49 protein-coding genes and 5 tRNA genes (1 of these 54 running past the window's edge) are annotated in these 56,603 nt (G+C 74.4%); 13 read left to right on the forward strand and 41 right to left on the reverse strand.

Features of this window, described 5'->3' with window-relative positions; translation table 11 throughout:
* Positions 1-267: 267 nt before the first annotated feature.
* The 15 genes from RM590_RS23615 to pgsA all read right to left on the reverse strand — a co-directional run bounded on the left by RM590_RS23615 (position 268) and on the right by pgsA (position 15,435).
* Positions 268-2,715, reverse strand: a complete 2,448-nt coding sequence (locus tag RM590_RS23615; protein WP_311706698.1) for a RelA/SpoT family protein — start codon at positions 2,713-2,715, stop codon at positions 268-270.
* A gap of 204 nt (positions 2,716-2,919) precedes the next feature.
* On the reverse strand, positions 2,920-3,492 hold the full coding sequence (locus RM590_RS23620; protein WP_394813957.1) for an adenine phosphoribosyltransferase: 573 nt from the start codon (positions 3,490-3,492) through the stop codon (positions 2,920-2,922).
* Positions 3,489-4,661, reverse strand: coding sequence for a protein translocase subunit SecF (gene secF / locus RM590_RS23625; RefSeq protein ID WP_311706699.1), 1,173 nt, complete (start codon positions 4,659-4,661; stop codon positions 3,489-3,491). The genes RM590_RS23620 and secF overlap by 4 nt, the downstream gene beginning before the upstream one ends.
* A gap of 1 nt (position 4,662) precedes the next feature.
* A complete protein-coding gene (gene secD, locus RM590_RS23630; RefSeq protein WP_311706700.1) occupies positions 4,663-6,459 on the reverse strand; it encodes a protein translocase subunit SecD in 1,797 nt (598 codons plus the stop codon).
* Positions 6,460-6,656: 197 nt separating this feature from the next.
* Positions 6,657-7,103, reverse strand: a complete 447-nt coding sequence (yajC, locus tag RM590_RS23635; protein WP_311706701.1) for a preprotein translocase subunit YajC — start codon at positions 7,101-7,103, stop codon at positions 6,657-6,659.
* Between the two features lie 172 nt (positions 7,104-7,275).
* A complete protein-coding gene (ruvB, locus tag RM590_RS23640) occupies positions 7,276-8,340 on the reverse strand; it encodes a Holliday junction branch migration DNA helicase RuvB (protein WP_311706702.1) in 1,065 nt (354 codons plus the stop codon).
* Positions 8,341-8,351: 11 nt separating this feature from the next.
* Positions 8,352-8,978 carry a Holliday junction branch migration protein RuvA gene (gene ruvA, locus RM590_RS23645; protein WP_311706703.1) on the reverse strand — a complete coding sequence of 209 codons (627 nt, stop codon included), beginning with the start codon at positions 8,976-8,978 and terminating at the stop codon, positions 8,352-8,354.
* Positions 8,975-9,511, reverse strand: coding sequence for a crossover junction endodeoxyribonuclease RuvC (gene ruvC / locus RM590_RS23650; RefSeq protein WP_311706704.1), 537 nt, complete (start codon positions 9,509-9,511; stop codon positions 8,975-8,977). Before ruvC ends, ruvA begins: the two co-directional genes overlap by 4 nt.
* A 93-nt stretch (positions 9,512-9,604) precedes the next feature.
* Positions 9,605-10,357: a YebC/PmpR family DNA-binding transcriptional regulator gene (locus RM590_RS23655; RefSeq protein ID WP_311706706.1), complete on the reverse strand. Its 753-nt coding sequence runs from the start codon at positions 10,355-10,357 to the stop codon at positions 9,605-9,607.
* A 61-nt stretch (positions 10,358-10,418) separates the two neighbouring features.
* The gene (gene pdxT, locus RM590_RS23660; protein ID WP_311706707.1) at positions 10,419-11,009 is read right to left on the reverse strand and encodes a pyridoxal 5'-phosphate synthase glutaminase subunit PdxT; all 591 of its coding nucleotides are present in this window, start codon (positions 11,007-11,009) and stop codon (positions 10,419-10,421) included.
* A 16-nt stretch (positions 11,010-11,025) separates the two neighbouring features.
* Positions 11,026-11,982, reverse strand: coding sequence for a pyridoxal 5'-phosphate synthase lyase subunit PdxS (pdxS, locus tag RM590_RS23665; protein ID WP_394813961.1), 957 nt, complete (start codon positions 11,980-11,982; stop codon positions 11,026-11,028).
* 105 nt (positions 11,983-12,087) lie between these two features.
* Positions 12,088-12,648, reverse strand: coding sequence for a LemA family protein (locus RM590_RS23670; RefSeq protein ID WP_311706709.1), 561 nt, complete (start codon positions 12,646-12,648; stop codon positions 12,088-12,090).
* A 30-nt stretch (positions 12,649-12,678) separates the two neighbouring features.
* Positions 12,679-13,839, reverse strand: coding sequence for a glycosyltransferase family 4 protein (locus tag RM590_RS23675; RefSeq protein ID WP_311706710.1), 1,161 nt, complete (start codon positions 13,837-13,839; stop codon positions 12,679-12,681).
* A 7-nt stretch (positions 13,840-13,846) separates the two neighbouring features.
* Positions 13,847-14,755, reverse strand: a complete 909-nt coding sequence (locus tag RM590_RS23680; RefSeq protein WP_311706711.1) for a phosphatidylinositol mannoside acyltransferase — start codon at positions 14,753-14,755, stop codon at positions 13,847-13,849.
* On the reverse strand, positions 14,752-15,435 hold the full coding sequence (gene pgsA, locus RM590_RS23685; RefSeq protein ID WP_311706712.1) for a phosphatidylinositol phosphate synthase: 684 nt from the start codon (positions 15,433-15,435) through the stop codon (positions 14,752-14,754). The genes RM590_RS23680 and pgsA overlap by 4 nt, the downstream gene beginning before the upstream one ends.
* 264 nt (positions 15,436-15,699) lie before the next feature.
* Here pgsA and RM590_RS23690 point away from each other — a divergent pair, with 264 nt between their 5' ends.
* Positions 15,700-17,376 carry a hypothetical protein gene (locus RM590_RS23690; RefSeq protein WP_311706713.1) on the forward strand — a complete coding sequence of 559 codons (1,677 nt, stop codon included), beginning with the start codon at positions 15,700-15,702 and terminating at the stop codon, positions 17,374-17,376.
* A 9-nt stretch (positions 17,377-17,385) separates the two neighbouring features.
* Here RM590_RS23690 and RM590_RS23695 read toward each other — a convergent pair whose 3' ends face one another.
* From RM590_RS23695 to RM590_RS23710, 4 genes are all read right to left on the reverse strand, one after another.
* Positions 17,386-17,943, reverse strand: a complete 558-nt coding sequence (locus RM590_RS23695; RefSeq protein ID WP_311706714.1) for an HIT family protein — start codon at positions 17,941-17,943, stop codon at positions 17,386-17,388.
* A 58-nt stretch (positions 17,944-18,001) separates the two neighbouring features.
* The gene (gene thrS / locus RM590_RS23700; RefSeq protein WP_311706715.1) at positions 18,002-19,981 is read right to left on the reverse strand and encodes a threonine--tRNA ligase; all 1,980 of its coding nucleotides are present in this window, start codon (positions 19,979-19,981) and stop codon (positions 18,002-18,004) included.
* 327 nt (positions 19,982-20,308) lie between these two features.
* Positions 20,309-20,380, reverse strand: a tRNA-Val gene (locus tag RM590_RS23705).
* A 43-nt stretch (positions 20,381-20,423) separates the two neighbouring features.
* Positions 20,424-20,891, reverse strand: coding sequence for an SRPBCC family protein (locus RM590_RS23710; RefSeq protein WP_311706716.1), 468 nt, complete (start codon positions 20,889-20,891; stop codon positions 20,424-20,426).
* Positions 20,892-21,051: 160 nt separating this feature from the next.
* Here RM590_RS23710 and RM590_RS23715 point away from each other — a divergent pair, with 160 nt between their 5' ends.
* On the forward strand, positions 21,052-21,465 hold the full coding sequence (locus RM590_RS23715; RefSeq protein WP_003959770.1) for an SsgA family sporulation/cell division regulator: 414 nt from the start codon (positions 21,052-21,054) through the stop codon (positions 21,463-21,465).
* 164 nt (positions 21,466-21,629) lie between these two features.
* Positions 21,630-22,184, forward strand: coding sequence for a CGNR zinc finger domain-containing protein (locus RM590_RS23720; RefSeq protein ID WP_311706718.1), 555 nt, complete (start codon positions 21,630-21,632; stop codon positions 22,182-22,184).
* Positions 22,185-22,216: 32 nt separating this feature from the next.
* Here the strand turns inward: RM590_RS23720 and RM590_RS23725 are convergent, their stop codons facing one another.
* On the reverse strand, positions 22,217-22,426 hold the full coding sequence (locus tag RM590_RS23725; RefSeq protein WP_394813962.1) for a hypothetical protein: 210 nt from the start codon (positions 22,424-22,426) through the stop codon (positions 22,217-22,219).
* Between the two features lie 116 nt (positions 22,427-22,542).
* Positions 22,543-22,926, reverse strand: coding sequence for a hypothetical protein (locus RM590_RS23730; RefSeq protein ID WP_311706719.1), 384 nt, complete (start codon positions 22,924-22,926; stop codon positions 22,543-22,545).
* 105 nt (positions 22,927-23,031) lie between these two features.
* On the opposite strand from RM590_RS23730, the gene RM590_RS23735 reads away from it, so the two are divergent.
* Positions 23,032-23,550, forward strand: coding sequence for a DsbA family protein (locus tag RM590_RS23735; RefSeq protein ID WP_311706720.1), 519 nt, complete (start codon positions 23,032-23,034; stop codon positions 23,548-23,550).
* Here the strand turns inward: RM590_RS23735 and RM590_RS23740 are convergent.
* Genes RM590_RS23740 through RM590_RS23750 form a run of 3 tightly spaced genes read right to left on the reverse strand, consistent with a single transcriptional unit; the run spans position 23,532 to position 26,308 of the window.
* Entirely contained in the window at positions 23,532-24,377 is an 846-nt protein-coding gene (locus RM590_RS23740) for a GNAT family N-acetyltransferase (RefSeq protein ID WP_311706721.1), read from the reverse strand. The genes RM590_RS23735 and RM590_RS23740 overlap by 19 nt on opposite strands.
* A gap of 55 nt (positions 24,378-24,432) precedes the next feature.
* Positions 24,433-25,257 (reverse strand): aminotransferase class IV, encoded by an 825-nt coding sequence (locus tag RM590_RS23745; protein ID WP_311706722.1) that lies wholly within the window; start codon positions 25,255-25,257, stop codon positions 24,433-24,435.
* Positions 25,232-26,308 (reverse strand): chorismate-binding protein, encoded by a 1,077-nt coding sequence (locus RM590_RS23750; RefSeq protein ID WP_311706723.1) that lies wholly within the window; start codon positions 26,306-26,308, stop codon positions 25,232-25,234. The genes RM590_RS23745 and RM590_RS23750 overlap by 26 nt, the downstream gene beginning before the upstream one ends.
* 112 nt (positions 26,309-26,420) lie before the next feature.
* On the opposite strand from RM590_RS23750, the gene RM590_RS23755 reads away from it, so the two are divergent.
* The 4 genes from RM590_RS23755 to RM590_RS23770 all read left to right on the forward strand — a co-directional run bounded on the left by RM590_RS23755 (position 26,421) and on the right by RM590_RS23770 (position 26,775).
* Positions 26,421-26,493 (forward strand) — tRNA-Gly (locus RM590_RS23755).
* A 22-nt stretch (positions 26,494-26,515) separates the two neighbouring features.
* Positions 26,516-26,586 (forward strand) — tRNA-Cys (locus tag RM590_RS23760).
* Position 26,587: 1 nt separating this feature from the next.
* Positions 26,588-26,659 (forward strand) — tRNA-Val (locus RM590_RS23765).
* A gap of 41 nt (positions 26,660-26,700) precedes the next feature.
* Positions 26,701-26,775: transfer RNA gene (locus RM590_RS23770), tRNA-Val, on the forward strand.
* Positions 26,776-26,949: 174 nt separating this feature from the next.
* On the opposite strand, the gene RM590_RS23775 is transcribed toward RM590_RS23770, so the two are convergent.
* Complete coding sequence (locus tag RM590_RS23775; protein ID WP_311706724.1) at positions 26,950-27,114, reverse strand: hypothetical protein; 165 nt, start codon at positions 27,112-27,114, stop codon at positions 26,950-26,952.
* Between the two features lie 323 nt (positions 27,115-27,437).
* On the opposite strand from RM590_RS23775, the gene RM590_RS23780 reads away from it, so the two are divergent.
* Positions 27,438-28,496 (forward strand): serine/threonine-protein kinase, encoded by a 1,059-nt coding sequence (locus RM590_RS23780; protein ID WP_311706725.1) that lies wholly within the window; start codon positions 27,438-27,440, stop codon positions 28,494-28,496.
* A gap of 11 nt (positions 28,497-28,507) precedes the next feature.
* On the opposite strand, the gene RM590_RS23785 is transcribed toward RM590_RS23780, so the two are convergent.
* The 8 genes from RM590_RS23785 to RM590_RS23820 all read right to left on the reverse strand — a co-directional run bounded on the left by RM590_RS23785 (position 28,508) and on the right by RM590_RS23820 (position 38,338).
* Positions 28,508-29,314 (reverse strand): TrmH family RNA methyltransferase, encoded by an 807-nt coding sequence (locus RM590_RS23785; RefSeq protein ID WP_311706726.1) that lies wholly within the window; start codon positions 29,312-29,314, stop codon positions 28,508-28,510.
* Positions 29,311-30,516, reverse strand: coding sequence for a uroporphyrinogen-III C-methyltransferase (gene cobA, locus RM590_RS23790; RefSeq protein ID WP_311706727.1), 1,206 nt, complete (start codon positions 30,514-30,516; stop codon positions 29,311-29,313). The genes RM590_RS23785 and cobA overlap by 4 nt, the downstream gene beginning before the upstream one ends.
* Before the next feature lie 73 nt (positions 30,517-30,589).
* Positions 30,590-33,475, reverse strand: a complete 2,886-nt coding sequence (gene cobT, locus RM590_RS23795) for a nicotinate-nucleotide--dimethylbenzimidazole phosphoribosyltransferase (RefSeq protein ID WP_311706728.1) — start codon at positions 33,473-33,475, stop codon at positions 30,590-30,592.
* Positions 33,476-33,634: 159 nt separating this feature from the next.
* On the reverse strand, positions 33,635-34,879 hold the full coding sequence (gene cbiE / locus RM590_RS23800; RefSeq protein ID WP_311706729.1) for a precorrin-6y C5,15-methyltransferase (decarboxylating) subunit CbiE: 1,245 nt from the start codon (positions 34,877-34,879) through the stop codon (positions 33,635-33,637).
* A 47-nt stretch (positions 34,880-34,926) separates the two neighbouring features.
* Positions 34,927-35,538 (reverse strand): GNAT family N-acetyltransferase, encoded by a 612-nt coding sequence (locus RM590_RS23805; RefSeq protein ID WP_311706730.1) that lies wholly within the window; start codon positions 35,536-35,538, stop codon positions 34,927-34,929.
* A 104-nt stretch (positions 35,539-35,642) separates the two neighbouring features.
* The gene (locus tag RM590_RS23810) at positions 35,643-36,530 is read right to left on the reverse strand and encodes a MetQ/NlpA family ABC transporter substrate-binding protein (RefSeq protein ID WP_311706731.1); all 888 of its coding nucleotides are present in this window, start codon (positions 36,528-36,530) and stop codon (positions 35,643-35,645) included.
* A gap of 84 nt (positions 36,531-36,614) precedes the next feature.
* A complete protein-coding gene (locus tag RM590_RS23815; RefSeq protein ID WP_311706732.1) occupies positions 36,615-37,286 on the reverse strand; it encodes a methionine ABC transporter permease in 672 nt (223 codons plus the stop codon).
* Positions 37,286-38,338 (reverse strand): methionine ABC transporter ATP-binding protein, encoded by a 1,053-nt coding sequence (locus RM590_RS23820; protein WP_311706733.1) that lies wholly within the window; start codon positions 38,336-38,338, stop codon positions 37,286-37,288. The genes RM590_RS23815 and RM590_RS23820 overlap by 1 nt, the downstream gene beginning before the upstream one ends.
* Positions 38,339-38,760: 422 nt before the next feature.
* Here RM590_RS23820 and RM590_RS23825 point away from each other — a divergent pair, with 422 nt between their 5' ends.
* Together RM590_RS23825 and RM590_RS23830 are read left to right on the forward strand one after the other, a co-directional pair.
* Positions 38,761-39,135: a hypothetical protein gene (locus RM590_RS23825; protein ID WP_311706734.1), complete on the forward strand. Its 375-nt coding sequence runs from the start codon at positions 38,761-38,763 to the stop codon at positions 39,133-39,135.
* Positions 39,107-39,565: a hypothetical protein gene (locus tag RM590_RS23830; protein WP_394813958.1), complete on the forward strand. Its 459-nt coding sequence runs from the start codon at positions 39,107-39,109 to the stop codon at positions 39,563-39,565. Before RM590_RS23825 ends, RM590_RS23830 begins: the two co-directional genes overlap by 29 nt.
* A gap of 24 nt (positions 39,566-39,589) precedes the next feature.
* Here RM590_RS23830 and RM590_RS23835 read toward each other — a convergent pair whose 3' ends face one another.
* A complete protein-coding gene (locus tag RM590_RS23835; protein ID WP_311706736.1) occupies positions 39,590-40,090 on the reverse strand; it encodes a GNAT family N-acetyltransferase in 501 nt (166 codons plus the stop codon).
* 203 nt (positions 40,091-40,293) lie between these two features.
* Positions 40,294-41,457, reverse strand: coding sequence for a glycerophosphodiester phosphodiesterase (locus RM590_RS23840; RefSeq protein WP_311706737.1), 1,164 nt, complete (start codon positions 41,455-41,457; stop codon positions 40,294-40,296).
* A gap of 250 nt (positions 41,458-41,707) precedes the next feature.
* Here RM590_RS23840 and RM590_RS23845 point away from each other — a divergent pair, with 250 nt between their 5' ends.
* The gene (locus RM590_RS23845) at positions 41,708-42,388 is read left to right on the forward strand and encodes a lysophospholipid acyltransferase family protein (RefSeq protein WP_311706738.1); all 681 of its coding nucleotides are present in this window, start codon (positions 41,708-41,710) and stop codon (positions 42,386-42,388) included.
* Positions 42,389-42,392: 4 nt separating this feature from the next.
* On the opposite strand, the gene RM590_RS23850 is transcribed toward RM590_RS23845, so the two are convergent.
* From RM590_RS23850 to RM590_RS23875, 6 genes are all read right to left on the reverse strand, one after another.
* Entirely contained in the window at positions 42,393-43,367 is a 975-nt protein-coding gene (locus RM590_RS23850) for an aldo/keto reductase (protein ID WP_311706739.1), read from the reverse strand.
* A gap of 358 nt (positions 43,368-43,725) precedes the next feature.
* Complete coding sequence (locus RM590_RS23855) at positions 43,726-45,522, reverse strand: hypothetical protein (RefSeq protein ID WP_311706740.1); 1,797 nt, start codon at positions 45,520-45,522, stop codon at positions 43,726-43,728.
* Entirely contained in the window at positions 45,519-49,007 is a 3,489-nt protein-coding gene (locus tag RM590_RS23860) for a DUF5682 family protein (protein WP_311706741.1), read from the reverse strand. Before RM590_RS23860 ends, RM590_RS23855 begins: the two co-directional genes overlap by 4 nt.
* Before the next feature lie 5 nt (positions 49,008-49,012).
* Positions 49,013-50,179: an ATP-binding protein gene (locus RM590_RS23865; protein ID WP_311706742.1), complete on the reverse strand. Its 1,167-nt coding sequence runs from the start codon at positions 50,177-50,179 to the stop codon at positions 49,013-49,015.
* A complete protein-coding gene (locus RM590_RS23870) occupies positions 50,176-55,119 on the reverse strand; it encodes a hypothetical protein (protein ID WP_311706743.1) in 4,944 nt (1,647 codons plus the stop codon). Before RM590_RS23870 ends, RM590_RS23865 begins: the two co-directional genes overlap by 4 nt.
* Positions 55,116-55,967: a DUF4132 domain-containing protein gene (locus RM590_RS23875; RefSeq protein WP_311706744.1), complete on the reverse strand. Its 852-nt coding sequence runs from the start codon at positions 55,965-55,967 to the stop codon at positions 55,116-55,118. Before RM590_RS23875 ends, RM590_RS23870 begins: the two co-directional genes overlap by 4 nt.
* A gap of 88 nt (positions 55,968-56,055) precedes the next feature.
* Here RM590_RS23875 and RM590_RS23880 point away from each other — a divergent pair, with 88 nt between their 5' ends.
* On the forward strand, positions 56,056-56,603 hold the 5' portion of the coding sequence (locus RM590_RS23880; RefSeq protein ID WP_311706745.1) for a Gfo/Idh/MocA family protein. 454 nt of this gene lie beyond the right edge of the window; the window shows 548 of its 1,002 coding nt (coding positions 1-548); the start codon lies at positions 56,056-56,058; its stop codon lies beyond the right edge, outside the window.

A 56,603-nucleotide genomic window follows, 5' to 3' on the forward strand; every position in this document is an offset into this window, starting at 1 on the left:
CCTGTATCACCTGGGCGGGCTGCAACTGCGCACCGGCAGCGCCACCGACCCGCCCACCATCCTCATGGCCCGGGGAGTCCACCTCCACCTGCTGGACCTCCTCGGCCTAGAAGTGATGCAACCGCGCCGGTTGCAGACCTGAATCAGCGACCCGCGAAGTACGGGGCTAGGCCGCACCCGGCACGACGCGGAACGGCGGGGCGGAACCACCGGAAGGTGCGTTCCGCCCCGCCGTTCGTCGTTCGTTCGTCGTTGCTGGCGGGTGCCTCAGGGGCGGCGGGCCGAGGTCACCCGGTAGACGTCGTAGACGCCCTCGACGCCGCGCACCGCCTTCAGCACGTGCCCCAGGTGCTTGGGGTCGCCCATCTCGAACGTGAAACGGGAGGTGGCGACGCGGTCCCGGGAGGTCTGCACGGCCGCGGACAGGATGTTCACGTGCTGGTCGGAGAGCACGCGGGTGACGTCCGACAGCAGCCGGGACCGGTCCAGGGCCTCCACCTGGATGGCCACCAGGAAGACGGACGACTGGGTCGGTGCCCACTCGACGTCCAGGATGCGCTCCGGCTCGCGGGCCAGGGAGTCGACATTCGGACAGTCGGCCCGGTGCACCGAGACGCCGTTGCCGCGGGTGACGAAGCCGATGATGGGGTCTCCCGGCACCGGCGTGCAGCAGCGGGCGACCTTGACCCAGACGTCCTCGACGTCCTTGACGACCACGCCGGGGTCGGCGGTGGTGCGGCGCTTGCCGCGGGCCGGGACCGGCGGCGCGGACTCGGCGATGTCCTCGTTGGCGGCCTCCTCGCCGCCGACGGCCTGGACCAGCTTCTGCACAACGGTCTGCGCCGAGACATGGCCCTCGCCGATGGCCGCGTAGAGCGAGGAGATGTCCGGGTAGCGCATCTCGTGCGCGAGGGTGACCAGCGAATCCCCGCTCAGCACATGCTGAATGGGCAGGTTCTGCTTGCGGACCGCGCGGGCGATGGCGTCCTTGCCGTGCTCGATCGCCTCGTCGCGGCGCTCCTTGGAGAACCAGCCGCGGATCTTGTTGCGCGCGCGGGGCGACTTGACGAAGCCCAGCCAGTCGCGGGACGGGCCCGCGCCCTCCGCCTTGGAGGTGAAGATCTCCACGGTGTCGCCGTTGTCCAGCGTGGACTCCAGCGGCACCAGGCGCCCGTTGACCTTGGCCCCTATGGTGCGGTGGCCGACCTCGGTGTGCACCGTGTACGCGAAGTCGACCGGGGTGGCGCCGGCGGGCAGCGCTATGACGTCGCCCTTGGGCGTGAAGACGAAGACCTCGTTGCGCGACAGGTCGAAGCGCAGCGACTCCAGGAACTCCCCCGGGTCCTCGGTCTCCTTCTGCCAGTCCAGCAACTGGCGCAGCCACGCCATGTCGTCGACGGTGGTCCGGCCGCGCTCGCCCTTCTTCGGGGTGTCCGAGCGCACCTTGGAGGAGCCGGCCACCGCCTGCTGCTTGTACTTCCAGTGGGCGGCGATGCCGAACTCCGCGCGCCGGTGCATGTCGAACGTGCGGATCTGGAGCTCGACCGGCTTGCCGCCGGGCCCTATCACCGTCGTGTGCAGCGACTGGTACATGTTGAACTTGGGCATCGCGATGTAGTCCTTGAACCGCCCGGGCACCGGGTTCCACCGGGCGTGCACGGTGCCCAGCGCGGCATAGCAGTCGCGGACGGTGTCGACCAGGACGCGGATGCCCACCAGGTCGTAGATCTCGGCGAAGTCGCGGCCCCGCACGATCATCTTCTGGTAGACGCTGTAGTAGTGCTTCGGCCGGCCGGTGACCGCGGCCTTGATCCGCGCGCCGCGCAGGTCCGCCTGCACCTCGTCGATGACGGTGGCCAGATACTCGTCGCGCTTGGGGGCGCGCTCGGCGACCAGGCGCACGATCTCGTCGTACATCTTGGGGTAGAGGATGGCGAAGGCCAGGTCCTCCAGCTCCCACTTGATCGTGTTCATCCCCAGGCGGTGCGCCAGCGGGGCGTAGATCTCCAGGGTCTCGCGGGCCTTCTGCTCCTGCTTCTCCCGCTTGAGGAACCGCATCGTCCGCATGTTGTGCAGGCGGTCGGCGAGCTTGATGACCAGGACCCGGGGGTCCTTGGCCATGGCGACCACCATCTTGCGCACGGTCTCGGCCTGGGCCGCCTCGCCGAACTTGACCTTATCCAGCTTGGTGACGCCGTCGACCAGCAGGGCGACCTGGTCGCCGAAGTCCCGGCGCAGGCTGTCCAGGCCGTACTCGGTGTCCTCGACCGTGTCGTGCAGCAGCCCCGCCATCAGCGTCGCCGCGTCCATGCCGAGCTCGGCCAGGATCGTGGTGACGGCCAGCGGGTGCGTGATGTACGGGTCGCCGCTCTTGCGCTTCTGACCGCGGTGCCAGCGCTCGGCGACCTGGTAGGCGCGCTCGATCTGCCGCAGCGCCGTGGTGTCGGCCTTGGGGTCGTTGGCCCGCACGACCCGCAGCAGCGGCTCCAGGACCGGGTTGTAGGGGCTGGACCGCTGGACGCCGAGCCGGGCGAGCCGGGCGCGCACCCGGTTGGAAGAGCCGGAACGGCCGGACACCCCGGAGACGGCGGGCTGGGAGCCCGGTCCGGAGGGCGTCTGGGCACGGCTGTCCGAGCCGTCCCGCCGGCCGAGGGCGGTGGATGGCTTGGAGCTCTTCCGCTGGGTGGAGGTGAGCGGCTGGGCGTCGTCGGGCAAGGGCACTCCTTCTCGGCTCTTTCCCGTCATGGGCGGGCGGGAAAGGGAGGGGTCCTCCGGGCCGCGGACGGCCTGGGGGGAGTCCGGCCGGGAAACGATCGGACTGCCATGGTAACGAGCCCGGGCGAGCCATACGCGCGCAAGCCCGCGCACGCGCCCCGTTCCCGCAGTCTCGCGGGCGCCGGGGCGCGTGTACGGGCGTTTTCAGACGGTGATCAATGCCTGGTAGGGGGCACCGGCCAGCTCGGGCAGCACGCGATCGCGGCCCGGAAGAAATTCCAGCTCCATCAGCACGGCCAGACCCGCGACCCGGGCGCCGGAGCGCCGGATGAGCCGCAGGGAGGCCTCCGCGGTGCCGCCGGTGGCCAGGACGTCGTCGATCACCACGACCCGGTCCTCGGCCGTCAGGTCCTCGGCGTGGATCTCGATCTCCGCGCTGCCGTACTCCAGGTCGTACGTCTGGGACAGGGTGGCCCCGGGGAGCTTGCCCGCCTTGCGGACCGGGACGAAGCCGATGCCGGCCCGCACGGCGACGGGCGCCGCCAGGATGAAGCCGCGCGCCTCCAGGCCGACGACCTTGGTGGCGCCGGCCTCCTTGCAGAACGCGGCCAGCGCCTCGGTGAGCGCGCCGAACGCCTCGGGGTCGGCCAGCAGCGGCGTGATGTCCTTGAACAGGATGCCGGGCTTGGGGTAGTCGGGCACGTCCCGGATCCGGCCGCGCAGCAGACCGGCCAGCTCCTCGGCCGCCCCGGGCCGCACCGATGACACCGCGGTCACCGCCGCTTCCCCGAGGGACGGCCGCGGCCCCGGCCACGGGAGACCGGCTGGCGGCGCGGGCCGCGCGTGCCACCGGCCCCGGCGGCCACCGGGGCGGCGCCGGAGTCGTCCGCAGGCTCGGCCGCCGGCTCGCTGCCGGCTGCCTCCGCGCCGGTGTCCCCGGCCTCGTCGGCGCCCGCCTCGCCGCGCTGCTCCTCCTCGCGCTTGGCCCGCTTGGCCAGCACCTTGCGGTCCTGGGCGCGGATGTCCGCCTCCCGGGACTTGAAGTCGGCGACCAGCGGGGTGGCGATCATGATCGAGGAGTAGGCACCGGCGGTGAGGCCGACGAACAGCGACAGCGCGATGTCGTTCAGCATGCCGCCGCCCAGCAGGCCGCCGCCGATGAACAGCAGCGCGCCCACGGGGAGCAGCGCGACCACCGAGGTGTTGATGGATCGCACCAGCGTGCCGTTGAGGCTGCGGTTGGCCAGCTCCCGGTACGTGTAGCGGGTCTGCTTGGTGAAGTTCCTCGTGGTCTCCTTGAGGCCGTCGAACACCACGACCGTGTCGTAGAGCGAGTAACCGAGGATCGTCAGCAGACCGATGACCGTGCCGGGGGTGACCTCGAAGCCGACGATGGCGTACACACCGACCGTGATCGTCAGGTCGTGGATCAGGGCGATGAGGGCGGCCAGGGCCATGCGCCACTCGAAGGCGATGGCGAGGTAGATCACCACCAGGACCAGGAAGATCCCCAGGCCCTGCCATGCCTGGTTCGCGATCTGCGAACCCCAGCTCGGGCCGATCACCTCGGCGTTGAGGCTGTCGGTGGGGATCCCCAGCTCCTCGGCCAGGGCGGCGCGGGTCTCGTTGGACTGGTCGGTGCTCAGGCCGCTGACCTGGATGCGCATCTCACCGTCGTCGCCCAGCGTCTGCACCAGCGCCTGGCTGCCCGAGACATCCTCGGCGACCTCGCGGGCCTCCTCGACTGAGACCTCGGTGGGCGGCGTCGTGAAGACCGCCCCGCCCTCGAACTCCACGCCCATGTGCAGGCCGCGGATGCCGAGGCCGGCGAAGGCGACGATGGTGATCAGGATCGAGACGCAGTACCAGATCATCCGCCGGGAGACGAAGTCGAAGCCGACCTCACCGCGGTACAGCCGGGCACCGAGATCGCCGAGCCGTGACATCTCACGCCTCCTTCGGGTCGCTGGGAACGGGGGCGGGACGCCGGCCGCGCAGCAGTGGCCTGGCCCCCAGCCGCTTCGGGTCGAGACCCGACCAGGGGTGGCCGCCGGCGAAGAACTTCCTGCGGGCCAGCAGGGTCATCAGCGGCTTGGTGAACAGGAAGACGACGACCACGTCCAGGGCCGTGGTGAGGCCGAGGGTGAAAGCGAAGCCCTGCACCTTGCCGACGGTCACCACGAAGAGCACCGCCGCCGCGAGGAACGAGACGAAGTCCGAGACGAGGATGGTGCGCCGGGCGCGCGGCCAGGCCCGCTCCACGGCCGGGCGCAGAGTGCGCCCCTCGCGGATCTCGTCGCGTATCCGTTCGAAGTAGACAATGAACGAGTCGGCGGTGATGCCGATGGCGACGATCGCGCCGCAGACGGCCGGGAGGTTCAGCGCGAAGCCGATGGCCGGGCCGAGCAGCGACATGATCGTGTAGGTGAGCACGCTGGAGACCAGCAGGCTGGCGATGGCGATCAGCGACAGGCCGCGGTAGTACAGCACCATATAGATCACGACCAGGGCGAGGCCGATGGCGCCGGCGATAAGACCGGCCCGCAACTGCTCGCCGCCCAGGGTCGGGGAGACGGTGGAGACGCTGGCCTCCTCGAAGCTCAGCGGCAGCGCGCCGTACTTGAGGATGTTGGCCAGGTCCTCCGCGGACTCCTGGTTGAAGCCGCCGGAGATCTCGGCGCTACCGCCGCCCAGCCGCTCGGAGACCGTGGGGGCCGAGACGATCTCGCCGTCCAGCACGATGGCGAACCGGTTCTGGGGCTCGACCTGGGTGGCCAGCTCGGCGGTGATGTCGGCGAACTTGTCGGCACCGGAGCCGTTGAACTCCATCTGCACGATCCAGCCGCGGCCCTGCTGGCTGTCGAAGACGGCGTCCGCGCTGCTCACGTCGGTACCGGGAACGGCCACCGGGCCGAGGACGTACTTGTAGACGCCGTCGGAGTCGCAGGCGACCGTCGGCTCGTCGTCCTTGGCCTGCGCCGCGGCCTGGCTCGCCGCCAGGCGGCCCTCCTCGGTGGTGCAGTCGAGCGCGTCGAGCCGCGCCTGGAGGTCGGCGGCGTCCTCGGCCGCGGCCTGCTCCTCGGGCGTCTGCTCGGTGGCCTCGTCCGTGGGCTCCTCCGTGGCGTCGTCGGCCGGCTCCTCGGAGGCGTCCCCGCTGGGCTCGTCGGTGGGCTCCTCGCCGCTGTCGGGCGCCTCCGTCTCCTCGGTGCGGTAGGAGGCGTAGCCCGCGGTGGTGGCCGAGTTCGCCGCGCCGGGGGCGGGCAGGCTCTGGTTCTCCGTCTCACCGTCGCCGGAGTCCGTCGACCCGTCGGTCGCCTCGTCCGTGGGCTCCTCGGAGGCCTCGTCCGAGGGCTCGTCGGTGGGCTCCTCGGTCGACCCGTCGGTGGGCTCGTCCGTCGGCTCCTCGGTCGCCGGAAGCGCCGACGCGGACGAGAGGACCGGCCGGAAGCCCAGCTCGGCCGTGGTACCGACCTGCTCTCGGGCCTGCTCCTCGTCGCTGCCCTTGGGGATGTTGACGATGATGTTCTGGCTGCCCTGGGTCTGGACCTCGGCCTCCGAGACACCGAGTCCGTTGACCCGGCGCTCGATGATGTTGACCGCGGTGTTGAGGTTCGTCGAGTTGATCGCGTCCTCGTTGCCCTCCTCCGCCACGGCGGAGAGCGTGATGCTCGTGCCACCGGCGAGGTCGATGCCCAGGCGAGGCGTGTTATGGCCGGAGAGGAACATTCCTCCGGTCAGCGCCACGATGATCAGCAGAATCAGCAGCAGAGCCCGTCCGGGCTTTCCCTGCGCTCCCCGGGACCGGGAATCCCTCTTGGGTGAGGACCTGAGGTCCCTCTTCGGTGTCGCCACCTTCTCGTCTCTCTCTGTCCAGCGACCCGCGGCCGGTGACCACCGCGCGGCTCAGCGGAATGACTGACGGACGGCCGGTGCCGCCGCCTTCAGGACTTGGAGCCGTTCTCGCCTTCGTCGTCCCGGGCGTCGCGGGGCTCGGCCCCTTCGCCGTCCTCGGAGTCGGACTTGCCCAGTTCCACCCGGCCGCCCTCGCCCTCGGTCAGAGCGGAGGCGTCATCGGGGACAACCGTCTCGTCGTCCGCGTAGGGCTCCTCCCCGCTGATGATCCGCTCGTACTCCTCGGCGTCCAGCACGGCTCCGATGGCGTTCTTCGCGTAGACCGCGTGCACTCCCGGCGTGATCTCCAGCAGCACCGTGTCCTCGCGGACCTCCTTGACCTCGGCGTACATACCGCCGATGGTCCGCACTCCGGTGCCCGGCTCCATCGAGTCCCGCATCTCCATGGCCTGACGCTGCTTGTTTTTGGCCGATCGCGTCATGAGGAACATGACACCGATGAGCAGAATGAACGGGAAGAGAAACGCGATGTCCACGGTGGAGGAATTTCCTTTGTCTGGCCGCTGACGCGACCTGATATTCGGGGGTGGGCATGCCGCCCTGGGTGGGGACGGCATCGGCGGAGTCTAAGCGAGGCCGCGCCTGGGGAACAACGTCCAGGATGCTATCGGAGTTCCTTCCGGGGGAAATCCGCGCCGGCCTCCGCCCTCACGTCCCGAACAGTCCTTCTTGTCCACCGCCGGCCGCCGGCTGCGGCGGCACCATCCCGAGATGCCGCCACGCGGCCGGGGTGGCCACCCGCCCGCGGGGGGTGCGGGCCAGCAGGCCCTCGCGGACGAGGAACGGCTCGGCGACCTCCTCCACCGTCTCGCGCTCCTCCCCCACCGCGACCGACAGCGTCGACAGCCCGACCGGCCCGCCGCCGAAAAGGCTCAGCAGCGCGTTGAGCACGGCGCGGTCCAGCCGGTCGAGGCCGCGCTCGTCCACCTCGTAGACCGCCAGCGCCCGCCGCGCCGCCTCCCGGGTGACGACCCCGTCGGCCCGCACCTGGGCGTAGTCCCTGACCCGGCGCAGCAGCCGGTTGGCGATGCGGGGCGTGCCCCGCGACCGGCCGGCGATCTCGGCCGCGCCGTCGTCGGTGACTTCCACGTCCAGCAGCCGGGCGGAGCGGCGCACGACGCGTTCCAGCTCGTCGGGGGCGTAGAACTCCATGTGGCCGGTGAAGCCGAAGCGGTCGCGCAGCGGGGGCGGCAGCAGCCCGGCCCGGGTGGTCGCGCCGACCAGCGTGAACGGCGGCAGCTCCAGGGGGATCGCGGTCGCGCCGGGCCCCTTGCCGACAATGACGTCCACCCGGAAGTCCTCCATCGCCATGTACAGCATCTCCTCGGCGGGCCGGGACATCCGGTGGATCTCGTCGAGGAAGAGCACCTCGCCCTCGGTGAGGGAGGAGAGGATCGCGGCGAGGTCCCCGGCGTGCTGGATGGCCGGGCCGGAGGTGATCCGGATCGGGGCTCCCATCTCGGCCGCGATGATCATGGACAGGGTGGTCTTGCCGAGCCCGGGGGCGCCGGAGAGCAGCACGTGGTCGGCGGTGGCGCCGCGGGCGCGCGCGGCACGCAGCACCAGGTCGAGCTGCTCGCGCACCCGGGTCTGGCCGATGAACTCCTCCAGGTCCTTCGGGCGCAGCGCCGCCTCGACGGCCAGATCCTCGCCGTCCGCGGCGGCGCCGACCAGGCGCTCCCCGGCGCCGTCCGGCTGCTCGTCCCAGCTCATGAAATCGCCTTCTACCTGGTGCGGTTGAGGGTTTGCAGGGCGGCGCGCAGCAGCGCGGACACCACGGGCGCCGTGCCCTCGGCCTCGGCGGCCTCCGCCTGCGGCGCGACGGCGGCCACGGCCTGGTCGGCGTCGCGGGGGGCGTAGCCGAGCCCGACCAGGGCGGTGTGCACCTGCTCCCGCCAGCCGGGCGGCGGCACGGCCGCGGGTCGGGCGGCGGCGGGCGCGGTGCCCAGCGGCGCGCCGAGCCGGTCCTTGAGCTCCAGGAGCAGCTTCTGCGCGCCCTTCTTGCCGATGCCGGGGACCGCCGTGAGGGCCTTCTCGTCGTCGGTGGCGACGGCCAGCCGCAGCGCCTCGGGGCTGTGCACGGCCAGCATGGCCTGGGCGAGCCGGGGGCCCACGCCGCTGGCGGTCTGGAGCAGCTCGAACACCTGGCGCTCGTCCTCGTCGGCGAACCCGTAGAGGGTGAGCGAGTCCTCCCGGACGACGAGCGAGGTGGCCAGCCGGGCGTGGTCCCCGACGCGCAGCCCGGCGAGGGTGCCGGGGGTGGCCTGAACGGCGATCCCGATGCCGCCGACCTCCACCACCGCGGAGTCGGGGGCGAGAGAGGCGACCGGTCCGGAGACAAACGCGATCATGACGGGAGGGTGCCCTTCGGTCGGGGTACGGCGGCCCGGGCGCGCCGCAGCCGGTCCTGGGCCGGGGCGCGCCAGATGTGGCAGATGGCCAGCGCCAGCGCGTCGGCGGCGTCGGCGGGGCGGGGCGGCTCGGCCAGCCGCAGCAGCCGGGTCACCATGGCGCCGACCTGGGCCTTGTCGGCCCGGCCGCTGCCGGTGACGGCCGCCTTGACCTCGCTCGGCGTGTGCAGGGCGACGGGCAGTCCGCGCCGCGCGGCGCAGAGCATGGCGACGGCGCTGGCCTGGGCCGTACCCATGACAGTGCGGACATTGTGCTGGCTGAAGACCCGCTCCACCGCGACCGCGTCCGGGCGGTGGGCGTCGATCCACTCCTCGACCCCGCGTTCGATGAGCACCAGGCGCTGGGCCGTCTCGGCGTTTACCGGCGTGCGCACGACGCCGACGGCCACCATGCCCAGCCGGCGGCCCGCCGACCCGTCCACGACACCGACGCCGCACCGGGTGAGCCCCGGGTCCACGCCCATGACACGCACCGGCTCTCCCTCGTTCGCCCCGTCCCGGCCACCTGCTCCGGCAGGCTACCGGCCACCGCTGACAACGGGCGCGAACCGCCCCGGGACCGCGGGCTAGGCGCCGACCTTGGCCATGATGTCGTCGGCCACGTCGAAGTTCGCGAAGACGTTCTGCACGTCGTCGCTGTCCTCCAGCGCGTCGATCAGCCGGAAGATCTTGCGGGCGCCCTCCTCGTCCAGCTCGACCTGCATGGTCGGCATGAACGCGGCCTCGGCCGAGTCGTAGTCGATGCCCGCCTCCTGGAGGGCGGTGCGCACCGCGATCAGGTCGCCGGCCTCGCTGACCACCTCGAAGGACTCGCCGAGATCGTTGACCTCCTCGGCACCGGCGTCCAGCACCGCGCCCAGTACGTCGTCCTCGGACAACCCGGCCTTGGGGACAATGACGACGCCCTTGCGGTTGAAGAGGTAGGAGACGGACCCGGGGTCGGCCATGGAGCCGCCGTTGCGGGTCATGGCGACGCGCACGTCGGAGGCTGCCCGGTTGCGGTTGTCGGTCAGGCACTCGATGAGCACGGCGACACCGTTCGGGCCGTACCCCTCGTACATGATCGTCTGATAGTCGGCGCCGCCCGCCTCGAGGCCCGCGCCGCGCTTCACCGCGCGGTCGATGTTGGTGTTGGGGACGGAGCTCTTCTTGGCCTTCTGGATGGCGTCGTAGAGCGTGGGATTGCCGTCCGGATCACCGCCGCCCGTCCGGGCCGCGACCTCGATGTTCTTGATCAGCTTGGCGAACAGCTTGCCGCGCTTGGCATCGATCACGGCCTTCTTGTGCTTGGTGGTTGCCCACTTGGAGTGGCCGGACACAGCGCTGCTCCTTCGATGTCACCAGAACTTCAACCGACGTGGTGATCCTACCGGCAGCGTCCTACCGCGCCGCGCGCACCATGTCGGCGAAGAGGGCGTGGACCCGGTGGTCCCCGGTCAGCTCCGGGTGGAACGCGGTCGCCAGGAGGTTGCCCTGCCGTACGGCGACCGTGTGGCCGCCGTGCTCGGCGATCGACTCGGCCCGGGCGCCGAGGGACTCCACCCAGGGGGCGCGGATGAACACGCCCTCCACGGGGCCGCCGGGAATCCCGGCCACCTCGACGGCCGCCTCGAAGGACTCGTTCTGCCGCCCGAAAGCGTTACGCCGCACGATCATGTCGATGCCGCCCACGGTCTCCTGGCCGGAGCGCGGGTCGAGGATCTTGTCGGCGAGCATGATCATGCCGGCGCAGGACCCGTACACCGGCAGGCCGGCCCGCACGCGGTCGCGCAGCGGCTCCAGCAGGCCGAAGGCGGTCGCCAGCTTGGAGATCGTGGTGGACTCGCCGCCGGGGATCACCAGCCCCTCGACGGCGGCCAGCTCCTCGGGGCGGCGCACGGAGCGGGCCTGCGCGCCCGCCCCGTCGAGCGCGGCGAGATGTTCCCGGGCGTCACCCTGGAGGGCGAGCACGCCGATGACGGGAGAGGTCACGTGCGCCGTCCTCCGCTCACCAGCCGCGCGCGGCGTAGCGCTCGCCGTCGGGCAGGACGTCGATGTTGATGCCGACCATGGCCTCGCCCAGGCCGCGCGAGACGTCGGCGATCACCTTGGGGTCGTCGTAGAAGGTGGTGGCCTTCACGATGGCGGCGGCGCGCTTGGCCGGGTCGCCGGACTTGAAGATGCCGGAGCCGACAAAGACGCCCTCGGCACCGAGCTGGCGCATCAGCGCGGCGTCGGCCGGGGTCGCGACGCCGCCGGCGGAGAAGAGGACGACGGGGAGCTTGCCCAGCTCGGCGACCTCCCGGACCAGCTCGTAGGGCGCGCGCAGCTCCTTGGCGGCGGCGTACAGCTCGTTGTTGTCCAGGCTCCGCAGCCGGCCGATGTCGCCCTTGATCTGGCGCATGTGGCGCACGGCCTCGACGACGTTCCCGGTGCCGGCCTCGCCCTTGGAACGGATCATGGCCGCGCCCTCGGCGATCCGCCGCAGGGCCTCGCCCAGGTTGGTGGCGCCGCAGACGAAGGGGGTGGTGAAGGCCCACTTGTCGGTGTGGTTGACCTCGTCGGCCGGGGTGAGGACCTCGGACTCGTCGATGTAGTCCACGCCGAGCGCCTGGAGGACCTGGGCCTCGACGAGGTGGCCGATCCGGGACTTGGCCATCACCGGGATGGAGACGGCCTCGATGATGCCGTCGATCATGTCCGGGTCGGACATGCGGGCCACGCCGCCGTCCTTGCGGATGTCCGCCGGCACGCGCTCCAGCGCCATGACGGCCACGGCCCCGGCGTCCTCGGCGATCTTCGCCTGCTCGGGCGTGACGACATCCATGATCACGCCGCCCTTGAGCTGCTCGGCCATGCCGCGCTTGACGCGCGCGGTGCCGGTTTCGGGGGTCTGGGGGGCGTTGGAAGACGTGCTGGACACGGATCTGACCTCACTCGACGAATAATTGTGCGACACGACCATCGTAGGCCCGCCCGGGAACGGATCGCGGAGACCGGGCGCACCCGGAGTGGCCACGTGATCGATGAGACCGCATGGTGGCCCTCTCCGGAAAGGGCCAATCGGCGCTCAGTGGCCCGGACCTTCGGCCCCCGCGGCGAAGTCGACCAGGGCGGCCGGGGGCTCGTCGTCCATCTCGAAGGCGAGCGGGAACGGCGCGTGCCCGGCCAGCCGGAACCAGCGCACCGTGCGATGGCGCCGCACCGCGCGGGCGGCGCGCACCGCGTCGTTGTGGAAGCGCCGCGCCATCGGCACCCGACGGACCGCCGCGACGAGTTCGGCCGCGCTGTCCTGGCCGCCGGGGGCGTCGCGCACCGCGCGGACCTGCGCGCTCTCGGCGAACACCACCCGCAGCGCCTGGCTGAGCTCGCTCTCGGCCACCTCGCGCTGCTCGTCCTCCGCGAGCCGCGCGGCGTGCGCCGCCTGGTAGAGCACCATCGACGCGGCCGGGTCGAACACCCCCGCGGTGGCCAGCTCCTGGGCGATCGAGGCGCGGCGCAGCAGTTGGGCGTCGAGCGCGGCGCGGGCGGCGTCGATGCGCGCGTGCAGCCGGTCCAGCCGCCCGGCGGTCCAGCTCAGGTAGATGCCGACGAGCAGCAGGCCGGCGGCGATCCAGATGAGTGTGGTCACGGTCCGAAACCCTAGCGGCCGGGCCGCGCGTCAGTCGCGCGCGAAGCCGAGCCGCCCCAGCAGCCCGGCGCGGTCGTCCGGCGCCACGGCCCCGGCGCCGGCCGCCACCGTCTCGTACACGGCGAGGATGTCGGCGCCCACGGTGGACCAGTCGAAGCGGCGCACATGCCGGCTGCCGCGCTCGCGCAGCTCCTCCCGGCGCTCGGCGTCGCCCAGCAGCCGCACCGCGGCGGCGGCCAGCGCGGCGGCGTCCTCGTTGGGGAACAGCTCGCCGGCCGCTCCCCCGTCGAGCACCTGCGCGAACGCGTCGAGGTCGCTGGCCAGCACGGGCGCGCCCGCGGACAGTGCCTCGACCAGGATGATGCCGAAGCTCTCGCCGCCGGTGTTGGGCGCCACGTACACGTCTACGCTCCGCAGCAGCCGCGCCTTGTCCTCGTCGCTGACCATGCCGAGGAACTCCACGCGCTCGCGCACCCGCGCCGGCAGCCCGGCGACCGCCTCCTTCTCGTCGCCCCGCCCGGCCACCAGCAGCCGGGCCCCGGGCCGGGCGTCGAGGATGTGGGGCAGCGCGCGCATCAGCACGGGAAGTCCCTTGCGGGGTTCGTCGATGCGGCCGATGAAGCCGATGGTCTGGCCCTGCCACTCGGCCTTGGGCGCGGCGCCGGCGAAGAAGCCCACGTCCACGCCGTTGGGGATGACCACCGCGTCGCCGCCCAGGTGCTCGACCAGGGTGCGGCGGGCGTACTCGCTGACCGCGATCCGGGCGCTGATCTTCTCCAGCGCGGGCTGGAGGATCGGATAGGCGGCGACCATGGCCCGGGACCGCGGATTGGAGGTGTGGAACGTGGCGACGATCGGCCCGCGGGCGGCCCAGCAGGTCAGCAGCCCGAGGGAGGGGACGACCGGCTCGTGGATGTGCAGCACCTCGAAGTCGCCGTCGTGCACCCAGCGTCTGACCCGGGCGACGGACATCACGCCGAGGTTGACCCGGGCGACCGAGCCGTTGTACGGCACGGACACCGCGCGCCCGGCGGAGACCACATAGGGCGGCAGCGGGGTGTCCTCGTCGGCCGGGGCCAGGACGGAGACGTCGTGCCCGCGCCGGATCAGGTCCTCGGCCAGGTCCCGCACGTGGAACTGCACGCCGCCGGGCACGTCCCAGGAGTACGGGCACACGATGCCGATCCTCATGGCCGCCCTACCTTCCTTCCCGGACTCCCGGGCGCGGCGCGATGTCGCTGAGCCACAGCCGTTGCAGCATGTGCCAGTCCTGCGGGTGCGCGGCGATCCCCTCGGCGAACGCGTCGGCCAGGGCCTGGGTCATGACCGCGGTCCGCTCGGCGCGCGTGCCGGACTCGGGCACCGGGACGGGCGGGAAAACGCGGCCCTTCATGACCGGAGTGTCGTCGAACCACAGGCTGACGGGCAGCAGCAGCGCGCCCGTCTGCTGGGCCAGCATGGCAGGTCCGGCGGGCATGCGCGCGGTCTCCCCGAAGAACGTGACCTCGACCCCCGAGGCCGACAGGTCGCGGTCGGCGACCAGGCACACCAGCCCGCCCTCGCGCAACCGCCGGGCCAGCTTGCCCAGCGAGCCGCCGGTGTGCGGCAGCACCTCCATGCCCAGCGACTCGCGATAGGCCACGAACCGGTCGAAGAGGGTCTCGGGCCGCAGCCGCTCCACGACCGTGGCGAACGGGGTGTCGAGCGCGGTAACCAGCCAGGCGCCGGCCAGGTCCCAGTTGCCCATGTGCGGCAGCGCGAGGATCACACCGCGGTCGTCGGCGATGGCGTCGGTGAGGCGGTGGATGTCCTCGCCCTCGAAGGACCGCGCGATGCGTTCCCGGCTCCAGGTCGGCAGCCGGAAGGTCTCCATCCAGTACCGCATATAGGTGCGCATGCCGGCGCGGGACAGCTCCCGCAGCCGCTCGGGACCGGCGTCGGGCACCACCCGGGCGAGATTCGCCTCCAGGCGCCGCACGCCCTGGCCGCGCCGCCGCCAGGCGACGTCCGCCACGCGGCGGCCCAGGGCGCGGGCCGCGGGCTCGGGCAGCTTCTTGACCGTGGACCACCCCAGGCCGTACAGCGCGTCGGCGAACCGCTCCTTCATGCCGCCGGCCCGCTCCCCTGCTCCTGCTCCTGCTCGCGCTGGGCGGCGGCGTCGGCCTCGGCGGACTCGCGGCGCACGGTGACCACGCGCTGGACGAGGGTGACCAGGCTCCCGGCGGCGACCACCCACAGGGCGGTGGGCAGCAGGATGTCGATGTGCGGCACGTCGAAGGTCCGCTCCCAGCCCGCGAATCCCGCGCAGACCAGGGTGATGACCAGGCGCTCGGCGCGTTCCACCAGGCCGTTGACCTTCACCGGCAGCCCGATGCTCTCGCCGCGGGCCTTGGTGTACGAGACGACCTGCCCGCTCGCCAGGCAGAACAGCGTGACCGAGCACAGCGCCAGGTTGTCGCCGTCGCCCGCGTACCACAGGGCGATGCCGGAGAAGATCGCCGCGTCGGCCAGCCGGTCGAGGGTGGAGTCGAGGAACGCGCCCCAGCGGCTCGAAGTGCCGAGCTGCCGGGCCATGTTGCCGTCGACCAGGTCGGAGAACACGAAGAGGGTGATGACGACGGTGCCCCAGAAGAACTCGCCGCGGGGGTAGAACGCCAGCGCCCCCGCCATCACCCCGGCCGTGCCGATGAGTGTCACGGCGTCCGGCGTCACCCGCATTCTCAGCAGCATGGCGGCGAACGGCGTGAGGACACGCGTGAAGAAAGCACGCGCGTACTTGTTGAGCATGTCCTTCCCAGGGGTCGCGGGGGGCCGCGCGTCGGGCGGCCACCGTGAGGCCCCATCGTAGCCACGGTCACCGGGCGCCGACGCCGGGCCCGGGCCCAAGGGTGGTTTCCGGCCGTGGGGCGGACCGGGGGCCCGTGCGCCATTAGGCTGGCCCCGGGCAGGTGTGCCGGGCCTTCCGGAGGGGAACGGGCCTGTCGGCGGCTGGTGTTCGGGCCGGGCCGCGGTGGCTCTCGGCTCCGCGGCTCAGAGAGGTGGGGGTATTCGATGGCGGCGCTGGACGACCTCAGGAGGGCGGCCGGGGTGGAGTTCGACTTCGCCCCCGGAGCGCAGGTGCCGCTGTCCGGAGCGGACAGCGGACGGACCGGGGTGAGCCACGCCATCGCCTCGGTCGCCTACCGCGAGGGCGTGGCGCCCGACGCGATACGCGAGCCGAACGACGCGGCCGAGGTGAAGTCCGGGAAGTTCTCGCTGCTGGAGCCGAACCTCGGGGAGGCGTTCACCCGCGCCATCGAGACCCGCATGCTCGGCGACGGGCGCAAGCCGCTGATCCAGTCCTTCGGCGCGGAGCCGCAGACGGTGGTGGAGCACTGCCTGGCGGCCAAGCGCATCCGCAGGCAGCGCGACCGCCGGCTGACGATCATCATGGTCGTCTGCGGACTGCTCTTCCTGCCGGGCGTGCTGATATGGCTCGGCCTCTTCCAGTTGCGCCGCACGCTCGCCGGCGCACAGGACCGGCGCGCGGGCGTCCTCGGCCAGGCGCTGCTGGCCCTGGTCGCCGCGCTGATCGTGTTCCTCGTGATCCGCCTGCCGGTCGACGGCGTGCTGCGGATCTACCTGTGGGCCGTGCTGCCCGCGCCCATCGCCGGCTGGTTCCTGGCCCGCCAGGTCGCCGAGCGCACCGCGCGGAACCTCCACGCGCACTGGTCGGATCTGCTCGGCGGCGGTGGCACGGGCGCCCGGATACCGGAGGCCGTGCCACAGAACCCGAACGACAAGGAGGCGGAGCGGCTGCGCGTCGGCCTGGCCAAGCTGGCCGCCGAGCAGAGCAGCAACCTCACCTACTACGCCGGCAACCAGGGCATACTCGGCATGGGCGTGCGCTGGGCGAGTTGGCAGCTCGCGGAGGAGCTGCGCCCCCGGGACCCGGGCCGCGACATCGACCCGTTCCGGAGCTGGGACGTCGCCCGCGCCATCCACGACCAGCTTCGGATGCTGGAGCGCGGCCCGCTGCACACCGGCGGCTTCCCGGCCCCCTCGATAACGCACTGGGTGGTGCGGCACGTCGGCGGCGCCAAGGAGGTGTCGCGGCCGGAGGGCCCCAACGCGGACGCGTACAGCTTCAGCAACATCGAGGTGCAGCGCATCTGCAACGAGCAGCAGTACGACAGCGGCGACCGGCACTACCTCGGCGTCCAGTTCGTCCTGTGGGACGGCGAGTTGGTGGTCACCATGATGATCTCGGTGACCGTGCTGCACCACACGCTGCGGATAGAGGTGACGGCGCACGCGCTCGGCCCCATTCACGGCTTCTTCCGCAAGAAGCCCGAGGGCAAGACCAAGGACGTACGCAACGCCCTCAAGCCCTGGAAGATGGACAAGCAGCCGCTGCCGCTGGTGGACGCGAAGGAAGTGGTGCGGCTGGCCGCGCGCGCCCCGCTGACCTGGTTCCCCGCCCGGCTGGACAAGCTGGGCGGCACACTCAGCCTGCCGGAGCCGTTCGGCCTGCGGCACACCTGGGCGACGACGCCGTGGGAGCACCGGTTCATGGTCGACGACGCGCTGCGCACGGCGACGCCCGTGCTGCGCGTGGCGCACGCGGCGGCGCTGCGGGTGCTGGAGGAGAACGGCGTGGACATCACGCCGTTCGAGAGCCGGTCGCAGGCGCTCAGCGGTCAGGTGCAGACGGCCGAGCCGAAGAAGGCCGACGAGTACAACATGTGAGGCCGCGGCTCACGCGGGCCAGGCGTCGGCGAGCATCCGCCGGGTGTCGGCCAGCAGTTGCGGAAGGACCTTCGTGTGCCCCACGACGGGCATGAAGTTGGCGTCGCCGCCCCACCGGGGCACCACGTGCTGGTGCAGGTGGGGCGCGATGCCGGCGCCGGCGGCGGAGCCCTGGTTCATGCCGATGTTGAAGCCGTGCGCGCCGGAGGCCAGCCGGATCGCCGTCATCGCCTGCTTGGTCAGCTCGGCGAGCTCGGCGGTCTCCGCCTCGGTGAGGTCGGTGTAGTCGGCGACGTGCCGGTAGGGCACGACCAGCAGGTGGCCGCCGTTGTACGGGTACAGGTTGAGCACCGCGTAGACGGTCTGGCCCCGGGTGATGATGAGCCCGTCCTCGTCGCTCTTGCCGGGGATCGCGCAGAACGGGCAGCCGTCACCGGCGCCCGGGCCGGTGGGCTTGCCCTCGCCCTGGATGTACGCCATCCGATGGGGCGTCCACAAGCGCTGGAACGCGTCCGGCGTCCCCACCCCGATCTGCTGCTCCGGCTCGCTGCTCATGCCTGCCAGCATATGGCGTAACCGGCTGGTCGCGGGCCCCGGGGCCGGTCGCCCCGGGGTCCGGCGGCCGTCAGACCTGCACGCGGTTCGCGACGGCGTCGGCGATCTCGCGCAGCGCCTCGGGGCGCGGAATGCCGTTCTTCTGGGAGCCGTCGCGGTAGCGGAAGCTCACCGCGCCGTTCGCGACATCGTCGTCACCGGCGATGACCATGAACGGGACCTTCTGCTTCTGCGCGTTGCGAATCTTCTTCTGCATGCGGTCGGCGGACGAGTCCACCTCCATCCGCAGCCCGGCGGCCTTCGCCTCGGCGGCGAACTCCTCCAGATACGGCACGTGGGAGTCGCCGATGGGGATGCCGATGGCCTGCACGGGCGCCAGCCACGGCGGGAAGCCGCCCGCGTAGTGCTCCAGCAGCACCGCGAAGAACCGCTCGATGGAGCCGAACAGCGCGCGGTGGATCATCACCGGCCGCTGCCGGGAGCCGTCCGCCGCGGTGTATTCCAGCTCGAATCGCTTCGGCTGCTGGAAGTCGACCTGGATGGTGGACATTTGCCAGGTGCGGCCGATGGCGTCCCGCGCCTGGACGGAGATCTTCGGGCCGTAGTACGCCGCGCCGCCCGGGTCCATGACGAGCTCCAGGCCCTGCTTGTCGGCGGCCTGGCGCAGCGTCTCGGTGGCCTCCGCCCACTCCTCGGGCTCGCCGATGAACTTCTCGGATTCGCCACGGGTGGACAGCTCCAGGTAGAACTCGCTGAGCCCGTAGTCGCGCAGCAGATTGAGCACGAAGGTGAGCAAGCTGTCGAGCTCGCCCGCCATCTGCTCCCTGGTGCAGTAGATGTGCGAGTCGTCCACGGTGAACCCACGAGTACGGGTGAGGCCGTGCACCACGCCGGACTTCTCGTACCGGTAGACCGTGCCGAACTCGAACATCCGCAGCGGCAATTCCCGGTAGGACCGCCCACGCGCCCGGAAAATCAGGTTGTGCATGGGACAGTTCATCGCCTTGAGGTAATAGTCCTGCCCCTCGAATTCCATGGGGGGGAACATCGACTCGGCGTAGTGCGGGAGATGGCCCGAGGTCTCGAAAAGGTTCGCCTTGGTGATGTGCGGGGTGTTGACGAATTCGTACCCCGACTCCTCGTGCCGGCGGCGCGAGTAGTCCTCCATGACCCGTCGGATGACGCCACCGCGCGGGTGGAAGACGGCCAGGCCCGAGCCCAGCTCCTCCGGGATGGAGAACAGGTCCAGCTCGGCGCCCAGCTTGCGGTGGTCGCGCCGCTCGGCCTCGGCCAGGAACTCCAGGTGCGCCTTGAGCTGGTCCTTGGTGGGCCAGGCGGTGCCGTAGATGCGCTGGAGCTGCGGGTTGCGCTCGCTGCCCCGCCAGTAGGCGGCGGCGGTGCGCATCAGCTTGAACGCGGGGATGAGCCGGGTGCTGGGCAGGTGCGGGCCGCGGCACAGGTCCTTCCAGCACAGCTCGCCGGTCCTGGCGTCGATGTTGTCGTAGATGGTGAGCTCGCCGGCGCCGACCTCGGCACCGGCCCCCTCGGCGGACTCGGCGGCGGCGCCCTTGAGCCCGATCAGCTCCAGCTTGTAGGGCTCGTCGGCCAGCTCCTGGCGCGCCTCCTCCTCGCTCACCACCCGGCGGGCGAAGCGCTGGCCCTGCTTCTGGATCTGCTGCATGCGCTTCTCGATGCGCCCGAGGTCCTCGGGGTGGAAGGGCCGGGCGACGTCGAAGTCGTAGTAGAAGCCGTCCCGGACGGGCGGGCCGATGCCCAGCCTCGCCTCGGGGAACAGCTCCTGCACGGCCTGCGCCATGACGTGCGCGGTGGAGTGGCGCAGGATGTCCAGGCCGTCGGGCGAGGTGATGTCGACCGGCTCGATCACGTCGCCGTTGGCCGGCTCGTACGCGAGGTCCTTCAACTGCCCGCCGACGCGGGCCGCGACGACGGAGCGCTCGCCCTCGAAGAGCGCGGCGGCCGTAGTGCCCGTGACCACCACGCGTTCTTCCCGCTCGGAATCGCGTTTGAGGGTCACACGGACGTCTGACACCGGTCTCTCCTGACTCGTCGATGGGCGAAGGCAGCCAGCGCTGCGCAGTCCGCATCGTACCGAGCGCCCGGCGTTGACCGCGAAGCGGTAAGCGGCCGCCCCGCCCACCCCGACGGCGACCCCGGGGGCGCGGGTGGCGAAGCCCCCGCCACGCGAGGCGAAGCCGAGCAAAAACAACGAGGGCGAAGTGGTCCACACTTCCTGCGGACACACCCCACCCCGGGGGCGCGGGTGGCGAAGCCCCCGCCACGCGAGGCGAAGCCGAGCAAAAACAACGAGGGCGAAGTGGTCCGCGCTTCCTGCGGACACACTTCACCCTCGACCCGGTGGGTGATACTGGGATCGAACCAGTGACCTCTTCGGTGTGAACGAAGCGCTCTCCCGCTGAGCTAATCACCCGGGGTGTGTGCCCTGCGGCACGGGTAGAACCATACAGTGCGGGTCACCCGTCATCCAAATGAACTCCCAACCACGCGCGCAGACCTCGGTGTCCGGCGCGCATCATCACCGCGTGGTTGGCGGCGAACGCGGGCCGCGCGACGGGCGCGAGCCGGCGCAGCAGCGGCTTGCGGAGCGCGGTGTCCTGCTCGTGGCGCACCCGCGTACCGCCCTCCAGCGGGATCAGCGTCCAGCGCAGCCAGCCGTCGAGATCGCCGGAGAGCGCGATCTCCAGCACGCCGGCCGCCGGCTCGCGCCGGGTGGCGCGCACCGTGACGTGGAGGTCGAAGGGCAGGAAGGAGCGGAAGCGGCAGTGCCCGGTGTCGGGTCCGGTGCGGACCACCTCGCGAACCTGGGGCCACCACCGCGGATAGTCCTCGGGGCGGTTCAGGACGGCATAGACGGCGGGCGGCGGGGCAGCTACTTCCCAGTCGCCGTGAAATCGGAATCGGCTCGCCCGGCTGTCCTTCATCCCGTTCCTCTGCTATGGCGCATATCAGCACTCGCCCATTGGAATGATGTTAAAGGCCACAATTAGGGCAGAGGGGTTTACAACCGGCGAGTACGTGGCATCTCGATTTCGCCGACGTGCGAATCCCCGAGCGCACACTGAGCGAAAGGCCCTGGCGCTTATGAACACCACGGTCAGCTGCGAGCTGCACCTGCGCCTCGTCGTATCGAGCGAGTCCTCACTACCTGTACCCGCGGGGCTGCGGTATGACACGGCGGACCCCTACGCCGTACACGCCACATTTCACACCGGAGCCGAAGAAACCGTCGAATGGGTTTTCGCCCGCGACCTCCTCGCCGAAGGACTGCACCGACCAACGGGCACCGGCGATGTCCGGGTGTGGCCCTCCCGGAGCCACGGTCAGGGAGTTGTCTGTATCGCCCTCAGTTCGCCCGAGGGCGAGGCCCTGCTGGAGGCCCCGGCCCGGGCCCTGGAATCGTTCCTGAAGCGCACCGACGCCGCCGTGCCACCGGGCACGGAACACCGGCACTTCGACCTCGATACGGAACTCTCGCACATTCTGGCGGAGAGTTAGAGACCCGCCGGTTCTTCGCGCCGTCTGAACTCGGGGCGACGGCGCGGGACCGGCGATGACCACACGAGACGGCGCCGCCGCGGTTCCCCCCGCGGCGGCGCCGCCGTGTGCGGCAGCGGTTAGAGTCGCGTCATCCTGACCGTCGCGGACCCGCGGAGCCCCCGGTGCTGATCAACCACGACACGCGGTGCGCGCTCGACCACGTCGTCGGCCTGCTGAACACCGCCGCAGGCGGCTCTCCCGACGCCCTCGCCGATGTGGCCGGGCTGCGCGCGTACGTGGCCGCCCACGACATCAGCGACGTGCGGATCGACGCGCTGGGCGAGCGCGACCTGAAGGCCGTGCGCGAGCTGCGCGAGAGCTTCGCCGACATCTTCGCCGCGCCCTCCGACCGCGCGGCGGCCGAGCGGATCAACGCGCTGGTCGCGGCGGCCGGCACCACCCCGCAGCTCACGGACCACGACGGCCACGACTGGCACGTCCACTACTTCGCGCCGGGCGCCTCGGTCGCCGACCATCTGGCGGCGGACTGCGGGATGGCCCTGGCCTTCATCGTGGTGGCCGGCGAACGGAGGCGGCTGCGCCGCTGCGCCGCCCCCGGCTGCGGGCGCGCGTTCGTCGACCTCTCCCGCAACCGCTCCCGCCGATACTGCTCCAACCGCACCTGCGGCAACCGGCTGCACGTCGCCGCCTATCGGGCCCGGCAGCGGCAGTCCTGAGCGCGGCCGCGGCCCGTCGCGAGGGCCCGAGGTCACAACAGGAAGCGATCATGCACCCCCGCGATGAGCAGCAGCGCGCCGATGACCGTCAGGAAGAGCATCAGCGGCGGCTGGGACAGGGCGAACAGACAGCCGCGGCCCTCCGGTCCGGCGGTCGGGTGTTCCCGCGGGCGGGCCGGCCGCGGCCGGCTGGTGGTGTCGCCGGTGATATCGCTGGTGATGTCGGGAGCCTGCTCCCTGATGATGTGCGCCATGTCGCGGCGATCATGGCGCAGCGGCACGGCGCTCCGCGATCAACACGTCTTTTTTGCCCGGCGATGCACTGAATGTCGAGCCGCTTCAGCGACACCCCGCCGGGTCAGATGCCGTGCTTCTTGAGGATGGCCTCGATGTCCGAGAAGTCGTCCGCCGCGCCGCCCCCGCGGCTCGGGCGCGGCAGCGAACGGGCCGTCCCGGTCTCCCCCGCCCGCGCGGCCGGGGCGCCGCGGCCACGGCCCTCGGCGAGCCGGCCCGAGAGGAAGAGCAGCACGGCGCACGCCAGCACGCCGAAGCCCGCCCAGGCCACCGGGTTGAAGGTCATATTGACAACGAAACGCACCACGCCCGTCATGGCCAGGCCGACGGGGAGCAGCGCCACGGCGGCGACGCGCAGGGCCAGCGCGTACCGGCGACGGCGCGCCACCCAGAAGGCCACGCCCAGGCCCGCGGCGGATAGAAGGGTACAGGCGGTGCCAATCAACATCTTTCCATCCTGCCGCTTCCCGGCCCGCGGGGCCATGGCCAGGAGCGGGGATCAGGGACTTTTCGGGGTGCGTCCCGGAGTCCCCCCGGGTGGAAGACTGTCGGCATGAACGAGACGACCGGCCGCCGTGCCGTGCTGGACGTGTGGTGCGACCTCCAGTGCCCCGACTGCCACCGGGCCGAGACCGACCTGCGGGCCCTGGCGGAACGCTTCGGCCCGGCGCTGGAGATCCGGCGCCGCCACTTCCCGCTCGCCGGCCACGCGCACGCGCTGGCCGCCGCCCAGGCCGCCGAGGAGGCGTATGCCCAGGGCCGGGGCGACGCGTACTGGACCGCGCTGCTGGCCCGCACCGCCGAACTGGGCGAACGGGGCACCCCGGTGCTGCTCGACGTCGCCCGGGAGCTGGGCCTGGACGCCGACGAGGTGGACACCGCGCTGATCGACGGGCGGCACATGCTGATGGTGGACGCCGACCACGCGGAGGGGCAGGCGCTGGGCGTCACCGGCACGCCGACCTATGTGATCGGCGGGACACGACTCGACGGCGGGAAGAGCCAGGAGGGACTGCGGGAGCGCGTCGCCGAGATCGCCGAGTCCGTGCTCGCTCAGCCGAGCGACTTGTAAAGATGCTGCGTGCCCACCGCGTAGCCGAGTGACGCGTAGAGGCGCAGCGCCGGGGTGTTGTCCGTGAAGACGTTGAGCTTCAGCAGCTCGCCCCCGGCGGCCCGGGTCAGGCGCTCGGCCTCCCGCATCAGGGCGCGGCCGTGCCCGCGCCCCCGGTGCCCCTCGTAGACGAACGCCGAGAAGACGTACGCGTCCGCCGGGTCGGGTATCGCGTCCCGGGCAGTGGAGAGCCAGAGGGTACCGACGTCCACCCCGTCGTGGGCGAGGACGCGCAGCGCGGCGCCCTCGGTGGCGGGTCCCCGGGGCAGCAGCCGCGCGCAGGACGCCTCGGCCCGTTCGGCGGCGGCCTCCGGCGGCAGCCCGAGATCGATGAGGACGCGCGTGGAGCGGGCCCGTTCGGCCGCCAGCCACGCCGGGTACTCGGCGTCGGTCACGGCGCGGACGACGTGGCCGGGGGCCAGCGGCGGCGGCCGGTCCGGCAGCCGCTTGGCCAGGATCCGGCCGCGTTCGGTGTAGCCGAGCGAGGCCGCCAGGGCGAGCGCGCCGCCGGCCGTGGCGGGCACGGACGCGGTGACCTCGCGGCACCCCTCCGCGCGCAGCAGCTCCTCGGCGGCCAGCGCGGCGACGGTCGCCCGGCCGCGGCGGCGGTCCGCCTCGTCGATCTCCAGATGCGTGATCCGGCCCTCCGGCCCGCCGGCCCGCGGCGCGGATACGGCGAGCCGCAGGACACCGGCGCGGCGGCCGTTGACCCGGACGTCGAAGGCGCGGATCCGGCCGCCGTCGGCCGCTGTCTCCTCGGGCCCGCTCGGGCGCAGTGTGGTGGTCATCGCCCACTCTCTACCCACGCCGGGGCCCGGTCCCGCCCGTCGGCCGCGGTCGGTCTCAGGGGTCGATGTCCGCGGCGGCGCGCTCGCGGAAGACGCGCAGCGCCTTGTTCGTCACCGGCCCGGGGGCGCCCGGGAGTTCGCGGTCGTCGACCCGGCGGACGGCCTGCACGTCGCGGGTGCTGGAGGTGAGGAAGACCTCGTCCGCCGTGCGCAGGCAGTCCATCGGCAGCTCGGTCTCCCGGGCCCCGGTCCATTCGATGACCAGGGCGCGGGTGATGCCGGCCAGGCAGCCGGCGGACAGCGGCGGGGTGTGCAGCTCGCCGTCGATGACGACGAACACGTTGGTGCCGGTCCCCTCGCAGAGCGCGCCCGCGGTGTTCGCGAACAGGGCCTCGGAGGCGGCCTGCTGGCGGGCCCGGGCGAGCGCGATCACGTTCTCCGCGTAGGACGTCGTCTTCAGCCCGGCCAGCGCGCCGCGTTCGTTGCGGGTCCAGGGCACGGTGATGACGGCGGTGGTGTCCGGGCGGCGGGTGGTCTCCGCGTGCGCGACGACGAGGGTGGGCCGGGCGTCGCCGCGGTCGGAGCCGAGCGGGGCGAGGCCGCCGGTGTAGGTGACGCGCAGCCGCCCCAGGGGCAGCGGCACGGCCTCCAGTACGGCGGCGCAGGCGCGGCGTACCTCGTCGCGGTCCGGCTCGGGCAGGCCGAGCCCGGCGGCGGAGGCCGCGAGCCGGTCCAGGTGCCGGCTCATCGCGAACGCGCGGCCGTTCTTCGTCTTCAGTGTCTCGAACACCCCGTCGCCGACGGTCAGTCCGTGGTCGAAGACCGAGACCCGCGCGCTGTCGGCGTCCCGCAGCTCACCGTCCAGCCAGATCAGCGCCATGTCGCTTCCTTCCCGTGCCGCTCGGCAGCCCTCCCGTAGACGCTACCCCGACGAGCCGGGCCGCCTTCAGCTCGGTCTCGGCCCATTCGCCCGCCGGGTCGGAGTCCCAGGTGATCCCGGCGCCGGTGCCGAAGCGCAGCACCGGCCGCCCGGCCGTCCGGTCGATCCAGAACGTGCGGATGGCGACGGCCAGTTCACCGAGGCGGCGGTCGGCGTCGACCCAGCCGACGGCGCCGCAGTAGGGGCCGCGCCGCGCCGGCTCCAGGGCGTCGATGATGCGCAGCGCGCTCGACTTCGGCGCGCCGGTCACCGAGCCGGGCGGGAACGTGCCGGCCAGCAGCTCGGGCCAGCCGGCGCCGGGCGCCAGCTCGCCGGTGACCGTGGAGACCAGGTGGACCAGGCCCGGGTGGGACTCGATGACGCACAGTCCCGGGACGGCGACCGAGCCGGGGACGCAGACCCGGCCGAGGTCGTTGCGCACGAGATCGACGATCATGACGTTCTCGGCGCGGTCCTTGGCCAGCATCGCCTCCGCCGTGGGCGCGGTGCCCTTGATCGGGCCGGAGGCGACGGCGCGGCCCCGGCGCCGCAGGAACAGCTCGGGGGACGCGGTGGCGACCTCGACGCCGTGCGCGGGCAGCCGCACGGCGCCGGCGTAGGGCGCAGGGTTGCCGGCGGCGAGCACCGCGCTCAGCGCCTCGATGTCGGCGGGCCCGGGCAGCGGGGCGGTCAGCACCCGGCACAGGTTGACCTGGTAGACCTCGCCCGCCGCGATGTGCTCCCGGATGCGCCGCACCCCGGCGAGATACCCGGCGCGGTCCAGCGAACTGGTCCACTCCTCGGGGGTGGGCCCGCGCCAGCGCCCCGCGGCGGCCCCGGGCGGCGGCGCGGGCCGGACATCGGCGAAGCGCGCGCACACCGGCGGCCCCTCGTAACCCGCCACCACCGCCCACCACCCGGTGGAGTCCAGGGCCTCCGGATCGCGGGTGACGTCGCACAGCCCGGTGGCGAGAAAACCGCCGAGGCGGGCAAACGGAGCGATGTCGTGCACGTGTGCGATTCTAGGCGGCGGAGCACGGGGATACGAAGTTTGAGCTTGTCCGCGGATCCGCTAGAGTTCATGACGTCCCCGGGGCACGGAAGTGGCAACGGAGACAACAATTGCGGACGTAGCTCAGTTGGTAGAGCACCACCTTGCCAAGGTGGGGGTCGCGAGTTCGAGTCTCGTCGTCCGCTCGAAGGGGGCCCGCCCCCATCCGGTGGAGTGGCCGAGAGGCGAGGCAACGGCCTGCAAAGCCGTCTACACGGGTTCAAATCCCGTCTCCACCTCGGACGATTAGCTCAGCGGGAGAGCGCTTCCCTGACACGGAAGAGGTCACTGGTTCAATCCCAGTATCGTCCACGGGGTCCGTCAGGACCCGCCCCGGCTTCGGCCAGGGACCCGCGCGATTAGCTCAGCGGGAGAGCGCTTCCCTGACACGGAAGAGGTCACTGGTTCAATCCCAGTATCGCGCACCATGAACGAGGGCCGGAGAGCAGCAGCTCTCCGGCCCTTGTTCATCCCTTCCAGCGCGGTGCCCGGGCAGCTCCCCAGCTGCCCGGGCCCATTGGCCGTCCGCCTCACCCCCGTCCCCACGGGGTTGTCGGCCGGTGTCCCCGACCCGGGCCGCTCTCCCGGGCCTGGGGCGCCGCTCAGCGCCCCAGCATGCCGGCCACGGACGACGCCTGTGTCACGACGGCTTCCACGCCGCCGATGACGACGGCCAGGGCGATGGCCAGCGGCAGCACCATGGCCGCCGCCACCAGTGGGTGACGGTCGGCCCGGTCGCTGCCGGACCGCACTGCTGTGCGTGCCATCTCTCCCCTCCTGTCGTCGTGTTGGGGCGGCGGGCGGGTGACCTCGGGGGACGAGTACTGCGCCCGCCGCTTGAGGTAAACACTAGGTGCACGCCGTGTCCCATGACGTCAGTCCCGCGTACTGACCTGGGGGCCTCCCGCAGGATGAGAGAGGTGCCGCCCGGCTACTCCCCAGGGTGGATACGCGTGCAGGGAAGCCAGGGGTTTCCCCCAAGGGAAAGATCGTTTCCCTCGAAAACGCGTGTGCGCGCGGCCTTATCGGTGCTCGGGCCACACCTTCCGTAAGCTGTGGCCCATCACAAGCACCGGGCAGCGAGGTAGACATGGCGATGATGCGGCTCCGGCGCGAGGATCCGCGAGTCGTCGGGACGTTCAAGCTCCATCGACGACTGGGCGCCGGCGGGATGGGGGTCGTGTACCTGGGCTCCGACCGGCGCGGGCAGCGGGTCGCGCTCAAGGTCATCAGGCCGGATCTCGCCGAGGACCAGGAGTTCCGCTCGCGGTTCGCCCGGGAGGTCTCCGCCGCGCGGCGGATCCGGGGCGGCTGCACCGCCCGGCTGGTCGCGGCCGATCTCGACGCCACCCGGCCGTGGTTCGCCACTCAGTACGTGCCGGGGCCCTCGCTGCACGACAAGGTCGCGGAGAGCGGCCCGCTGTCGGCCGCCGAGACGGCCGCCGTGGGCGCCGCGCTCGCCGAGGGCCTGGTCGCCGTGCACGAGGCCGGGGTGGTGCACCGCGACCTGAAGCCGTCCAACATCCTGCTCTCGCCCAAGGGCCCGCGCATCATCGACTTCGGCATCGCCTGGTCGACCGGGGCCAGCACGCTGACGCACGTGGGGACGGCGGTGGGCTCGCCCGGGTTCCTGGCGCCCGAGCAGGTGCGCGGGCAGCCCGTCACGCCCGCCTCGGACGTCTTCTCGCTCGGCGCCACGCTGGCGTACGCGACGCTGGGCGACTCGCCGTTCGGGCAGGGCAGTTCCGAGGTGATGCTGTACCGCGTGGTGCACGAGGAGCCGCAACTGCGCGGCGTGCCCGCCGCGCTGGCGCCGCTGCTGCGCGCGTGCCTGGCGAAGTCGCCGCAGGAACGGCCCAGTACGCTCCAGCTCTCGCTGCGGCTGAAGGAGATCGCCGCGCGGGAGGCGCGGGGCCTCGGCCCGTCGGCGTCCCGGCCGGCCGCCGCCCCGGCCCGGCCGCCGGGCCCCCGGCGGCCGGCGGGAGCGGGCCCGGCGCGCGGCGGCGCGCGGCAGCAGCGCCCGCGGTCGGGGGCGCGCCGGGCGGCGGACCGGCGGCTGCTGCGCCAGCGGCTGATCGTCTTTGTGACGGTGACGCTGCTGGTGGCGCTGGGCATCGCGGCCGCGCAAGGCTGTCAGGGGCCGGTCTGACGCCGGGAGGGTCAGGTCGTCAGCGCGTAGAACGCCACGGCCGCGGCGGCGGCCACGTTCAGCGAGTCGATCCCGTGCGACATCGGGATGCGCACCCGGTCGTCGGCAGCGGCCAGGGCGCGCGGGGTCAGTCCGTCGCCCTCCGCGCCCAGCAGCAGGGCCGTGCGGGACCCGGCGCTCTCCCGGACCGCGTCTCGGATGTCGCGGGCGGCCGCGTCGGGGGTGAGCGCGAACAGCCGGAAGCCCGCCTCGCGCACCTCCGCCAGGCCGCGCGGCCAGTGCGTCAGGCGGGCGTAGGGCAGTGAGAAGACCGCGCCCATGGAGACCTTCACCGAGCGGCGGTAGAGCGGGTCGGCGCAGTCCGGGGACAGCAGCACCGCGTCCATGCCGAGGGCAGCGGCGCAGCGGAAGACGGCACCCACGTTGGTGTGGTCGTTGACCGCCTCCAGAACGGCCAACCGGCGGGCGCCCGCCAGCAGTTCGCCCGGCTCGGGCAGCGGGAGGCGGCCCATGGAGGCCAGCGCGCCGCGGTGCACGTGGTAGCCGGTGAGTCGCTCGGCCAGCTCGGGGTCGACCAGGTAGACGGGCGCGGTGGCGCTGTCCACGACGTCGCGCATCGTCTCGGCCCAGCGCGGGGTGAGCAGCATGGACCGCATCGGGTAACCGGCGTGCAGGGCGCGGCGGATGACCTTCTCGCCCTCGGCCATGAACAGGCCCTCGGCCGGCTCGCGCCGCCGCCGCAGCGCGACATCGGTCAGCGCGGTGTAGTCGGCCAGCCGGGGATCGGCGGGATCGGTGAGCGGAACGACGTCGGTCACCCTGCCGTCACCACGTCCCCGAGAACGATGACGGCGGGGGGCCGGATCCCCTCCTCCGCGATGCGGTCGGCGACCGTGTCCAGGGTCGCGTCGACGCGGCGCTGCGCGGCGGTGGTGCCCTCCTGGATGACGGCGGCCGGGGTCGCGGCCGGGCGGCCGTGCAGGATGAGGGTGGCGGCGATGTCGGCCATGCGCTCCACGGCCATGAGCAGCACCAGCGTGCCGCGCAGGGCGGCCAGCGCCGGCCAGTCCACCAGGGAGCGCGGGTCGTCGGGCGCCACATGCCCGCTGACCACCGTGAACTCGTGTGCCACCCCCCGGTGGGTGACGGGGATGCCGGCGGTGCCGGGGACGCTGATCGCGCTGGTGACACCGGGCACCACGGTGACGGGGATGCCCGCCTCGGCCAGCGCCTCGGCCTCCTCCTTGCCGCGGCCGAAGACGAACGGGTCGCCGCCCTTGAGCCGCACCACGAACCGGCCGGCCTTGGCGTGCTCGATCAGCGCCTCGTTGATCGCCTCCTGGGCCATGCCGCGGCCGTAGGGGATCTTGGCGGCGTCGATGACCTCGACGTGCGGCGGCAGTTCGTCCAGGAGGTCGCGCGGGCCGAGGCGGTCGGCGATCACCACGTCGGCCTGGGCGAGCAGCCGCCGGCCGCGCACGGTGATCAGGTCGGGGTCGCCGGGCCCGCCGCCGACGAGGGCGACGCCCGGGGCGCGGCCCCGGTGCCGGGGCGCGCCGATGGTACCGTCGCGCAGGCCCTCGACGACGGCGTCCCGGACGGCGGCGGAACGGCGCGGGTCGCGGCCGGTGAGCACGGCGACCGTGACGCCGTCGCTCCGGCCGGTGGCCGGGGTCCAGGCGGTCGCCGCCTCGGCGTCGTCGCTGCGGACGCACCACACCCGACGCTCCTCGGCCTCGGCGGAGGCGGCGGCGTTGACGGCCGGATCGTCGGTGGCGATCAGGACGTACCAGGCGCCCTCGATGTCGCCGGGGCGGTAACCCCGGCGCTCCCAGCGCAGTTCGCCCGCGTCGGCCATGGCCTGGACGGAGGGGGTGACCGCCGGGGCGACCAGCCGGACGTCGGCGCCGGCGGCGAGCAGGGCGGGCAGCCGCCGCTGGGCGACCGTGCCGCCGCCGAGCACGAGGACACGGCGGCCGGTCAGGCGCAGGCCGACGGGGTATGCGGGATTCTCGGGCATGGGTGGTGCGGGCTCCTCGCGAGGCGGAACGGACCGGCCGGGCGCCCCTGGGAGCCCCTGGCCGTGCCTCACCTTAATTCTTGTCGGTGACCCCGGCCGAGTCGAAGGTGGCCACCTCGCGCATCGCGCGGGCCGCGCTCTGCACCACGGGCAGGGCCAGCAGCGCACCGGTGCCCTCGCCCAGGCGCAGGTCCAGGTCCACCAGCGGGCGCAGGCCCAGCGCGGTGAGCGCGGCCAGATGGCCCGGCTCGGCGCTGCGGTGGCCGGCGATGCACACGGAGACCGCCTCGGGCGCGATGGCGCGGGCGGCCAGGGCCGCGGCGCCCGCGCTGACGCCGTCGAGGATGACCGGGACGCGCAGCGAGGCGCCGCCGAGGATCAGCCCGGTGAGCGCGGCGTGCTCCAGGCCGCCGACGGCGGCCAGCACCCCGATGGGGTCGGTGGGGTCCGGCTCGTGCCGTTGCAGGGCGCGGCGGACCACGTCGACCTTCCTGGCGTGCGTCTCGTCGTCGATGCCGGTACCGCGGCCGGTGACCTCGGCGGGCTCGGCGTCGGTGAAGACGGCGACGAGCGCCGCGGAGACGGTGGTGTTGGCGATGCCCATCTCGCCGGTGAGCAGGGCGCGGTTGCCCGCGGCCACCAGGTCGCGCGCGGTCTCGATGCCCACCTCGACGGCGCGCAGCGCCTCCTCGCGGCTCATCGCGGGCCCGGCGGTGATGTCGCCGGTGCCGGGCCGGATCTTGCGCGGCAACAGGCCGGGGGTGCTGGGCAGTTCGCCCCGGACGCCGACGTCGATGACGCAGACCTCGGCGCCGACCTGGGCGGCGAACGCGTTGCACACCGCTCCCCCGGCCAGGAAATTGGCCACCATCTGGCCGGTGACCTCCTGGGGCCAGGGCGTGACGCCCTGGGCGTGCACGCCGTGGTCGCCGGCGAAGACCGCGACGGCCGCCGGCTCGGGCACGGGCGGCGGGCAACTGCGGGACAGGCCGCACAACTGGGCGGAGATGACCTCCAGGGCGCCCAGCGCGCCGGCGGGCTTGGTCATCCGCTTCTGCCGCTCCCACGCCTCGCCGAGCGCCTGGGCGTCCAGCGGGCGGATCTCGGCGAGGGTCTCGCTGAGCAGGTCGTGCGGCTCGGCGCCGGGCAGGGCGCGGCGGCCGTACGTCTCGTCGTGGACCACCCAGGACAGCGGGCGGCGCTGGGACCAGCCCTGCTGGGCCAGTTCGGGCTCGCCGGGGAACGCGTCGACGTAGCCGACGCAGAGGTAGGCGACGATCTCCAGGTGCTCGGGCAGGCCGAGGGTGCGGACCAGTTCGCGCTCGTCGAAGAAGCTGACCCAGCCGACGCCCAGGCCCTCGGCGCGGGCGGCCAGCCACAGGTTCTCCACGGCGAGGGCGGAGGAGTACGGCGCCATCTGCGGCTGGGTGAGCCGGCCGAGGGTGTGCCGGCCGCCGCGGGTGGGGTCGGCGGTGACCACGATGTTGACCGGGGTGTCGAGGATGGCCTCGACCTTCAGCTCCCTGAACTGCTTGGCGCGGGCCTTGGGCAGCGACTTGGCGTATGCCTCGCGCTGCGCGACGGCCAGCTCGTGGACCTTCTGCCGGGTCTCCTGGGAGCGGATGATCACGAAGTCCCAGGGCTGGGAGAGGCCGACGCTGGGCGCGGTGTGCGCGGCTTGCAGGACGCGCAGCAGCACGTCGTGCGGGATGGGGTCGGAGCGGAAGCCGTTGCGGATGTCGCGCCGTTCGCGCATCAGCCGGTGCACGGCGTCGCGTTCGGGCTCCGGGTAGCCGGGGGCGGGCGGGCCCGGCGCGGCGGCGGGCCCGGCGGCCACGGGCTGGGCCGGCTCGGGGGCCGGGGCGGGCTGTTCGGCGGCCGGGGCCGGCCCGTTCGGCTCCGGCTGGGTCGGCTGGGCGGCCTCGCCGGGCTGCGGGGCCCGGGGCGCCTGAGGGGCGGCCGGGGCGGCGGCGTTGCGGGGGGCCGGGACGACGGGGGCCGGCTGCGGTGCCGGGGCGGGCGCGGGCTGCTGGACCGACGCGGCCTCGGGGGCGGCGGCCCGGGCAGCCACGGGCTCGGCCGGCTCGGAGGCGGCGGGCTCCGCCGCCGGGGTCTCAACGGGCGCTGCCTCGGCGGGTGTTGGCTCCACGGGCGCCGACTCGGCGGGCGCGGGCTCAACGGGGGCCGCCGCGGCGGGCGTTGCCTCGGCGGGCGCGGGCTCAACGGGGGCCGCCGCGGCGGGGGTCGGCTCCGCGGGCTGCGGCCCGGCCGGCTGAGCCGCGGCGGGCTGTGGGGCCTCGCCGGGCTGCGGGGCCACCGGCTGCCAGGCGCCGGGCGGGGTGGGCAGCGCCGCCGGGACCGGCTGGGCAGGCGCGGCGGGGGCCGCCTCGGCGGCGGGTCCGCCGGCCGGGGAGCCGGGCTGAGCGGCGGCCTCGGGAGCCGGAACCGGAACGGGCTCGGGCGCGGGAACGGGCTCGGGCGCGGGAACCGCCTCGGGCGCGGGAACCGCCTCGGGCGCGGCGGGTGTTGGCGCGGCGGCTGCGGCCGGAGCCGGCTGGGCCGGTGCGGGAACTCCCCCGGCGGGCGTGGCGGGGCCCTCCGCCGCGGGGCCGGTGGTGAGCGCCGGAGCGGTGTGCTCGCCCGGGACGTCCAGATACTCCGGCTCGGTGGGGTGCGCACCCGGCGCCGGGGCGACGGGACGGGGTGCGAGGGGCCGGACCACGCCCGGCTGGGCGGGCACCGGCGGCCGGGGCGCGGCCGCGCCGTCGCCCCAGGCGCCGCTCGCGGGAGGCATCAGCAGATCCTCCTCCTCGCCCTCGGCGTCGCCGACCTCCTCGGGCTGGGCGGGGAAGGGATAGGCCGCGGGAGCCGGTGTGCCCGGCTGCTGCGGGAGCTGGTCCGGCTGTCCGCCGGCCTGCTCCGGCTGTCCCCCCTCCGGGATCCGGCCGGTGTCCGTCATGCGTCCACCTCGCCCATCGCACGTGCTCCTTCCAACCCCGGACATTGATGGACGAATCATCGAGTCCGGCTGACGGCACAACGATCCATCAGCCTACCCGGGATGACGGCCGACCTCGTTCAGGGGTGTGCGCGAGTGGTCCGGGATGGTCCCGGTTTGTCACTGCGCCGTCGGCAACCGGCTGCCGACGAGCAGAAAGACAACGGTGCGGCCTCGTTCGGACCAGTCGCGCGTCTCCAGTTCGACGGACTGGAGGAGCGTGCACTCCACCGCGTACCCGGCACCGGCCAGCACCCGCCCCGCGGACTCGGCCTGATCCCGCGTCATGGCGTGCGTGACGATGCGCTGCGGGCGGCGGTCCGCACAGGCCACGAGGGTGCGGTGGCCGCCGCCGCCGACGCGGATCACATCGGGCTCGGGCAGATCCTCCAGCACCTGCGGCGCCACGCCGTGCACGACGTGGACCTGCACGCCGGCGTGGCGAGCGATGGTCTCGGCGCGGGCGCAGGCCCGGGCGTCGCGATCGACGGCGATCACCGCCGAGCCCAGCCGCGCGGCCTCCACGGCGGCCAGCCCGCCGCCGCTGCCCACGTCCCACATCAGGTCGCCGACGGAGGGGCCGAGGACGGCCAGTTGCAGGGCGCGCAGCCGGCGGTCGCGGCCGGGGGCGGCGGCGTCCGCGCCGGGGTCGGGAACGTCCGGGGCGTAGGCGGCGGCGTCGAGGCCGAAGCCGCGCGGCTGGTGGGCGCCGCCGGGGTCGAGGCCGGCCAGCCAACTGCTGTCGCCGGGGTGGGCGGACCCGCTGCTCCCTATCACGATCACCAGGTTGGGGTCGCTCCAGCGGTGCTGGGAGACGGTGTCGGAGGTGAGGACGGAGACCCGTTCCCGGTCGGTGCCCAGCGATTCGCAGATGACGAAGGTGCGGTGGACCTGGCCGAGCAGCAGCGCGATCTCGGCGGGGCCGGCGCCGGGCGAGGTGAGGACGGCGACCTTGGGATGGGCGCGGCAGACGTTCACCGCGCGGCGCAGGGTGCGCCGGTTGGCCACGACGACGCGGGCGTCGTCCCAGGGCATGCCCGCGCGGGCGAAGGCCGCGGCGACGGCGGACACGGCCGGGACGACCTCCACCTCCAGGCCGTGGGCGGGGTCGCGCAGCGCGCGGACGACGCCGAAGAAGCCGGGGTCGCCGTCGGCGAGCACCACGGCGGAGCCGCGGTGGGCGGCGATGCGGCGGGCGGCGAGGGCCACGCTGCCGAGCTGGACGCGTTCGGCGTGGGAGGGGACCTCGGGCAGGTCCAGGTGCCGGGGGGCACCGGCCACCAGCGTGGCCGCCTGGAGGGCGGCGCGGGCGGCCGGGTCCAGCGGGGAGCCGTCCCATCCGATCACGGTGACGCGGTCGGCCATGGTCGGGGCGCTCCTGGAGTCGTCGCAGGTCGGGGACGGCGAAGAGCCTACCCTGCGCGGTATCCGGGGCCGGGGGCGTCCTCCAGGTCCTCCGGGAGCAGGCCCCAGACGATGAGATCGGTGCGGATGTCGGTCCAGCCGCCGTCCTCGGTGCGGGAGCGCACTATCAGCGCGTTGCGCAGAACGCCCTCGCTCAGGCAGCCGATCTTCTGGGCGACCTGCTGGGAGGCGGTGTTGCCAGCCGCGGTGCGCAGCTCCAGGCGTTCGAACTTCTGGTCCTGGAAGAGCCATTGCGCGACGGCCAGCACGGACTCGGCCGCGTAGCCCTCGCCCCTGGCCCAGGGCGCGACGACGTAGCCGACCTCGGTGGCGAGGGCGCGCCAGTTGGTGTTGCGCAGGTGGACGCTGCCGACCAGCCGGTGGGTGAGCAGTTCGTGGACGGCCAGGACGATGCCGCGGCCCTCGGCCCGTTCGGCGGGGGCCCGGCGGGTGATCCAGTCCCGGGCCTCGGCGGCCGTGTACGGGACGGGGGCGGAGGTCCAGGTCGCGGTGAGCTCGTCACTCATCATCGCGGTGAGTTCGGGGATGTCCGCTTCCTCGAACGGGCGCAGCACCAGCCGGTCGGTACTGATGGAGATGTCGGGGAAGGTGGGTGTCATGCGCCGCTCCCTGCCTGAAGTCTGAGGGGACAGCATGCAGTATCGGCGTCCGCCGCGCCGCGCCGGGCCCCGGGCGGGTGGCCGGGAGCCCGGCGCGGCGGGTGTCAGGAGAGGGGCGCGCCGAAGGCGGGGACGATCGAGCCCTCGTAGGTGTCCTCGATGAACTGCTTGACTCCGTCGGAGTTCAGCAGCTCGGCGAGGATCTCCACGCGGGGGTCGTCCTCGTTGCCGGCCTTGACCGCCAGGAAGTTGGCGTAGGGGTTGTCCTCGGCGCTCTCCAGGACCAGGGCGTCCTCGGCGGGCGCGAGGTCGGCCTCGATCGCGTAGTTGCCGTTGATGACGGCGGCGTCGAAGTCCTCCAGGGCGCGCGGGAGGGTGGCGGCCTCCAGTTCCTCGAAGGAGATGCCGTTGTCCTCGGTGATGTCCGCGAGGGTCGCGTTGGCACCGACGCCCTCCGCGAGCTCGATCACGCCGTTGTCGGCCAGGAGCCTGAGGGCGCGGCCCTCGTTGGTGGCGTCGTTGGGCACCGCGATGGAGTCGCCCTCGCCCAGCTCGTCGGCGCCGGCCAGCTCGTTGGAGTACAGGCCCAGCGGCTCCAGGTGGACGTTGACGACCGGCACGATGTCGGTGCCCTGGTTGGCGTTGAAGTCGTCCAGGTAGGGCTTGTGCTGGAAGAAGTTGGCGTCCACCTCACCGCTGTCCACGGCCGTGTTGGGGAGCACGTAGTCGGTGAACTCGCGGATGTCCAGCTCGATGCCGGCCTCCTCGGCCAGGTTGTCCTGGACGTACTGGAGGATCGCGGCGTGCGGGACGGGGTTGGCGGCGACGCTCAGGGGCTCGCTGACGCTGGTCTCGTCGGCGGCCCCACCGGAGCCGCCGGAGTCACCCGAGCCGCCGGAGTCCGGGTCGGAGTCGGTGCCGCAGGCGGTGAGCCCGAGAGCGAGGGCGGCGGTGGCCGCGAGGACGGCGCTGGTCTTGAGGGGAGTACGCACGAAAAGTGCCCTTTCGCTGAATGACGCGTGTTTCTTGGTGGCCCGGAGTGGTGTCCCGGGTGGTCGGGGGGCGGCGCGCGCCGGTCAGGTGGAGGCGCGCTCGCGGCGGTGGATGAGGCGGACGATGCCGTCGCCCAGGAGCTGGACGGCCGTCACGAGGACGATGAGGACGGCGACGGTGACGAGCATGAAGCCGTCCTCGAAGCGCTGGTATCCGTACGTGAGGGCGAGGGTGCCCAGGCCCCCGCCGCCGACCGCGCCGGCCATCGCCGAGTAGCCGACGAGGGCGATGACGGTGGTGGTCAGCCCGGCGACCAGGGACGGCAGGGACTGCGGCAGCAGCACCTTGAGGACCACGGTCCAGGTGCCGCCGCCCATGGCGTGAACGGCCTCCACCAGGCCGTGGTCGACCTCGCGGACGGCCGTCTCCACCAGCCGGGCGAAGAACGGGATGGCGCCGATGGCCAGCGGCACGATCGCGGCGGTGGGGCCGACGGCGGTGCCCACGACGAAGCGCGTGAACGGGATCAGCGCGACCATCATGATGATGAACGGCAGCGAGCGGCCGATGTTCACGATGATGCCGAGGGCCTTGTTGAGCACGACGTTGGCCAGCGGGCCGCCGCGGTCGGTGAGGACCAGCAGCACGCCGATCGGCAGGCCGCCGAGCACGGCGTAGAACGTGGACCAGCCGACCATGTACAGCGTGTCGATGGTGCCCTGCTCCAGCAGGGGCCGCATCTCGTCCCAGGTCATCAGGCGCCCTCCCCGCTCAGCTCGACGACGTCGGCGCGGCCGGCCGGCGGGTCGCCCGGCAGCTCGACGGTGAGGCCCTGCTCGCGCAGGAAGCCGATGGGGACCACGTTGTCCTCGGCGCGGCCGGGCAGTTCGATGCGCATCCGGCCGACCTGCCGGCCGCCCACGGTGTCCATGGCGGCGCCGAGGATGGAGACGTCGACGTCGTAGGCGCGGGAGAGGCGGGAGATCACCGGGCGGCCGGTGGACTCGCCGTGGAAGGTGATGTCGACGACGGTCCGGTCGCCGGCCGACAGGTCGCCGCCCACCGGGAACAGCTCGCGGGCCAGCCGGGAGCCGGGGGTGGCCAGCAGGTCGGAGACGGCGCCGGACTCGACGATCCGGCCCTTCTCCATGAGCGCGGCGGAGTCGCAGACGGCCTTGACGACGTCCATCTCGTGCGTGATCAGCAGCACGGTGAGGCCGAGCTGCTCGTTGAGGTCGCGCAGCAGCGACAGCACGGAGCGGGTGGTCTCCGGGTCCAGGGCGGAGGTGGCCTCGTCGGACAGCAGCACCTTGGGGTCACCGGCCAGCGCGCGGGCGATGCCGACGCGCTGCTTCTGGCCGCCGGAGAGCCGGGCGGGGTAGACGCCGGCCTTGTCGGCGAGGCCGACGAGGTCCAGCAGCTCCAGCGCCTTGCGGGCGCGGTCGCGGCGGGAGAGGCCGAGGATCTCCAGCGGCAGTTCGACGTTGCCCTGGACGGTGCGGGAGGACAGCAGGTTGAAGTGCTGAAAGATCATGCCGATGCCGCTGCGCGCCAGCCGGAGCGGGCGGGGGGCGCGGTTGCCGGAGCCGGCGAGGGCCGTCAGGTCCTGCCCGTCGACGGTCACCGTGCCGGAGGTGGGGCGCTCCAGCAGGTTGAGGCAGCGGATCAGCGTGGACTTCCCCGCTCCGCTGCGGCCGATGACGCCGTAGACCTCGCCCGGGCGGACGTGGAGGCTGACGCCGTCGAGCGCGGTGACCTCGCGGCCGCGCGAACGGTAGACCTTCGTCAGGTCCGAAGTGGTGATCACTGGCTTTCCGTCACTGTCGGGTGCCGAAGGGGCGTGGGTGGGCGACGCCTTCGGAGCACGGTGAACGTCCTGGTGTACGCGAACGGGAAGAGCGTGAGCGCCGGGCGGGGGCGGGCGCGTCCCCCGGTCGGGGGCGCCCGGGACCGTGGCCGGCCGTGTCGCTTCGGGGCGCGAGCTGCTCGGGCGGGGGCCCTCAGCCGTCACACATTCGACACAGACAACGAGCACCGGGCATGACGGCTGCCTCGGTCGTCCGGAAACGGATGCTCGTCGTGGTCATGAGCACAAGTAAATCAGACGTTCCGACCGCGGTACGCCGGGAACGGGATCATGTGGTCAACGCCACGCGGCGGGCGGCCGGACGCCCCGTACCGGCGGCCCCTCCCGGCGGGCGGCGGGAGGCGTCCCGTTAGAGTCGGCGCATGTTCACGCCGCTGACGGTGACGGTCGTCGTGACCGCTCTGCTGCTGGCCGCCTGGTGCGGGTACGCCGCCTTCCGCGACCAGCCGGTCAAGGACTGGCACTACATCGGAATGGCCGTGGTGCTGCTGTTCGCGCTGGCACAGCTCGTGGTCGGCGTCGTGCAGCTCTCCCGCGGGGAGCGGCCCGGCGACGGCGGGACGGCGATCTTCGTGTCGTATCTGGTGTCGGTCCCGCTCTGCCTGCCGGTGGTGGGCATCGTCTCGCTGAGTGAACGCTCCCGGTGGGGTTCGGCGACGGTGGCCGCGGGCGCCCTGGTGCTCGCGGCGCTCCAGCTCCGGCTGGCCGATGTGTGGGCGGGGGGCGGCGGTGCCTGAGCAGCTCGCGGACCAGGGGCGGGGGCCGAATCTGCGGCAGGGGCCGGGGCGGCTGCTGGTCACGCTGTACGGCGTCTTCACGGTGGGCGCCACCTCGCGCTCCGTGTACCAGTTGTCCACACGTTTCGACGAGGCGCCGCTGGCCTATGTGCTCTCGGCGGTCGCCGCGATCGTCTACGCGTTCATCACGCTGTCGCTGGTGCGCGGCGGGGAGGCGGCGCGCCGGCTGGCGCTGGTCGCGTGCGCGGCGGAGCTGGCCGGGGTGCTGACCGTGGGGACCTGGACCCTGGTGGAGCCGTCGGCGTTCCCCGACGCCACGGTGTGGTCGGACTACGGGATGGGGTACCTGTTCCTGCCGCTGGTGCTGCCGGTCACCGGGCTGCTGTGGCTGCGCCGGACCCGTGGCGGGGCCCCGGCCGCGGCGGCGTGACCGGGGCCGGGGCGTTCGGCGGGCTCAGGCACTGGCGGCCAGCGAGGCGGGGACGTCCTTCTCCAGGGTGACCAGGCTCAGGTGGCGGGATACCTCTTCCACACCCACCGGGGCGTAGCCGAGCCGCCGGTACAGGCGCAGGTTCCCGGCGCTGCGGTGCCCGGTGAACAGGCGGTAGCGGGCGGCGTCCCGCTCCGCCGCGAGCCGCGCCTCGATGGCGGCCAGCAGCCGCCCGCCGAGGCCGTGGCGCTGCATCCGGGGGTGCACGATGAGGCGGCCGATGTTGGCGGTGCCGTCGTCGTCGACCCGGCCGCGGACCGAGCCGACGACCTCCGCGCCGAGGCGGGCCACCAGCACGCAGGTGTCGGCCACTTCGGCACGCAGGTCGGCCAGCGTCTGGGTCAGCGGCTCGATGGTGTAGTCCCCGTAGAGCTCGGCCTCCGGCTGGTAGCAGAGGTATTGCAGTTTCAGGATCTGCTCGGCGTCCTCGCCCGTCGCCGTGTCGATCGTGACGCTCATCCCCATGTGCACGCGCCTCCGTTGAGGTGTTGGGCCGGCCGGGCGTGTGTGAGGGTCGCGCTTCGGCCGGCGGCTGCCCTGACGGCGCAGGTCACCACCCGCGCCGTCACATTGTGCTGGGCGGCCGGTACTCGGGGGAATGTGCTGGAGCCAACTACCTTGTGAGATTGCCGACTCGCCGCCTCCCCCGGGCCCTGCGGGCGTGGGCGTCAGCGGCCGAAGTCGGCGGCGGCGAGCAGCGCGGTGTCGGGGTGGTCGGCGAACACGCCGTCGATGCCCGCCTCGAAGTACGCGTTCAGCGCGCCGAAGACGTCGCCGAAGGCGTTGGGGTCGGAGCCCCGGCGGAACTCGGCGGGCAGATAGCGGTTCTCGTTGCGCGCGGTGTAGGGGTGCACCAGCAGGCCGGCGGCGTGCGCGTCGGAGACCAGGGCGGTGGTGGTGCCCAGCGTGCCGTCGGCGTTCCGCGGGATGACCAGGTCGAGCGTCGGGCCGACGCCCTGGGCGTAGGCGGCGATCTCGCGCAGGCCCTCGGGGGTCACGAGGTCGGCGACGGTGCGCGGGTCGCCGGACTCCCGGAAGTCCCAGGGGCGCGAGCCGGCCGAGGAGAACAGCACCACGCGGGGGGTGTCCACCAGGCGGGCCATCCGCTCCATGCTGCTGGGCTCGAACGACTGGAGGAACACCCGGGAGTTGGCACGGTGCAGGTCGTGGCGGCGGAGCAGCCGGGCCAGGCGCTCCTCCAGGCCCAGTCCTATGGAGCGGAAGTACGAGGGGTGCTTGGTCTCGGTGTACAGCCAGACCGGACGGCCGCGCCTGCGGCCCTGGTCGACGGCCCAGCGCAGCACCTCGTCGTAAGTGGGAACGGTCCAGCGGCCGTTGTAGAGCGTGTTGGCCGGGCGCTGGTCCGGGATGCGTTCGGTGGCGCGCAGCGTCTTCAGCTCGGCCAGCGTGAAGTCCTCGGTGAACCAGCCCGTGATGGACTGGCCGTCCACGGTCTTGGTGGTGCGGCGGTCGGCGAACTCCGGGTGGTCGGCGACGTCGGTGGTGCCGCTGATGTCGTTCTCGTGCCGGCAGACCAGGTGCCCGTCCCGGGTGGGGACCAGGTCCTGCTCGATGATGTCCGCGCCGAGGTCGAGGCCGAGCTGGTAGGCGCCCAGGGTGTGTTCGGGGCGGTAGCCGGAGGCGCCGCGGTGGGCGATGACCGTCGGCGTGGGCAGTTCGCGGCCCGGGCCGCGGCCGGGGCGGCCGGTGGCGCGGGCGGGGGCCGCCGCGCCGAACAGCGCCGCGGCGCCGGCGCCGGCCACCGTCGCGCCGAGCACGGCCCGCCGGCCCGGGGATGGGGAGTGGGCGCCTGCCGCCTGGTGAGCTGCCATGGTTTCTCCGTAGGGCTCGTTCCCGTGGGCGCGCACCCGCTCCGGTGGTCCGGCTGCCGGCGGCCCTTGATCGCGCCCGATCGTAGGGACGCGGCCCTGTACGCACGGGGACGCCGGAGGAAACAGTCGACGAAGCCACGTCAAAGCTGAGTATCGGTGGCGTGAACCCCGTGCGCGATGTGTGGCGAGGCGCGAGTATCGTCCCTAGGCGTGCGGAGGTACGCATGACCATGAACGACCGGAGGGGAACTTGTCCCGATTCGTGCTGCTGAAGATGCTGCTCGGCCCGCTGCTGAAGCTGTTCTTCCGCCCGTGCGTCGAGGGGATCGAGCGCATTCCCGACCGGGGGCCGGTGATTCTCGCCGGCAACCACCTGACGTTCATCGACTCGATCATCCTGCCCCTGGTCATGGAGCGGCAGGTGTTCTTCATCGGCAAGGACGAGTACGTCACGGGCCGCTCGCTCAAGGGGCGGCTGATGGCGTGGTTCTTCACGGCGGTCGGCATGATCCCGGTGGACCGGGACGGCGGGCACGGCGGAGTGGCGGCCCTGATGACGGGGCGGCGCGTGCTGGAGGAGGGCAAGGTCTTCGGGATCTACCCGGAGGGCACCCGGTCACCCGACGGACGTCTGTACCGGGGGCGCACCGGCATCGCGCGGCTGACGCTGATGACGGGCGCGCCGGTGGTGCCGTTCGCGATGATCGGCACGGACCGGGTGCAGCCGGGCGGCCGCGGCCTGCCGCGCGTCGGGCGGGGCCGGCGGATCACCGTGCGGTTCGGCTCGCCGCTGGACTTCACGCGCTACGAGGGCATGGACCGCGACCGGTATGTGCTGCGGGCCGTCACCGACGAGGTGATGACCGAGGTGATGCGGCTGTCCGGGCAGGAGTACGTGGACATGTACGCCACCAAGGTGAAGGCGGCCTGACCACTCAGGTCCAGGGCAGGGCGGAGCGCGTCCGCCAGTAGTCGGCCGGGGGCTCGGCCAGCCGGGCGAGGGCGGCCAGCCGCTCGGGATCCGCGTGCAGCCGGGCGGCGGCGACGTTGCTGCGGAGCTGCCCGAGAGTGGCCGCGCCGGACAGGACGAGGCCGGCCCAGGGCTGGTTGAGGACCGCGGCCAAGGCGACCGTGTCGCAGCCGACGCCGTACTCCTGGGCGAGCGCGGCCAGCTCGGGCGGCGCGGTGTCGCGGCGGGCCAGCCGGCCGTTGGCGACGGCCTCCTTGACGATCACGGTCAGTCCGGCGGCGTGCGCCTCGGCGAGCGCGGGACCGGCCGATTGCTCCAGGACGTTGAACGTGGACTGCACGGTGGTGAACAGCGGCCGGCCGTCCACGGTGACGGCCAGCGCGGCGCGGATGGCGTCGGCCTGGCCCGGACCGCTGGTGGACAGGCCGACGCTCACGCCGTCCTCGGCGAGGCGGGCGAGCCGGTCGAGCACGGCGGGGTCGTTGAGGGCCGGGCTGTCCGGGGTGACGGAGTGGATCTGGTACAGGTCGAGCCGGTCGCCGAGCAGCGCCCGGGTCTCGGCGTACTGGCGGTCGAACGTGGCCGCCCCGTGGTCCTTCACCTCGTGCGTCTCGGCATCGGCGCGCCAGCCGGCCGTATACGTGTAGCCCCACTTGCTGCCGACGACGACATCGGTGATCCCGGGCCGGGCGGCCAGCCAGTCGGCGAGGAAGCTCTCGGCCATGCCGTAGGAACGGGCCGCGTCCAGGTAACGGACGCCGGCCGCGTGGGCGGCGTCGAGCAACCGGTGGCTGCGCTCGCGCAGAGCCTCGGGAGTGCGGTCGCCGGGCAGGTCACGGTCCCGGCCGAGGTTGATGTAACCGGGCCGGCCGACGGCGGCCAGCCCCAGCCCGACGCGGGCGGCGGGCGTGGCCTCGGGGGTGAATCGGGAGAACGCCATGCGGTCACCCTCGCATGCGTCGGGGATTTTGGAGGGGGGTGGGGCGACTCGGTGGCCTTCGGGCGGGCGATGGGGGTGAAGTCGTCCGTGGCCGCGCCGTGCCCGCGGGCATCGGCGGCGAAGGCCCCCATGGCGCGCCATTCGGGAGCCACCGGCCGGCGGCCGAGCGTGGCCGGGCGTGGCCGAGCGCACAGTGGCACGGGCCAGCGTGGCCGAGCGCACGGTGGCACGGGCCCGCGCGCGGCCGCGGCATCCAGGCCGGGGGCGAACTCGTCCATGGCCAGGCCGTTTTGGAGCCAACCAGCGGAAGGCGGGCGCGGCGGTGGGTGGCCCGTCCCGCTGTGTGCGCGGGCGTTGCTCACGTCTCCTGCGGCGCGGACCAGGCCGCCGCGCACAGTGCCTGGGCCACGGCCTCCGTGTACTCGGCGACCGCGAGCCACGCGCGGGCGAAACGGTCGGGGTCGGCGGGCAGGAGGCGGCCGAAGCCGTCCAGGGCGCGGTGGGCGGCCGCCCGGTGCAGCTCGTCGACCAGGTCGGCGCCGGTGGCGAGGCCGGAGGTGCGCAGGCGGGCGGCGTCGGTCGTGGCCGAGCCGGGGAGGGCGAGGGTGCGGCGGCCGGCGGTGACGGCCTGGTTCGTGCGGCGGCGCAGCAGGTGCAGGGGTGCCTCGGCGCCGCCGCCGGGGCCCGCCGGGGAACGCGGCGGGCCGGGCGGGTCGGGGAGGTCGGCGCGCGGGAGCCGGTCGTAGCCCAGGTCGATCCGGTCCCGGAGCCCTTCGGCGCGCAGCGTGGGGCCCGCGCCGGGCGGGCGGCCGGCGGCGAGCAGGGCCAGCCGGGGGTGGGCGGCCGGGATGAGCCGGCCGATGATCCGCAGCCGCAGGCCGGGCGCGGCGGCGAGCAGGCGCAGGTTGTCCCGGTGGGCGAGCGCGGGGTGGTCGTCCGCGGCGGCCAGCCGCAGCGGCAGCCCACGGCAGTCGGCGGCCAGCACGTGGCCGCCGGGCTCGGCCAGCGGGCCGGTGACCGTGACGTCGAGGAAGAGCAGGTCGGAGCCGGCGGGGCGGTGCGCGGCCGCCAAGGCGCGGGCGGCTTGCTCGCCGGGCGGGGTGTCCCACAGCCGCCCCAGCGGGTCGTCGTCCCAGTCGGCGCCGGCGGCCCGCACGGCGCGGACGGCCGATCCGGCGCCGAGCCGGCCGTCGGGCGCGACGGTGGCGCCGGAGACGGCGAGGCCGGCGCGGGACAGCTCGCGGTGGGTGAGGGCGGTGTCGCCGAGCCGCACGGTGCGGTCGGCGGCGGAGGCGGCGCGCGCGGCGCCGCCGGGGAGCACGTCCGGAACGGTGTACAGGCGGCCGTCGGCGTCCGCGGTCCAGGTGACCGCGCCCGCGTGACCGGTGCCGGTCAGCACCGGCTCGGTGAACAGGCCGTACAGCCGCAGCGAGCCACCGGGAACGTACGGCCTGCGCGCGGTGCCGCGCAGGCCGGCGGGCGGCGGGCCCTCCGCGTGGGCGAGGCCGTGGGCGGTGGCCAGCAATTCCCGCAGGGCGGCGGTCAGATCCGCGAGCCGGTACGCGGGGTCGGCACCGCGCGCGGCGCGCAGCGCGGTCACGGTGGCGACGGCCGCGGCGGCCGGGCGGTGCAGCCCGGCGAGGCGCGCGGCGTGGGCGGCGCCCAGCAGCTCCGCCTGGGCGAACGCGCCGGCGCCGTCGGTGCCGGCCTCCAGCACGGCGGCACCCGCGGTCCACAGGGCGGTCGCGGCGGCGCGCTGACCGGGCGTCACCGGCTCGGCGTCGTCGGCCGCCCGCTCCGAGGGGGCCGGGCCGCCGCCCGGCTCGGGGGTGGCGGCGGGCGGCGGGGGCGGCGCGTCGTCGTCGGCGACGGGCGCGGCGGCGGCGACCGCCGCGCGGTGCAGGCAGTCGGGGGCCAGCAGGCAGCCGCAGCGGATCGCGTCGGTGGTGGTGACGGTGCCGCCCGGGGCGGCCAGCTCCAGTTGGGTGTCGTCGTCCACGGCGAGGCGCACCGTGTCGCCGTCGCGGGTCGCCGGGCGGGCGGCGAGCCTGGCCGCGGCGGCGTCGAGGCGTTTGCGCAGCCGGGGGCTCAGGCCCTGGATCAGGGCGGCGGTCACGGCGGGGGCGACGGCGGGCAGCCCGGGGGTGTCGGTCAACGGATCTTCTCCCCTGCCCAGCGGGCGAGTTCGAGCGGGCTGAGCGCGGCGACGGGCATCCCGGCGGCGACCAACTGGCCGGCGACGGCCGTGGAGTACCGGGGGCGGCCGGCGTCGTCCAGGCTGGCGCAGCCCAGGACATGGGCGCCGGACCCGGCCAGGGCCCGCACTTCTGCGAGCAGTCCGCCCACCGGATAGCCCTCCTCGAAGTCGCTGATGACGACGACCAGGGTGCGCGAGGGTGCGGTGACGAGCGTGCGGGCGTGCCGCAGTGCGGCGGCGATGTGGGTGCCGCCGCCGATCCTGACCTCCAGAAGCAGGCCGAGCGGGTCGTGCACGTGGCCGGTGAGGTCGACCACCTCCGTGGAGAACGCCAGGAAGTGGGTGGTGAGGGTGGGGACTCCGGCGAGGACGGCGGCGGTGAGCGCGGACCAGATCGTGGACGCCTCCATGGAGCCGGACACGTCGGTGAGCAGGATCAGCCGCCAGTCGGCGGTCCTGGTGGCCCGGCCGCGGAACACGGGCCGTTCCGGGATGATCTGGACGCCGGCGTCCTCGGCGGGCCGCGCCGTGTGCAGGCTGGCCCGGATGGTGCGGGGCAGGTCGAGGCGGCCGGTGGGGCGCCGGGTGGGACGGGGCAGCGCGGCGCCGGTGAGCGCGGGCCGCAGCCGGGTGGCCAGCCGCCGGGTGAGCTCGTCGACGAGGCGACGGACCAGGGGGCGGAGCTGGACGAGGCGGGCCTCGGGCAGGCCGCCGGCGTGGCTGAGTACGGTGCGCAGCAGTTCGACCGAGGGGCGGACGCTGTCGGGGTCCAGCGCGGATACGGCGTCGCCGCGGCCCGCGGCCACGGCCGCGGCCAGGACCTCCTCGCGGATGCCGGGGCCGAAGCAGGCGGCGAGCGCCCCGGACCACTCGCGGACGCCGGGATACGGAGCCTCCCGGCCGCGCCCGCCCGTGGCGAGGTCGCCGCGCGCGCCCTCACCGCGGCCCGATCCGTACAACTCGTCCAGGGCGGTGGCCAGCGGGATGGCCGCGGAAGGGAGCCGGTCCGCGCGGCGGCCGAGCAGCAGCCGCCAGCGGTCGACGAGGGCGAGGGTCCGCTCCTCCGGCGGGCGGGCGGCGGCGGGCCGGCCGGCGTCCGCGCCGGGGGCGGCCCGGCCCGCCGGGCCGGGGGCGGGCAGCAGGCCCCGGCCGGCCAGGACGTCGCGGGCCGTGAGATCGGCCCGGGTCCACAGCGCGAGGGTGTCCGCGTCGGCCCCGGCGTCGGGCAACGCGCCGATCCGGTCGCCGACGCGGTCCTCCACCACGTCCAGAAGCCGGTCCCGGGCGGCCGGGCTGAGCGTGTCGAAGCCGGCGCGCAGAGCCGGCAGCCGGTCCAGGAAACGGCGGTCCGGCAGCTCGGCGACGCGGTCGAACAGCGGGCCGAGGGCGGCGGGCGACGCCTCCAGCAGCGGGCCGGCGGCGGTCAGCAGGCCGGTGAGGCGGGCGGTGAGCGCGGCGCGGGACTCGGGGCCGGTGGCCGCGTCCACCCAGGACGCCACCAGGCGGCCGAGGGCCTCGGGCCGCTGGTGGCCGAGGAGCGTGCGCAGCGCGGCGGCGGCGCCGCGCATGAGCGGGGCCCCCTCGGCGGCCAGGGCGGCGAGCGCGGCGGTGAGCCGGATGCCGCCGAACCGGTCGGCGCGGTGGCCCAGTTCGACGAGGGCGCGGGCGTCGGCGGGGTCCTCGGAGCCGGTCAGCCCGGCCACCTGGCGCACCGCGGCGGCGGTGAGCAGGTCGGCGGTGTCCCCGGTGGGCAGGCCGGCGGCGCGGAGCCGGTCCAGCAGCGTGAGGGCGGCCAGCAGCTCGGGCAGGGCGCCGGTGGCCGGGAGAACGGCGCGGGTCTCGGCGAGGCGCTCGGCGGTGAGGGCGTCCAGTCCGCAGGCGGCGGCGTGATCGAGGCCGGCGACGACCTGGGCGGCGGTGGGCCCGCCGGCCCCCCGCTCGGCGCGGTGGCGTTCGCGCAGGGTGCCCTCGGCGGCCTGGGCGGCGGTGACCCCGCGGACGGAGGCGGCCGTGAGCATGGCGGCGGTGGCCGGTGTCCAGCGCAGCGACCAGCGGGTGGTGACGGCGTCGGCGCCGCCGGCGCCGGTGACGGGCTGCTCCTCGGCGTAGGGGATGCCGCAGACGGTGAGGCGGCGCAGCAGCAGCTCGCGGCGCCGGTCGAGCGGGGAACGCACGGGGTCCAGGCGCAGGTCGCGCGCGGGTGCGGTGGCGTCGGCCGGGCCGGGCAGGCCGAGCTCGGCGACCTCGGTCTCGACGGCGGGGCCGAGGCCGCCGCGCGGGGTGCCGGGGGCGGGGCCGCCGGTGCGGGAGCCGATCAGGACCCGCTCCAGCGCGTGGGACACGGCCCGGCCGCGGCCGAGCGGCTCGCCCTGGGTCAGCGTGGTGCCCACGGCCTCGATCAGCTCGCCGCGGCCGGGCGCGGGCAGGCCGCGGAGGCGGGCGAGGTCGGCGGCGAGCCGGGTGATCTCCCGCGCGTCGGCCGGCCCCGCGGGGTGGTCCTGGGCGCGCAGCTCGCCGCAGATCCGGACGGCGGTGCGGGTCAGCGCGTGGTCGAGGGCGGCGGGGTCGCCCGCCGAGTCCAGCACCTGGTGCTGCCACTCGGGGTCGCGGATGCCGGCCGGGTAGCCGGACCGCTCGTCGAGCAGGGCGTAGGTGTATGGGATCAGCGACACCGTCCAGGCCTCGGCCGCCGCGAGGTCCGCCCCGGCGGGAGGGGCGTCGTCCCCGGCGGCGGCCCGGGCGGTGAGGGCGGGGGTGTGGAACGCGCCGACGACGGCGGCGACGCGGCGGCCCCCGGCGGCGGCCTCGGCCAGCCGGGCGCGCATCCAGCGCTCCCGGTCCAGGTCGAGGGGGTCGACGCCGGGGCCCTCGGCGGCGTCGCGGCGCAGGGCCCAGCCGGTGAGCAGCGCGGCGCGGCGGACGGCCTCGGGTGGTGAGCCGGGGGCGGTGGCCTCGACCAGGCGGTCCCACAGGTCGTCGCCGCGCCGGCCGGTGAGGCGGGTGCGCAGCGCGTGCCCGAGGCCGGGGCGGCCGGGGCCGGAGGGCCCGGGCGAGCGGTGCCCCCGGAGGTGGAGCGGGAGGTCGGCGGCGATGGCCGGGACGCCGCGGCGCGCGGCCCAGCGCAGGGCGGCCAGCTCCGGGGAGAAGTCGGCGAACGGGTAGAACGCCGGGTCGCCGGTGGACTCCCCCGCGCCGGGGACGGCGGCGAGGGCGACGGGGGCGCGGGTCTCCTCGTGGGCGAGCCAGGGCAGCCAGTCCTGGAACTCGGCGGGCAGCTCGACGAGCAGCACGGCGGGCCCGGCGGCGTCCAGCAGGCGGGGCACGGCGGCGGCGAGGGACGGCGCGTGGTGCCGTACGCCGATGAGGAACGGGCCGGCGGGGTCGGTGAGTTCGGCCAGGGCGTCGCTCACCTGCCGGGCGCCGGGGTCCGGTTCGGTGGCCATCGGCGTCACCCCTCCAGCACGTGCCGCAGGTCCCACAGGGTGCGCCAGGTGGCCGAGCCCTGCTCGGCGCGGCGGCGCACGGCGCCGTCCCAGTAGCCCTGGAGGCAGGCGGCGTCGGCGGGTTCGTCCTTGCGGACCACGCCCAGCAGATGGCCGGGCAGCAGGCCGAGGACATCGCGGTCGGAGGGGAAGTAGGCGGCGGCGAGGCCCAGCGCGCCAGCCACGGCGACGGCCTCTGCGGTGCTCATGACCGTGGACGGCCGCTCCACCTCCCAGCCCTCGGCGGACCGGCCCTCGCGGAGGTCGCGGAAGGCGGTGACGAGGGCCTCCAGGACGGAGTCGTCGACCGCGTACGCGGCGCCGGACCGCTCGACGGCGGCCCGGGACTGGCGGCGCACCAGGGCCGTTTCGGCTTCGGGGTCGGCGATGGGGCCGACCGTCTCGAAGTTGAAGCGGCGCTTGAGGGCGGCGGACATCTCGGAGACGCCGCGGTCGCGGAGGTTGGCCGTGGCGATCAGGGCGAAGCCGGGGGCGGCGTGCACCTGGGCGTCCTCGGTGCCGGCCAGCTCGGGTATGGCGACGCGCCGCTCGGACAGGAGGGAGACCAGGGCGTCCTGCACCTCCGGCAGGCAGCGGGTGATCTCCTCCACGCGGGCGACGGCGCCGGTGGTCATGGCGGTGAGCACCGGGGAGGGGACGAGGGCATGGCGGCTGGGGCCCTGGGCGAGGAGCAGGGCGTAGTTCCAGCCGTATTTGAGCTGGTCCTCGGTGGTGCCCGCGGTGCCCTGCACGGTCAGGGCGCCGGTCCCGCAGACGGCGGTGGCCAGCAGCTCGGACAGCAGCGACTTGGCGGTGCCGGGCTCGCCGACGAGCAGCAGTCCGCGCTCGCCGGCCAGGGTGACCACGCAGCGCTCGACGAGGGCGCGGTCGCCGACGAACTTCCGCGTGATCTCCAGCCGGCGCGGGATCCCCTCGGGAACGGTGGCGTCGTCGGGCAGGGTGAGGGCGGTGCCCGGGCTGCCCATCACGAACGTGACGACGGCCCGGGGGGTGAGCCGCCAGCCGGGCGGGCGGGGGCCGCGGTCGTGTGCGGCGAGGAAGGCCAGCTCGGTGGCGAACTCGTCCTCGGGCGGGGTGAGCTGGCGGGCTGCGGGGGTGGTGGCGGTGGTCATCGGCGGCCCTTCCTGGTGGCGCGGGTGACGAGCTCTTCGTAGGCGGGGGCGTCACCGTCGCGCACCCGTGCCCAGGCGCGCTCGAACAGTTCGGGAACGGGGATCAGCGGCGTGGCCCGGGCGCCCGGCCGCAGCGGGTAGAGGCCGGCCTTCCAGGTCTCCGCGGGCAGCGCGGGCGCCTTCAGGTCCGCCCAGCCGCCGGGCAGGAACAGCCGGCGGCCCGCGCGCGGCCGCTGTGCGGTCACCACCAGGCCGGAGCCGGCCAGCTCGGCCGCGGCGCGCTTGGCGCGGGCGGGGCGCCAGCCGGTCCAGCGGGCGCGGTTGCGGTCGGTGGGGTCGGGCAGGGCCAGCAACTGGAGGTAGAGAGCGGCGGCGTCCTCGGCCAGCGCGTGGGCCGCGGCGACCTCGGCGACCAGCGCCGGGACGCTGCGGGCGGGGTCCTGCGCGTACCCGGCCGGCGAGCCGTCGTCGAGGCCGGCGCGGAGGGCGCGTTCGAGCTCGGTGCCGAGGACGGCGCGCAGCGCGTCGAGGGGGCGGGCGGCGCCCGGGCCAGCGATGCCCTCGATCAGGGCGAGGGCCGGGTCGTCGGCGCCGGTGAGGCCGGCGGGGCGCAGCCGGGTGGACTCCGCACCGCTGTACCAGGGGGCCAGGACGAACGCCTCGCCGGCGCGGACCAGTCCGTCGGGCCCGGCTCCCCCGGCCTCGGGCAGGCCGTGGGCCGCGCGGAGCCGGGGCGCGCTGGGACCGTGCTTCTCCGTCCAGTCCAGGCCCATGTCCATGATCAGTCCCGGGTCGGAGAGGCGCCGGCGCAGGGCGGCGAGTCCCTCGGGCAGGGCGGCGCGCAACGGGTGGCCGTGGGGCAGGCCGTAGCCGAGGGTGGCGAGCGCGGTCACGGCGTCGGCGAGCAGCCGGCCGTCCGGCACCGCCTCGGGGTCATCCGCCGTCAACTGGCCCTGCGGGGATATCCGTTGCCGGGTGGTGCGGCTGAGCCAGGGCGTGTGGTCCGGGTTGAGCGCGGCCATGGCGGTGCCGGTGAGCTGGAGCTCGGCGGCGACGTCCTCCGGAACGAGGCGCAGCGTCCCGAACCGCTCCCGCCACCGGCGGGCGGCGGCGGCCGTGTCGGGGCCGGTGCCCCACAGCGCGGCGGGCTCGTCGGGCAGCAGGGCGGCGACGACGTCCGCGGGCTCGCCGGGGAGCAGCGCCGCCGCCGTCCGGGCCTGGCCCGTCCTCAGGCCCAGGACCGCCAGGGTGGCGGGCGAGGTGTCGGCGGGGAGGCCGGCCAGGAGCAGCGCGGCCCGGCCGGGGCCGCTGCCGGTGGCCTCGGCGAAGGCCGCGGCGGCCTCGGGCCGCCAGGGGGCGGGGCCCTTCTCCCGGACGAGCCGGACGACTTCGGTGAGGAACGCGGCGGGCGGCCGGGCGGGCACCGGGTGCGCCTTCGCGGTGGTCAGGTGCGCGACGGCGCCGAAGACGCCGTCGGGGTCGTGGTCGAGCGCGGACCATTCGGCCTTGCCGTCGCCGCGCAGCCTCCGGTTGCCGAGGATGACCACGGTGCGCGAACCGTGGCGGAACACCTGACCGCCGCGCTGGGGAGTGGAGTCCCGCTCCTCGATGAGGGTGACCTCGCGCAGTTCGGCGGGGCCGGCGAGCGGCCCTTCGGCAATGGCCGTGAGGAGCAGGAGCAGGGCCTCCCGGCCGGGGTCGTCGACGCCGGGCCCGGTCGCCCGGAGGGCGAGGGCGCGCAACGTGCCCAGTGTCCCGGTCCACTCGCCGGAGTAGGCGGGGGCGGTGAGCGGATCGGTGGTCCAGCCGTCGGGCAGGGTCTCGGCGCGGTGCCGCTCGGGCAGCGGCCGGCCTTCGGCGGGCTTGCCGGACAGGACGTGGTTGACGGCGCGGATCTGCTGGAGGGCCGCCCAGGAGGCACGGCCGAAGAGCCGGGTGCGGGGACCGGCGAACAGGCCGCGCGCGGCATCGCCGAGGGTGCCGTCCTCGCCGTGCCGCGGGCGGTGGTCCTCGAACATGCCGGCCTGGCCCGCCGCGGGCCGGCGGCTGTCGGCGGTGAGCCGGGCGACGGCGCGGCGCAGGCCGACGGTGAAGCGCACCACGCCGGCCACGCCGAGGCGCAGCGCGTCGTCCGTGACCGGGGGCAGCGCGGCGGCCACGGCGCCGGACAGGGCCGCGGCGCGGTCGCGGGTGCGGCGGGCGGGGTCCGGGGCGCGGCCGGCGGCGCGGTGCTCGGCGTCGGCGCGGTCCAACTCGTCGAGGGTGGCGCCCAGCGCGGCGAGCAGCCGGGCGGTCGTCTCGTCGGTGAGGGCGCGCAGGGCGCGCGAGCCCGCCTCGTCGCGGGGGCGCAGCGCGTGCCAGAAGAGCACGGGCGGCACCAGCGGGGTGCCGGCCGCGAAGTCGCCGCCGGGGCCGCGCGGGACGGCGGAGCCGAGCGCGCCGCGGGCGATGTCGGAGCCGTTCTCGTAGAGGGAGATGCCGCCGCCGTGGGCGGCGAGCACGGGCTCGGCGCCGCCGGGCAGCCGCAGGGCGCCGACGGGGGTGGGGACGACCGTCCGGCCGTGGTCGGTGGCCCGGCCGGTGACGGTGGCCGTGCGCCCGTCGACGGTGGTGGCCGTGAGCCGCCGCCCGGTGGCGCTCTCGGCGCGCACCGACCAGCCGAGGAGGGTGCCGTCGGTGCCCAGCGGTGAGTCGTCCAGCCCGGCGGGCAGCGGAAGGAGGGAGCAGTGGTGGGGCAGCAGCCGGACGCCCTCGTCCTCGGCCGCCCGGGCGAGGAAGGCGGGCAGCGAGGCGCGGCCCACGGCGCCGGTGGCCGGATCGTACTCCGTCCACACCGGCCGCCCCTGCGGGTGGTCCAGCCGCCAGTGGCCGGTGCCGTCGCCGAGCACGGGGTGCTCCTCGGGCAGGACGGTGTCGCCGGCGCGCAGCGGCCGGGCTCCGGTGGCCCGCCCGCCGCCGGCCAGGTCCAGCGAGGCCCAGGAGAGGAAGGCGGAGGAGCGGGTGGGCCGACCGCCGCCGAGGTCGAAGACGTCCTCGGGCCGCGCGGACCAGTACGCCCGGTACCGGCCCTCGTGCCACCAGGTGACCAGAAGCTCGCCGTCGGCGTACCGGAAGGAGGGGCGCTGCCATCGGAGCTTGTCAGGGATGCGCAGGTCGTGTTCGAGCAGGACGCGGTCGGGTCCGACGACCACGGCCCTGGTGGAGTCGGCGACGATCAGCGCGGGCCACGCCTCGTCCACGGAGAGCCCGTTGGGCCCGGGGCGGGCGGCGGGGTCCAGCAGGCGCATCGCCTCCTCCAGGGCGGGCCAGCCGAGCTCGTCGACGAGGCCGGCGCGCAGCGTCCTGGTCAGCAGTGGCGTCAGGTCGTGCCCGGTGACCCGGGCGACGGCGTCCGGGTTCACCTCGCGAGCGAACCGGCCGATGGACAGCAACTGGTCGACGGCGGCCCGGGCGGCGGGCAGGCCGGCCGCGCCGCGGTACTCCTCGGCGCGGGCGTCGAGCCAGTCGCTCAGCAGGCGGCGCAGCACCGGGTGGGTGGCGGCCGTCGCCAGCCGGGTGGTGTCCCCGTGCCGCCCGGTCTCGCCGACGGAGTCGGTGAGCGGCGGGCCGTACCGGGGGTCGGCGGCCACGGCGGCCAGGTCGCGCCGGCCGGCGGCGGGGGCGGCGAACCAGGCGTCGAGGTCGAGGCCGAGCCGGTCCGGCGGGTCGGCCACCGGGATGCCGGCGGCCAGGCAGGCGTCGAGCAGCTCCAGATCGGTGCCCCGGCGCCAGCCGCGCGGCCGGGACAGCGTCACCGGCCGGCCGGCCGCGCGCAGCCGGTGGGCCATGCGCGTGGCCAGCGCGCAGGTGGCGGGCGAGCGGCGCGGGCCGGACCAGCCGCTCTGGAGGTGGGCGGCCCAGCGGGTGAGCCAGTCGGCCGGGTCCGCCTCGGCGGTGGGCGCGGATCCGGTGAGCAGTTCGTCGGCGCCGGTGGCGGACAGCAGCCCGAGCCAGATCTCGTCGCCGCCGTCCTGGGTGCCCATGGCCGAGGGGATGATCTCCAGCAGCCGGGCGCACAGGGCGGGCCGCCGCTCGACGAGGCCGGTCAGGGCATCGCGGTAGGCCGTCCAGAACGAGCGGGGCGCGCGGACGACGGCGGGGAAGCCGAGCAGCACGGCGAGCAGGTCGCGCTCCTCGGCGGCCACGTCGAGGCCGGCGGCGCGGAGGAGGCGGCGGGCGTCCTGGGGCAGCGAGGCGTAGGGCGGCATCCCGGCGGCGCAGCGTTCGACCGTGAGCTGCCGGAACTGGTCCCAGGCGGCGGCCGGGGCCAGCCGCTCGGTCAGGTCCCGGACATGCTCCTTGAGCGCCTTGACGGTGAGGGCGCCGGCGAAGGCGAACTCCAGGAACACCGCGCGCTGCCGCGCCTCGTCGACGGCCAGGCCGTGGACGCGCTCGGCGGCCCGGGCCCGGCCGAAGAGGCTGGCGGCGTAGGCGGTGTTCTCGTGGGCGAGGAAAGCGCGGGCGGCCTGTTCGTAGAAGGTGGGCAGGAAGTGCGGGACGGACCGGCCCAGCCGCTCGGCCAACTGCTCGAAGCCCTCCTTGGCGGCGCCCGCGCGGGTCCCGGCGAGCCGGGACAGCCGCTCGATGTCCTGGACGAGGGCGAGCGCGTGGTGGCCGTTGGCCGGGTCGTTGACCAGGGCCCAGGCCGGGAAGCCCAGAGTCTCGCGGCGCACTTGGCCGACCGGCGGGGCGTCGGCCTCCCGGCGCAGGCCGAGGAACCCGAGGGCCAGGTCCTCGGCCTCGCCGAGGGTCTCGGGGACCAGCCGGACCACGGGCCGGCCGTCCAGCGCCGGGTGGGTGTAGGCGCGGGCGGTGAGGGTGTCGGCGTCCTGCCCGGGGTGGCTGTCGCGCGGCAGGACGGCGCCCGCCTCCAGCAGGGCGCCGGTCGTGGTGGCCGTCATCGGGCGTCCTCCCCGGTCTCGCGGCCGGCGTACAGGGCGGCGGCCATGCGCATGCCCTCCGACCAGGCGACGGGCCCGATCTCGCGCAGCCGCAGCGGCCGTCCGTCGGCGGTGCTCCAGGTCAGCGGGCCGGTCTCGGTCTCCTCGAAGCCGTCGTAGTCGCCGAGCCAGACGCGGGCCTCGACGGTGCGGCCGTCTTCGAAGACGGGGCACACGGCCTGGGCGCCGCGCACCCGGTACCCCAGGGAGGCGGCGCGGCCGGTCAGGAACCGGAGCTGCTTGAAGCTGCCGCCGGCGTAACGGTCGACCGCGGTGGCGTCCCGGTCCGGGACCGCGTCGCGCCGCCACACCTCGCGGTGCAACTGGCCGATGCCCTGGCGCAGGCCCAGCTCGGTGGCGAAGTCCCGCAGCTCGTCGAGGTCTTCGAGGAGGACGGGGTGCGGAACGCGGAGCCGGCCGGCGTCGGTCCGCACGGTGTCGCCGTCGAGGTCGACGAGGCCGAGGCCGCGCTCGGGGTCGGCGTCGCGCAGGAACCCGGCGACCGTGCCGGCGTCGTCGGTGACGACGAGGTCGCGCAGCGCCGCCCGCCAGGCCGGGTCGGGCCAGATGTGCACGAGGGTCGCGGCGGGCACCGGCAGGGAGCGGATCATCCAGCGCTCGACGGCGGCCAGGCACTCCCGCTCGTGCCGGGCGAGCCACTCGGTGAGCTGCCGAAGCTGGACGACGGCGGGCTCCTCGGCGATCTTCGCGGGCACGGCTTTGAGGATCCGTCCCGTCCGGTTGCGGCAGACGAGCTTGCCCGCGTCGTCGAGCGCGACGTCGTAGTCGCCCGCGCTGATCCACCCCATGACCATCTCCCTGTGGCCGCGATTACGATGATCGAAACTCTAGAAGCTGCCACTGACAACGGGTCACGCGGCGTGACGAGGAGGGCACATGGCGGCCGAGGTCGGACAAGCGGCGCGCCCGGTGCGCTGGGGCATCCTGGCGACCGGCGGAATCGCCGGGAAGCTGGCGGCGGATCTCGCGGACGTGCCGGACGCCGAGGTGGTCGCGGTGGGTTCGCGCGCGCCCGGCCCGGCCGAGGGGTTCGCGAAGCGTTTCGGCATCGCCCGGGCCCACGGCAGCTGGGCCGAGCTCGCGGCCGACCCCGACGTGGACGTGATCTACGTGGCGACGCCGCACAACGCGCACTACGCGGCGGTGCGGCTGTGTCTGGAGACCGGCAAGCCCGTCCTGTGCGAGAAGCCGTTCACGCTGAGCGAGGCCGAGGCGAAGTCGCTGGTGGACCTGGCCCGGGAGCGCGGTCTCTTCCTCATGGAAGCCATGTGGATGTACTGCAACCCGGTGATCCGGCGGATGGCCGAGCTGGTCCGGGACGGGGCGATCGGCGAAGTCCTGGCCGTGCACGCGGACTTCGGCATCAACGGCCCGCTGGACCCCGGACACCGGCTGCTCGACCCGGAGTTGGGCGGCGGCGCGCT

Source organism: Streptomyces litchfieldiae (assembly GCF_031845365.1).
Lineage (GTDB): Bacteria > Actinomycetota > Actinomycetes > Streptomycetales > Streptomycetaceae > Streptomyces > Streptomyces litchfieldiae.

Bases quoted from the DNA above. Each gene is read 5' to 3' on its own strand.
- secF (WP_311706699.1), bottom strand. From the start codon at position 4,661: ATGTCACGGCTCGGCGATCTCGGTGCCCGGCTGTACCGCGGTGAGGTC.
- ruvB (WP_311706702.1), bottom strand. From the start codon at position 8,340: ATGAGCTGGGACGAGCAGCCGGACGGCGCCGGGGAGCGCCTGGTCGGC.
- ruvA (WP_311706703.1), bottom strand. From the start codon at position 8,978: ATGATCGCGTTTGTCTCCGGACCGGTCGCCTCTCTCGCCCCCGACTCC.
- pdxS (WP_394813961.1), bottom strand. From the start codon at position 11,982: ATGGTCGTGTCGCACAATTATTCGTCGAGTGAGGTCAGATCCGTGTCC.
- RM590_RS23675 (WP_311706710.1), bottom strand. From the start codon at position 13,839: ATGAGGATCGGCATCGTGTGCCCGTACTCCTGGGACGTGCCCGGCGGC.
- RM590_RS23680 (WP_311706711.1), bottom strand. From the start codon at position 14,755: ATGAAGGAGCGGTTCGCCGACGCGCTGTACGGCCTGGGGTGGTCCACG.
- pgsA (WP_311706712.1), bottom strand. From the start codon at position 15,435: ATGCTCAACAAGTACGCGCGTGCTTTCTTCACGCGTGTCCTCACGCCG.
- RM590_RS23690 (WP_311706713.1), top strand. From the start codon at position 15,700: ATGGCGGCGCTGGACGACCTCAGGAGGGCGGCCGGGGTGGAGTTCGAC.
- RM590_RS23695 (WP_311706714.1), bottom strand. From the start codon at position 17,943: ATGCTGGCAGGCATGAGCAGCGAGCCGGAGCAGCAGATCGGGGTGGGG.
- RM590_RS23710 (WP_311706716.1), bottom strand. From the start codon at position 20,891: ATGAAGGACAGCCGGGCGAGCCGATTCCGATTTCACGGCGACTGGGAA.
- RM590_RS23715 (WP_003959770.1), top strand. From the start codon at position 21,052: ATGAACACCACGGTCAGCTGCGAGCTGCACCTGCGCCTCGTCGTATCG.
- RM590_RS23730 (WP_311706719.1), bottom strand. From the start codon at position 22,926: ATGTTGATTGGCACCGCCTGTACCCTTCTATCCGCCGCGGGCCTGGGC.
- RM590_RS23735 (WP_311706720.1), top strand. From the start codon at position 23,032: ATGAACGAGACGACCGGCCGCCGTGCCGTGCTGGACGTGTGGTGCGAC.
- RM590_RS23740 (WP_311706721.1), bottom strand. From the start codon at position 24,377: ATGACCACCACACTGCGCCCGAGCGGGCCCGAGGAGACAGCGGCCGAC.
- RM590_RS23745 (WP_311706722.1), bottom strand. From the start codon at position 25,257: ATGGCGCTGATCTGGCTGGACGGTGAGCTGCGGGACGCCGACAGCGCG.
- RM590_RS23775 (WP_311706724.1), bottom strand. From the start codon at position 27,114: ATGGCACGCACAGCAGTGCGGTCCGGCAGCGACCGGGCCGACCGTCAC.
- RM590_RS23780 (WP_311706725.1), top strand. From the start codon at position 27,438: ATGGCGATGATGCGGCTCCGGCGCGAGGATCCGCGAGTCGTCGGGACG.
- cobA (WP_311706727.1), bottom strand. From the start codon at position 30,516: ATGCCCGAGAATCCCGCATACCCCGTCGGCCTGCGCCTGACCGGCCGC.
- cobT (WP_311706728.1), bottom strand. From the start codon at position 33,475: ATGACGGACACCGGCCGGATCCCGGAGGGGGGACAGCCGGAGCAGGCC.
- cbiE (WP_311706729.1), bottom strand. From the start codon at position 34,879: ATGGCCGACCGCGTCACCGTGATCGGATGGGACGGCTCCCCGCTGGAC.
- RM590_RS23805 (WP_311706730.1), bottom strand. From the start codon at position 35,538: ATGACACCCACCTTCCCCGACATCTCCATCAGTACCGACCGGCTGGTG.
- RM590_RS23815 (WP_311706732.1), bottom strand. From the start codon at position 37,286: ATGACCTGGGACGAGATGCGGCCCCTGCTGGAGCAGGGCACCATCGAC.
- RM590_RS23825 (WP_311706734.1), top strand. From the start codon at position 38,761: ATGTTCACGCCGCTGACGGTGACGGTCGTCGTGACCGCTCTGCTGCTG.
- RM590_RS23830 (WP_394813958.1), top strand. From the start codon at position 39,107: ATGTGTGGGCGGGGGGCGGCGGTGCCTGAGCAGCTCGCGGACCAGGGG.
- RM590_RS23835 (WP_311706736.1), bottom strand. From the start codon at position 40,090: ATGGGGATGAGCGTCACGATCGACACGGCGACGGGCGAGGACGCCGAG.
- RM590_RS23840 (WP_311706737.1), bottom strand. From the start codon at position 41,457: ATGGCAGCTCACCAGGCGGCAGGCGCCCACTCCCCATCCCCGGGCCGG.
- RM590_RS23850 (WP_311706739.1), bottom strand. From the start codon at position 43,367: ATGGCGTTCTCCCGATTCACCCCCGAGGCCACGCCCGCCGCCCGCGTC.
- RM590_RS23860 (WP_311706741.1), bottom strand. From the start codon at position 49,007: ATGGCCACCGAACCGGACCCCGGCGCCCGGCAGGTGAGCGACGCCCTG.
- RM590_RS23865 (WP_311706742.1), bottom strand. From the start codon at position 50,179: ATGACCACCGCCACCACCCCCGCAGCCCGCCAGCTCACCCCGCCCGAG.
- RM590_RS23870 (WP_311706743.1), bottom strand. From the start codon at position 55,119: ATGACGGCCACCACGACCGGCGCCCTGCTGGAGGCGGGCGCCGTCCTG.
- RM590_RS23875 (WP_311706744.1), bottom strand. From the start codon at position 55,967: ATGGGGTGGATCAGCGCGGGCGACTACGACGTCGCGCTCGACGACGCG.